The 44,013-nt window shown below is 53.3% G+C and carries 49 protein-coding genes and 2 pseudogenes; 16 read left to right on the top strand and 35 right to left on the bottom strand.

Annotation, left to right across the window (positions count from 1 at the left end):
• Window positions 1-482: 482 nt before the first annotated feature.
• Window positions 483-1,961 (top strand): SulP family inorganic anion transporter, encoded by a 1,479-nt coding sequence (locus LLF79_RS24420; RefSeq protein WP_047365777.1) that lies wholly within the window; start codon window positions 483-485, stop codon window positions 1,959-1,961.
• Window positions 1,962-1,979: 18 nt separating this feature from the next.
• Window positions 1,980-2,807 (top strand): universal stress protein, encoded by an 828-nt coding sequence (locus tag LLF79_RS24425; protein ID WP_047365775.1) that lies wholly within the window; start codon window positions 1,980-1,982, stop codon window positions 2,805-2,807.
• Window positions 2,808-3,082: 275 nt separating this feature from the next.
• Here LLF79_RS24425 and LLF79_RS24430 read toward each other — a convergent pair whose 3' ends face one another.
• The 3 genes from LLF79_RS24430 to LLF79_RS24440 all read right to left on the bottom strand — a co-directional run bounded on the left by LLF79_RS24430 (window position 3,083) and on the right by LLF79_RS24440 (window position 5,581).
• Window positions 3,083-4,423, bottom strand: a complete 1,341-nt coding sequence (locus LLF79_RS24430) for an ISNCY family transposase (protein ID WP_000589001.1) — start codon at window positions 4,421-4,423, stop codon at window positions 3,083-3,085.
• A 418-nt stretch (window positions 4,424-4,841) separates the two neighbouring features.
• Window positions 4,842-5,327, bottom strand: coding sequence for a GNAT family N-acetyltransferase (locus LLF79_RS24435; protein WP_013087172.1), 486 nt, complete (start codon window positions 5,325-5,327; stop codon window positions 4,842-4,844).
• On the bottom strand, window positions 5,315-5,581 hold the full coding sequence (locus tag LLF79_RS24440; protein ID WP_012540086.1) for a DUF1778 domain-containing protein: 267 nt from the start codon (window positions 5,579-5,581) through the stop codon (window positions 5,315-5,317). Before LLF79_RS24440 ends, LLF79_RS24435 begins: the two co-directional genes overlap by 13 nt.
• Before the next feature lie 299 nt (window positions 5,582-5,880).
• Between LLF79_RS24440 and LLF79_RS24445 the strand changes: the two genes are divergently transcribed.
• The 6 genes from LLF79_RS24445 (at window position 5,881) to LLF79_RS24470 (ending at window position 10,350) form a co-directional block, all read left to right on the top strand.
• Complete coding sequence (locus LLF79_RS24445) at window positions 5,881-6,204, top strand: helix-turn-helix transcriptional regulator (RefSeq protein WP_013087171.1); 324 nt, start codon at window positions 5,881-5,883, stop codon at window positions 6,202-6,204.
• A 1-nt stretch (window position 6,205) separates the two neighbouring features.
• Window positions 6,206-6,919: an arsenical resistance protein ArsH gene (arsH, locus tag LLF79_RS24450; RefSeq protein ID WP_013087170.1), complete on the top strand. Its 714-nt coding sequence runs from the start codon at window positions 6,206-6,208 to the stop codon at window positions 6,917-6,919.
• 8 nt (window positions 6,920-6,927) lie between these two features.
• A complete protein-coding gene (locus LLF79_RS24455; protein WP_013087169.1) occupies window positions 6,928-7,473 on the top strand; it encodes a sigma-70 family RNA polymerase sigma factor in 546 nt (181 codons plus the stop codon).
• 75 nt (window positions 7,474-7,548) lie between these two features.
• Window positions 7,549-7,911, top strand: a complete 363-nt coding sequence (locus LLF79_RS24460) for an arsenic metallochaperone ArsD family protein (RefSeq protein WP_013087168.1) — start codon at window positions 7,549-7,551, stop codon at window positions 7,909-7,911.
• A gap of 20 nt (window positions 7,912-7,931) precedes the next feature.
• A complete protein-coding gene (gene arsA / locus LLF79_RS24465) occupies window positions 7,932-9,689 on the top strand; it encodes an arsenical pump-driving ATPase (protein ID WP_013087167.1) in 1,758 nt (585 codons plus the stop codon).
• 124 nt (window positions 9,690-9,813) lie between these two features.
• A complete protein-coding gene (locus LLF79_RS24470) occupies window positions 9,814-10,350 on the top strand; it encodes a GNAT family N-acetyltransferase (protein WP_013087166.1) in 537 nt (178 codons plus the stop codon).
• A gap of 34 nt (window positions 10,351-10,384) precedes the next feature.
• Here LLF79_RS24470 and arsC read toward each other — a convergent pair whose 3' ends face one another.
• The 25 genes from arsC to parM all read right to left on the bottom strand — a co-directional run bounded on the left by arsC (window position 10,385) and on the right by parM (window position 28,043).
• Window positions 10,385-10,810 carry a glutaredoxin-dependent arsenate reductase gene (gene arsC / locus LLF79_RS24475; protein WP_013087165.1) on the bottom strand — a complete coding sequence of 142 codons (426 nt, stop codon included), beginning with the start codon at window positions 10,808-10,810 and terminating at the stop codon, window positions 10,385-10,387.
• A gap of 12 nt (window positions 10,811-10,822) precedes the next feature.
• On the bottom strand, window positions 10,823-12,112 hold the full coding sequence (arsB, locus tag LLF79_RS24480) for an arsenite efflux transporter membrane subunit ArsB (protein ID WP_012540054.1): 1,290 nt from the start codon (window positions 12,110-12,112) through the stop codon (window positions 10,823-10,825).
• A gap of 47 nt (window positions 12,113-12,159) precedes the next feature.
• Window positions 12,160-13,911 (bottom strand): arsenite efflux transporter ATPase subunit ArsA, encoded by a 1,752-nt coding sequence (gene arsA / locus LLF79_RS24485; protein ID WP_013087164.1) that lies wholly within the window; start codon window positions 13,909-13,911, stop codon window positions 12,160-12,162.
• Between the two features lie 17 nt (window positions 13,912-13,928).
• Window positions 13,929-14,291 (bottom strand): arsenite efflux transporter metallochaperone ArsD, encoded by a 363-nt coding sequence (gene arsD, locus LLF79_RS24490; protein ID WP_012540111.1) that lies wholly within the window; start codon window positions 14,289-14,291, stop codon window positions 13,929-13,931.
• A gap of 47 nt (window positions 14,292-14,338) precedes the next feature.
• Window positions 14,339-14,689, bottom strand: a complete 351-nt coding sequence (arsR, locus tag LLF79_RS24495; protein ID WP_012540252.1) for an As(III)-sensing metalloregulatory transcriptional repressor ArsR — start codon at window positions 14,687-14,689, stop codon at window positions 14,339-14,341.
• Window positions 14,690-14,906: 217 nt separating this feature from the next.
• Window positions 14,907-16,276, bottom strand: a protein-coding gene (locus LLF79_RS24500) for an IS3 family transposase (protein WP_102780076.1) whose coding sequence is annotated in 2 segments (ribosomal slippage) — window positions 14,907-15,787 and window positions 15,787-16,276 — 1,371 coding nt in all. Because the reading frame shifts where the segments join, the coding sequence is not laid out codon by codon here.
• Between the two features lie 221 nt (window positions 16,277-16,497).
• Window positions 16,498-16,722 carry a hypothetical protein gene (locus LLF79_RS24505; RefSeq protein ID WP_013087160.1) on the bottom strand — a complete coding sequence of 75 codons (225 nt, stop codon included), beginning with the start codon at window positions 16,720-16,722 and terminating at the stop codon, window positions 16,498-16,500.
• The gene (locus tag LLF79_RS24510) at window positions 16,719-16,949 is read right to left on the bottom strand and encodes a hypothetical protein (protein WP_013087159.1); all 231 of its coding nucleotides are present in this window, start codon (window positions 16,947-16,949) and stop codon (window positions 16,719-16,721) included. The genes LLF79_RS24505 and LLF79_RS24510 overlap by 4 nt, the downstream gene beginning before the upstream one ends.
• Window positions 16,946-17,677 carry a plasmid SOS inhibition protein A gene (locus LLF79_RS24515; RefSeq protein WP_013087158.1) on the bottom strand — a complete coding sequence of 244 codons (732 nt, stop codon included), beginning with the start codon at window positions 17,675-17,677 and terminating at the stop codon, window positions 16,946-16,948. The genes LLF79_RS24510 and LLF79_RS24515 overlap by 4 nt, the downstream gene beginning before the upstream one ends.
• Window positions 17,674-18,108: a conjugation system SOS inhibitor PsiB gene (gene psiB / locus LLF79_RS24520; RefSeq protein ID WP_045341775.1), complete on the bottom strand. Its 435-nt coding sequence runs from the start codon at window positions 18,106-18,108 to the stop codon at window positions 17,674-17,676. Before psiB ends, LLF79_RS24515 begins: the two co-directional genes overlap by 4 nt.
• A 37-nt stretch (window positions 18,109-18,145) precedes the next feature.
• A complete protein-coding gene (locus tag LLF79_RS24525; protein WP_227880543.1) occupies window positions 18,146-20,158 on the bottom strand; it encodes a ParB/RepB/Spo0J family partition protein in 2,013 nt (670 codons plus the stop codon).
• A 67-nt stretch (window positions 20,159-20,225) separates the two neighbouring features.
• The gene (locus tag LLF79_RS24530) at window positions 20,226-20,591 is read right to left on the bottom strand and encodes a hypothetical protein (RefSeq protein WP_063409763.1); all 366 of its coding nucleotides are present in this window, start codon (window positions 20,589-20,591) and stop codon (window positions 20,226-20,228) included.
• 43 nt (window positions 20,592-20,634) lie between these two features.
• Window positions 20,635-20,907 (bottom strand): hypothetical protein, encoded by a 273-nt coding sequence (locus LLF79_RS24535; protein WP_059310827.1) that lies wholly within the window; start codon window positions 20,905-20,907, stop codon window positions 20,635-20,637.
• A 496-nt stretch (window positions 20,908-21,403) separates the two neighbouring features.
• Window positions 21,404-21,547: a hypothetical protein gene (locus tag LLF79_RS24540; protein ID WP_227880547.1), complete on the bottom strand. Its 144-nt coding sequence runs from the start codon at window positions 21,545-21,547 to the stop codon at window positions 21,404-21,406.
• 133 nt (window positions 21,548-21,680) lie between these two features.
• Entirely contained in the window at window positions 21,681-21,878 is a 198-nt protein-coding gene (locus tag LLF79_RS24545) for a hypothetical protein (RefSeq protein WP_063409764.1), read from the bottom strand.
• Between the two features lie 50 nt (window positions 21,879-21,928).
• Entirely contained in the window at window positions 21,929-22,339 is a 411-nt protein-coding gene (locus tag LLF79_RS24550; protein ID WP_013087149.1) for a DUF1380 family protein, read from the bottom strand.
• 42 nt (window positions 22,340-22,381) lie between these two features.
• Complete coding sequence (locus LLF79_RS24555) at window positions 22,382-22,810, bottom strand: antirestriction protein (RefSeq protein ID WP_013087148.1); 429 nt, start codon at window positions 22,808-22,810, stop codon at window positions 22,382-22,384.
• Window positions 22,811-23,166: 356 nt separating this feature from the next.
• On the bottom strand, window positions 23,167-23,589 hold the full coding sequence (locus LLF79_RS24560) for a DUF1380 family protein (RefSeq protein ID WP_013087145.1): 423 nt from the start codon (window positions 23,587-23,589) through the stop codon (window positions 23,167-23,169).
• 55 nt (window positions 23,590-23,644) lie between these two features.
• Window positions 23,645-23,866 carry a hypothetical protein gene (locus LLF79_RS24565; RefSeq protein WP_013087144.1) on the bottom strand — a complete coding sequence of 74 codons (222 nt, stop codon included), beginning with the start codon at window positions 23,864-23,866 and terminating at the stop codon, window positions 23,645-23,647.
• Window positions 23,863-24,543 (bottom strand): DNA methylase, encoded by a 681-nt coding sequence (locus LLF79_RS24570; protein ID WP_047365760.1) that lies wholly within the window; start codon window positions 24,541-24,543, stop codon window positions 23,863-23,865. The genes LLF79_RS24565 and LLF79_RS24570 overlap by 4 nt, the downstream gene beginning before the upstream one ends.
• A 522-nt stretch (window positions 24,544-25,065) precedes the next feature.
• Entirely contained in the window at window positions 25,066-25,533 is a 468-nt protein-coding gene (locus tag LLF79_RS24575) for a hypothetical protein (RefSeq protein ID WP_013087142.1), read from the bottom strand.
• Window positions 25,534-25,907: 374 nt separating this feature from the next.
• Window positions 25,908-26,111: a hypothetical protein gene (locus LLF79_RS24580; RefSeq protein WP_013087140.1), complete on the bottom strand. Its 204-nt coding sequence runs from the start codon at window positions 26,109-26,111 to the stop codon at window positions 25,908-25,910.
• Window positions 26,112-26,139: 28 nt separating this feature from the next.
• Entirely contained in the window at window positions 26,140-26,403 is a 264-nt protein-coding gene (locus tag LLF79_RS24585; RefSeq protein WP_013087139.1) for a hypothetical protein, read from the bottom strand.
• A 3-nt stretch (window positions 26,404-26,406) separates the two neighbouring features.
• On the bottom strand, window positions 26,407-27,069 hold the full coding sequence (locus tag LLF79_RS24590) for a plasmid partitioning/stability family protein (protein ID WP_013087138.1): 663 nt from the start codon (window positions 27,067-27,069) through the stop codon (window positions 26,407-26,409).
• Window positions 27,070-27,071: 2 nt separating this feature from the next.
• Window positions 27,072-28,043, bottom strand: a complete 972-nt coding sequence (gene parM / locus LLF79_RS24595; protein WP_023327692.1) for a plasmid segregation protein ParM domain-containing protein — start codon at window positions 28,041-28,043, stop codon at window positions 27,072-27,074.
• A 231-nt stretch (window positions 28,044-28,274) separates the two neighbouring features.
• Here parM and umuD point away from each other — a divergent pair, with 231 nt between their 5' ends.
• Both umuD and LLF79_RS24605 read left to right on the top strand, forming a co-directional pair.
• Window positions 28,275-28,706, top strand: coding sequence for a translesion error-prone DNA polymerase V autoproteolytic subunit (umuD, locus tag LLF79_RS24600; RefSeq protein WP_013087136.1), 432 nt, complete (start codon window positions 28,275-28,277; stop codon window positions 28,704-28,706).
• Window positions 28,706-29,977, top strand: coding sequence for a Y-family DNA polymerase (locus tag LLF79_RS24605; protein ID WP_013087135.1), 1,272 nt, complete (start codon window positions 28,706-28,708; stop codon window positions 29,975-29,977). Before umuD ends, LLF79_RS24605 begins: the two co-directional genes overlap by 1 nt.
• Before the next feature lie 649 nt (window positions 29,978-30,626).
• Here LLF79_RS24605 and LLF79_RS24610 read toward each other — a convergent pair.
• Window positions 30,627-31,592, bottom strand: coding sequence for a ParB/RepB/Spo0J family plasmid partition protein (locus tag LLF79_RS24610; protein WP_013087134.1), 966 nt, complete (start codon window positions 31,590-31,592; stop codon window positions 30,627-30,629).
• The gene (sopA, locus tag LLF79_RS24615) at window positions 31,592-32,758 is read right to left on the bottom strand and encodes a plasmid-partitioning protein SopA (protein ID WP_023327689.1); all 1,167 of its coding nucleotides are present in this window, start codon (window positions 32,756-32,758) and stop codon (window positions 31,592-31,594) included. Before sopA ends, LLF79_RS24610 begins: the two co-directional genes overlap by 1 nt.
• A 740-nt stretch (window positions 32,759-33,498) precedes the next feature.
• On the opposite strand from sopA, the gene LLF79_RS24620 reads away from it, so the two are divergent.
• The gene (locus LLF79_RS24620; protein WP_015572055.1) at window positions 33,499-34,509 is read left to right on the top strand and encodes a RepB family plasmid replication initiator protein; all 1,011 of its coding nucleotides are present in this window, start codon (window positions 33,499-33,501) and stop codon (window positions 34,507-34,509) included.
• Window positions 34,510-34,752: 243 nt separating this feature from the next.
• Here the strand turns inward: LLF79_RS24620 and LLF79_RS24625 are convergent.
• From LLF79_RS24625 to LLF79_RS24640, 4 genes and pseudogenes are all read right to left on the bottom strand, one after another.
• A pseudogene (locus LLF79_RS24625) lies at window positions 34,753-35,010 on the bottom strand (site-specific integrase); the annotation flags it as partial.
• A gap of 201 nt (window positions 35,011-35,211) precedes the next feature.
• Window positions 35,212-35,988 (bottom strand): site-specific integrase, encoded by a 777-nt coding sequence (locus LLF79_RS24630; RefSeq protein ID WP_015572054.1) that lies wholly within the window; start codon window positions 35,986-35,988, stop codon window positions 35,212-35,214.
• An 18-nt stretch (window positions 35,989-36,006) separates the two neighbouring features.
• Window positions 36,007-36,537: a hypothetical protein gene (locus tag LLF79_RS24635; protein ID WP_013087127.1), complete on the bottom strand. Its 531-nt coding sequence runs from the start codon at window positions 36,535-36,537 to the stop codon at window positions 36,007-36,009.
• 130 nt (window positions 36,538-36,667) lie between these two features.
• Complete coding sequence (locus LLF79_RS24640) at window positions 36,668-36,958, bottom strand: hypothetical protein (RefSeq protein ID WP_013087126.1); 291 nt, start codon at window positions 36,956-36,958, stop codon at window positions 36,668-36,670.
• Between the two features lie 541 nt (window positions 36,959-37,499).
• Between LLF79_RS24640 and vapB the strand changes: the two genes are divergently transcribed.
• The 3 genes from vapB to LLF79_RS24655 all read left to right on the top strand — a co-directional run bounded on the left by vapB (window position 37,500) and on the right by LLF79_RS24655 (window position 39,602).
• Complete coding sequence (vapB, locus tag LLF79_RS24645) at window positions 37,500-37,730, top strand: type II toxin-antitoxin system VapB family antitoxin (protein WP_032662167.1); 231 nt, start codon at window positions 37,500-37,502, stop codon at window positions 37,728-37,730.
• The gene (locus tag LLF79_RS24650) at window positions 37,727-38,137 is read left to right on the top strand and encodes a PIN domain-containing protein (RefSeq protein ID WP_032662169.1); all 411 of its coding nucleotides are present in this window, start codon (window positions 37,727-37,729) and stop codon (window positions 38,135-38,137) included. The genes vapB and LLF79_RS24650 overlap by 4 nt, the downstream gene beginning before the upstream one ends.
• A gap of 73 nt (window positions 38,138-38,210) precedes the next feature.
• A complete protein-coding gene (locus tag LLF79_RS24655) occupies window positions 38,211-39,602 on the top strand; it encodes an ATP-dependent endonuclease (protein ID WP_165587819.1) in 1,392 nt (463 codons plus the stop codon).
• Here LLF79_RS24655 and LLF79_RS24660 read toward each other — a convergent pair.
• Window positions 39,516-42,401: a Tn3 family transposase gene (locus LLF79_RS24660; RefSeq protein ID WP_001138082.1), complete on the bottom strand. Its 2,886-nt coding sequence runs from the start codon at window positions 42,399-42,401 to the stop codon at window positions 39,516-39,518. The genes LLF79_RS24655 and LLF79_RS24660 overlap by 87 nt on opposite strands.
• Before the next feature lie 125 nt (window positions 42,402-42,526).
• Here LLF79_RS24660 and LLF79_RS24665 point away from each other — a divergent pair, with 125 nt between their 5' ends.
• Together LLF79_RS24665 and LLF79_RS24670 are read left to right on the top strand one after the other, a co-directional pair.
• A complete protein-coding gene (locus tag LLF79_RS24665; RefSeq protein ID WP_000904906.1) occupies window positions 42,527-43,141 on the top strand; it encodes a recombinase family protein in 615 nt (204 codons plus the stop codon).
• A gap of 64 nt (window positions 43,142-43,205) precedes the next feature.
• Window positions 43,206-43,885, top strand: a pseudogene (locus LLF79_RS24670) (IS3-like element IS1133 family transposase); the annotation flags it as partial.
• Window positions 43,886-44,013: the final 128 nt, after the last annotated feature.

A 44,013-nucleotide genomic window follows, 5' to 3' on the forward strand; every position in this document is an offset into this window, starting at 1 on the left:
AAGCCACAAAGTCTCGTTTTGCCTCAACATACAAATCACTGCGAATACAGCCCATATCAGGAATATCTTGCATCCCTGCTGGTGTTAGTCCTCAGATACTGAAAAAACCGAGTTTTTACACAGCCTGTGCCAAAAGCAGACGCCACAAAAGCAGAATACATAAATCAATGAACTGGAGCCCGCCACTAACCAAAAATTTGACCCTGTCGATGATTTGTTTATAGTATTGCTCGGCCTCGAACTAATTTGGGTTCAGGCCTTATGTCTCTCAGTTGTTCCTGGCAACAGACAGGCAATACATACTAGTTATGGAGAATCTGACAACCGTTATGCGTATTACGCCACCCTGAGTTTTTCCTTCCTCCGTCGTACTGAGCGAACCTCAGAACGCACTCAATAACATCCCGTCTGCGGATGTGTTTTACCGTACATAAAAATGCTGCCCTCAGGGGCTGACTGTATCTAAAAACTGAGAAATTACTATGTTGCTGTCCTCGACGCGTAAGGACTGGCTGGGTAACGTCCGTGGTGACGTTCTGGCTGGTATTGTTGTCGCGCTCGCACTCATTCCAGAAGCGATCGCCTTTTCCATTATCGCCGGTGTCGATCCCCAGGTGGGCCTCTATTCGGCGTTCTGTATTCCTCTCGTTATGGCCTTCTTTGGCGGGCGTCCGGCGATGATTTCTTCATCCACCGGTGCAATGGCGCTGCTGATGGTGACGCTGGTGAAAGATCATGGCTTACAGTATTTACTGGCCGCTTCCATACTGACCGGGGTATTCCAGCTGATAGCCGGTTACCTGAAGCTCGGTGGATTGATGCGTTTTGTTTCACGCTCAGTGGTCACGGGATTCGTTAATGCGCTGGCAATACTGATTTTTATGGCGCAGTTGCCTGAACTGACCAACGTGACCTGGCATGTTTATGCCATGACTGCGGCAGGGCTGGGGATCATTTATCTCTTCCCCTATATCAACAAAACCATTCCTTCACCGCTTGTGTGCATCGTGGTGCTGACCGGCATTGCCATGTGGCTGCATCTGGATGTGCGAACCGTCGGCGATATGGGGAAACTTCCCGACAGCCTGCCGGTCTTCCTGCTCCCGGACGTGCCTTTAAATCTCCAGACGCTGCTCATCATACTGCCATATTCTGCGGGGCTTGCCGTGGTGGGGCTGCTTGAGTCGATGATGACCGCCACTATTGTGGATGACATGACCGATACGCCAAGCGACAAAAACAGGGAGTGCAAAGCTCAGGGCATCGCGAACATCTGCACATCCTTTATCGGAGGAATGGCAGGTTGCGCGATGATTGGGCAATCCGTTATCAACGTAAAATCCGGTGGCCGCGGACGACTTTCAACCCTCACAGCGGGCGTGGTGCTGCTTTGCCTGATTGTGTTCCTGCGCGACTGGGTATCCCAAATCCCGATGGCAGCGCTGGTCGCGGTGATGATTATGGTTTCCATCGGGACATTCTCCTGGCGCTCCATAGCCAACCTGCGGACACACCCCCTTTCAACCAGCGTGGTCATGCTTGCCACCGTCGCGGTTGTGGTGGCAACACATAATCTGGCCTTCGGTGTGCTGACCGGTGTACTGATTGCTTCGCTCAACTTTGCCACTAAAGTATCCCGGTTCATGCGTGTAACCTCAGTTCTGGAGGGGACGAGCCGGACGTATACCGTCACCGGCCAGGTATTCTTTGCATCAGCAGACCGCTTTACGAGCCACTTTGATTTCCGTGAAGCGATTGAGAATGTGGTGATAGACGTTTCGCATGCCCATTTCTGGGACATCACGTCCGTCAGCGCACTGGATAAAGTGGTCATCAAGTTCCGAAGAGAGGGCACCGGGGTTGAGATACGTGGGATGAATGAAGCCACCCGCACCATTGTTGACCGGTTTGGTGTTCAAGATAAACCCGAAGAAGTCGAAAAACTGATGGGCGGTCATTAACAGACCGGAGGGAAAACTATGAATAATACTGTTACAGCCTGTGTGGACGGTTCACTTTCAACGCGGTCAGTGTGTGAATATGCGGCGTGGGCAGCCCGCACTTTGCAATCACAGCTCGCACTGTTGCACGTTATCGAAAAAGACAGCACCCCGGTAGTGTCAGACCTGACCGGCACTCTCGGCATAGACAGTCAGCAATTGCTGACCGATGAGCTGGTAGAAATTGAAGGGCAACGTAATCGCCTGCTGATGGCCCAGGGGAAAGCAATACTGGAAAGTTGTGCTGAACTGCTTCAAAAACAGGGAAGCCCGGATGTGCTTTTGATGCAAAAACACGGTACACCGGATGAAGTTCTGGCAGAGCTGAGCGACCTTCGTCTCATGGTGCTGGGGCGTCGGGGTAGCCAGCATCCGGTAGGCTCTCATCTGGAAAGCGTTATTCGTCTGCAAAAGAAACCCCTGCTGGTTGTTCCGGAGAACTACTCAGTGCCTTCCAGAGTCATGCTGGCTTATGATGGCAGTGAAGAAAGCAGGAGAAACCTGGAACGTCTGACGATGAGTCCCTTACTCAGGGGGCTGGAGTGCCACCTTGTCATGGTAAACGGTAAGAAGGAAGAGCTGCTGACCGCACAGCAAATTTTACGTGACGCGGGTATAGAAAACAGCACAACACATCTTACCGGGCAATCAGTCGGGGATGCGCTTATTCGTTACGCCGAGGAAAATGCTGTCGATCTGATAGTGATGGGGGCCTACGGTCATTCCAGGTTGCGGCAGTTCTTTATCGGTAGTCATACCTCCGAAATGCTGCAAAAGACGCAGCAACCGCTTCTGATCCTCCGTTAGCACTGATTTTTTAAATAAAAAAGGGCGAGTTCTCTCGCCCTTCGTCACTAGGATACGGATAAATATCATGAATGTCCGTTTCTCGCTCTTAGCGGACATTAGCATAGGCTATTTACCATAACGCCGCATTACGCGTACCGCTCAGACGGCCTGAGCGCGTTTCTGACGTGTCCCCGTTAAAAACAGTAACAAACCACCCGAAAATGCACGCCAGAAACGCTACGTAAGAATCTATCCTATGACTGGATATGCACTCAACTGAATAACGCCTGGTTTCAGTCCATTTTATCGGGATCAGCCTTCTTTCTGGGTAATTTAGGGGGCTTCACTTGCTGATTACTTTGCGTGCGGCGCGTGAGCCAAGGATGGTCAGCTTTAGGTTTTACGTAGAATTTTGAGCGTAAATCAAAACGGGCATTATCCACACGTTCATGGACACTTTTTTCATCATCCAGTGGTATAGGCTCCGGGCCATCAACATATTTTTCCCATCCCAACGCTTTCCCATCATACAGAACCTTAATTTCACCGTTAAAGCTTTCGCATACCGTGACAACCGAATGCCGAAGTCGATATCCCCGGCCTTCACTGCGAATCTGAAACGCACTGCTTTTGTACTGGAAAGTGAGATTTTTGGAGAGAACGCGCTTCGCCTGGAGGCTGAAGATATAACCCAGTTCCTCTTCAGAATGGTGTACATCAAGATGGGCGTTATCAGCAATACGAGGCGGCGTAGCAAACCGGTTGTTATAGGCTTCAATAAAGGTCGGCAACCATGCGTTTGCTGTTTCAATATCACTGATACCCTGAAGCCGCATTTCTTTGACCAGCCTGTCCTGCAGTGTCTGATTGGCACGCTCTACCCGCCCTTTTGCCTGCGGGCTGTTGGCATGGATTGGCTCGATGCCCAGTGTCTTTATCGCACGTGTGAACTGAGTCAACTCTCCTTCCCGCTCCGGGTTATTTACTCTGAATATACTGTGTCTGTCAGAATAGAGAGCCAGTGGTACGCCATGATCATTAAGGTAACCCCGGAGGGTTTCCATGTAAGCCCGGGTTGTTTCTGCAGGAGCGAATCGTAGCGCCATCAGAGCGCTGGTAGCATCATCGATAAAGACTATCAGTGTGCATTTGGGGCCCCGACCTTCAAACCAGTCATGAGGCGAGCCATCAATCTGGATGAGTTCACCGTAGGATGGGCGCCGCATCCGGCGCTGATAAATTCGGGCAAACTTACGACGACGTTCGCGCCATATGCCCTCCTCTACCATCCACTTCCTGAGAGTTTCAATGGATAAACACAAGCCGTGTATCTCGCGCAATTTTTCGCACGCAAGCGTAGGTCCAAAATCAGCGTAGCGGCCTTTGAGGAGTGAAATTACTGTTGCTCTGAATTCGGTAGAAAAGGAATTATTGGGACGCTTTCCACGTCGGCGGGAAACTAGACCAGAAGGCCCTTCATTTCTATACCGTTGCACCAGACGTTTAACCTGCCGAATAGAAATGCCAATGCGTGCCGCAGCTTGTTCCTGAGTAATATGGCGATTAAGTGACTCCTGAATAATGTGAAGTCGGTCGAGTTCCTTATGACTCATCGTAACAGTCTCTTTGATCATGAAAAATCCCCCAGAGAATTGTCTGGGGACATTTTAGAATGGTTCAAAGGGGACATTACAGCTTGGTGTTAACAGGACCCATACATCTCCTTGCCTTGCGGCATCTAAGAGGCTATCCTGATGTTGTCTAGGCATACAGGTGGCCTCGTGGGTGTACTGACCCCAAAAAGTTGGACAGATTAACCGAGGCATCAGAGAAAGAGTCCATTGAATACATGGGCTCTTTTTTGTTTCCAGCTAACGCTAAATAGAGTATTCCGTACTCGAATTATCCATCCCGCCGTTTCTTTCCTTTCGCCTTACAGTCTCATCAATAACTGTTCGTCATCTTCTTTCGTGAAGCGTTTCTACTGAATTAACATTAGACGGACCATCCGATTCTCGCTCCCGGCGCTTTGAGCGTAATAGTCTTCGCGTTCTATTGAGGGAGTTTAAGAAATAATGTCCGTTGCTGAGTTTGTGATGGTTTGAAACCATGGTGAATGTAGAAATTTTTAGCTTCTTCGGTGAGTGCATGAACCATGATTGCACGTACACCAATATTCTCGGCAACCCGATAGCAACGAAGCACTGCATCATGAAGTAAATCAGCGCCAAGCCCTTTTCCGCGGAAAGAGAGATCGACAGCAAGACGGGCAAGTATAATAACAGGGATGGGATCGGGCATGTTACGCCGAAGATTGCCTGTCGCTTCTGTATGGTTGACGCTCCCGGTGGCCAGAGAGTAAAAACCGGCTACTTGTTTCGTGTCTTTTTTACACACTACAAACGTTCTGGCCGATCCGAGAGCCTGGTTTTTGAGGCCTTTCTGCTTTAACCAGTCATCCAGAACAGTTTCACCGCAAACGAATTCCGCCACCTGATGAAAGCTGGATAAAGGTTCTGGAACTGTTACACGTCCCACTGAGGTTTCCTTGCCAGCAGTTTATCTATGGCAGGATCATCTGCAACAGGGGCATCAAGCATGTCGATGAATTCGGCATATTGTTCATCGTTAAAATTAAAGACCCGGCGATCGAGGATCACGTTCTCAGCGGCCTGACAGGCCATTTCCAGGATGAAGTCTGTTCGTGATTTGTGAAGAATTTCCGCAGCAGCATCAATGAGCGCCCGCTGTGATTCCTTTGCTCTAAGATTAAGTTGAACATCTGATTTCATGAGACACCTCTGTATAGCATTTGCTTTACAAAGATAGCATAATATTCATGTATAGCAAACGTTATACAATTATTTATCTTCTTTGGTATGCGAAGTTCTGAAGTTCACTTTGCGCTAAAAGCAGCGTTAGACAAAGGAAAGAGCTTAATCCATCCAACACATTAGTCCTACAAACATGATGGCTCGCAACGATTACTTAGCCGCTCTCAACAACTCCCCAACCAGACAGATTGAAGGTTGAAAGAAAAAAACATTTCCATTATTCTAGAAATATAGAATCATTGATTGTGAGAACGAGTATGGAACTTATCAGTGCGTCGACGGTGCTGAAAGAACTTGGGCATGCTACAAGGCTAGGGATTTACAAAAAATTGGTCAAAGCAGGGCCTCAGGGCCTGCCCGTGGGCGATCTACAGAAGCAACTTGAGATCCCAGCATCGACACTGAGTCATCATATTTCATCCCTGATATCAGTATCGCTGGTTCGTCAGGAACGTCAGGGAAGAACTCTGTATTGCCATGCCTGCTATGAAAAACTTAGTGCGCTGATTGCCTTTCTGACGGAAGAATGTTGCACAGGCGCAGATGGACTGCACAATACCAATAACGACGTCGGAGAATAATATGCCCACTGAACTTAAGAATGTTGATGCAGGCCTGTTCGATACCTCCATCACAGAGGCAAAATTCCACGTACCTGCAATTCCCCACCCTCCCCGTATCCTGATGCTGTATGGCTCTGTACGTGAACGCTCATACAGTCGACTGGCAACAGAGGAAGCAGCAAGGTTGCTGACTGCCATGGGCGCAGAGGTGCGGATCTTCAATCCATCTGGCTTGCCTCTTCCTGACGATGCACCTGAAACGCATCCTAAAGTTATGGAACTGCGCGAGCTGGTTCGTTGGTCCGAAGGGATGGTTTGGTGTTCACCTGAACGCCATGGTGCGATGACCGGCATCATGAAGGCCCAGATTGACTGGATACCACTTTCGGAAGGCGCTGTTCGCCCTTCTCAGGGTAAGACGCTGGCCGTTATGCAGGTCTGCGGTGGCTCTCAGTCTTTCAATGCCGTAAACCAGATGCGTATTCTTGGCCGATGGATGCGGATGATCACCATCCCGAATCAGTCCTCTGTGGCAAAAGCCTGGCAGGAGTTTGATGAAGATGAACGAATGAAACCGTCGTCTTATTACGACCGCATCGTAGATGTAATGGAAGAACTGGTGAAATTTACTCTGCTGACCCGAGGTAACTCAGCCTATCTCGTTAATCGCTACAGCGAACGAAAAGAGTCGGCAGAAGAACTTTCCCGGCGAGTTAATCAGAGCAAAATTTGAGGGCTGGTATGAGTGATGTAACGGCATTCAACAACTGCATGAGCGTGTTCTGGCGGCAACATGAAGCCGAACTCGCTCGATTTCTGACATCGAAGACAGGCGATAGCGAAAAAGCAGCAGATCTTCTGCAAGAGCTATTCCTGCGTGCCCGCGCTCATTCAGACAGTTTTTGTGAGATGGAGAATCCACGAGCCTGGCTGTACCGGGCTGCGAGGAACCTGCTGATTGATGAGTACCGCACCGCCAGGGATTTCGTTGAGCTGGAAGAAGATGCCCCATTAACTGACGCATCCCCTGAGGCAATCTCAACGCTGGGTATTTGCCTGCCTGAAACATTACAGGCATTACCTGAGGATGAGCGGTGGTTGATTGAAGAATCCGACCTTAACCGGCGTCCCCAGCAGTCTCTGGCCGATGAACTGGGAATCACGCTTACGGCGTTTAAATCTCGACTACTTCGGGCCAGAAAGCACCTGAAAGAAGCGATGACAGAACTTTGCCAAATTGAGGCGGATGACACTTCTTCCGTCTGCTGCCACAAAAAAATGAATTAATCGCGCATCTTTTTCCCACCATCTTCGTTTACCTCAGTGTAAAGCCAATCGACTAAACACTGAGGTAAACAGTCCATGTCAAATATTGAGATCTTTGAAGCAGCAGGCTGCTGCGCAACCAGTAGCGTTGTGGTCAGCGACGAAGCCATCAAATGGAACGCCAGCGCCGAATGGGCGAAAAAAAATGGCGTTGATATTCAGCGCTACAGCCTTGCAAAGAACCCGCAACAGTTCCTGAATACGCCTGTCATTAAAGAGTTTCTGAACACATCAGGGATGGAGTCCCTTCCTGTCACCTTGCTCGACGGCAAGCTAGTGATGGCAGGCAAACTGCCAACTCGTGAAGATATCGCCCGTTGGGCAGGTATTCCGCTTACTCAGGACTGGAGTGAAGGCAGCACGCAACCACGCTGCTGCAGCATTCCACGCATGCCTTAATTCCAGAGGAGCTATTACTGATGAATATTCCATTTTTAAAAGACATTCCCCCGTTCATCTTCTTCACTGGCAAAGGTGGTGTGGGTAAAACATCCCTGGCATGTGCTACTGCGGTATGGCTGGCCGATCAGGGTAAGAGAACGCTTCTGGTGAGTACCGATCCGGCTTCCAATGTCGGCCAGGTATTTAGCCAGACTATCGGCCACCGAATCACAGATATCAGTACCGTAGAAAATCTTGCCGCTATGGAAGTTGATCCGATGGCTGCAGCACAGGCTTATCGTGACCGCGTGCTCGACCCGGTTCGCGGGCTGATGCCAGCCGATGTGGTCAGCAGTATTGAAGAGCAGCTCTCCGGCTCATGCACCACAGAAATCGCTGCGTTTGATGAGTTTACTGGTCTGCTGACCAATCATGAGCTGCGGGAAAAATATGACCATATCGTATTTGATACCGCGCCAACCGGTCACACCATCCGCATGCTTGAATTGCCGGGAGCCTGGAGCGGTTATCTCGAAGCGAACCCTGATGCCGCTGCAAACCTTGGACCTCTGGTAGGGCTTGAGAAACAACAGCACCAGTACTCCGATGCGGTTAAAGCGCTGTCCGACGCAGCTCTCACACGCTTAGTGCTGGTTGCCCGAGCTCAGGCTTCAACGCTGAAAGAGGTTTCTCATACGCACGATGAGCTTTCTGCTATTGGTTTGCAGCATCAACACCTTGCCATCAATGGTGTGCTGCCGCCGTTTGCTGGTGAGGATGACCCACTGGCGCAAAGTATTCTGGTTCGGGAAGAAAAAGCATTACAGGCAATGCCTGATAATCTGGCTAATCTTCCCCGCTCGCAGCTGTATCTGAAGCCATTTAACCTGGTCGGCCTGGAAGCCCTGCGGGAGCTATTTACCCAGAGCAAAGCCGCACCGGCTCTCCCTGATACCACGTTGAATGTTCTGGATTTACCGAAACTGTCTTCACTGGTTGATGAACTGAGCCAAACTGGCAATGGGCTGGTCATGACGATGGGTAAAGGCGGTGTAGGTAAAACGACCATTGCAGCGTCAGTCGCGGTATCGCTGGCGAAACGTGGTCATAAGGTCCACCTGACTACATCCGATCCGGCAGCACATCTGTCTTACACACTGGATGGCTCGCTGCCCAATCTTCAGGTCAGCCGTATCGACCCGAAGGTAGAGACAGAACGTTATCGCCGCTTTGTCCTGGAAAATCAGGGCAAAGGATTAGATGCAGAAGGGCTGGCGGTGCTTGAGGAAGACCTCCGCTCACCATGCACTGAAGAGATCGCCGTCTTCCAGGCATTCTCTCGGATCATCAAAGAAGCAGACGACCATTTTGTCATTATGGATACAGCCCCAACAGGTCACACGCTTCTGCTACTGGATGCAACAGGAGCCTATCACCGGGAAATGGTGCGCCAGATGGGGCAAACGCATGACAATTTGTTGACACCAATGATGCTATTGCAGGACCCGGAGAAGACGAAGGTGATTATCGTGACGCTTGCCGAAACGACACCTGTACTGGAAGCAGCAAACCTGCAGCAGGATTTGCGTCGTGCTGAAATTGAACCATGGGCATGGGTAATCAATAGCAGTCTGGCTGCTGCGAAACCGTCCTCACCGTTCCTCGTAACCCGAGCCAGTCGCGAACTGCCTCTGATAAATGACGTTACAGAGCAGTTTGCAGAGCGTATTGCATTAACACCGCTGCAGAATGAAGAACCAGTGGGTGCAGCTCTGCTGGCAAAAATGGCAGGCTAAAAGATGGGGCTGCGGCCCCATTTCCTGCAGTCAAACTTTTACTTATACAGGCTATAAGTTTAAGTATTTAACCTTCTGTCGCGAATTCCGGTAGCTTGTAAAGCATCATTACTGGAGTAACACGATGCACATTATTAATGCTGAAGAACAGCACATTACCGCGATACGCAATATCTATGCTCACCATGTTCTGCATGGTACAGGTAGCTTCGAAACCGAACCTCCGGATACGCAGGAAATGCTTAACCGACTGAGGAGCATTCAGTCTCGGGGATTTCCTTGGTATGTCGCTCTGCATGGCGATACGGTCATCGGCTACTGTTATATTTCCCGTTACCGCGAACGCCATGCCTATCGGTTTACAGTTGAAAATTCGATATATATTGATCCGACTTATCAGCGCCAGGGCGTCGGAAAAGCACTGCTCAATCATGCATTAAAATGGGCCGAGTCCCAGGGATATCGTCAGATGATTGCTGTCGTAGGTGACAGCGCTAACGTCGCTTCTGTTGCGCTTCATATCCGCACAGGATTTACTGAAATAGGCACATTAAAAGACATTGGTTTCAAACATGGCCGCTGGCTTGACACGGTTTTGCTGCAAATGAAACTTGGTGAAGGGAATCGTACTCTGCCAGAAGATTCAGATCTTATGCTCTGAGGCAGGAATAAGGGGGCGTCTGCCCCCTTTATCTTTATTTCAATCGCTTACCTGTTTCATCAACGACTTTCTCGCCGTCTTCCTTAGCAAATGCGCCTTTTTGCGCATCCGGAAGAATATCCAGCACCACTTCGGAAGGGCGGCAAAGGCGCGTTCCCAGCGGTGTCACCACAATCGGACGGTTAATCAGGATCGGATACTGAAGCATAAAATCGATTAACTCACCGTCAGTAAACTTATCTTCAGCAAGCCCCAGTTCTTCATAAGGCTCGACGTTTTTGCGCAGCAAAGCCCGGACTGAAATGCCCATATCTGCAATGAGTTTGACCAGCTCATCGCGTGAAGGTGGATTTTCAAGGTAATGAATAACGGTCGGTTCATTACCACTGTTGCGGATCATCTCCAGCGTATTACGCGACGTGCCGCAGGCCGGGTTGTGATAAATGGTGATGTTGCTCATATCAGTATCTCATTACAAAGTGAAAGAGAGACGTAACGCCAGCGCTGCCAGCGTTACAAACAGCACAGGCAGAGTCATGACGATCCCGGTGCGGAAATAGTATCCCCAGGTGATGGTCATATTCTTCTGTGAAAGGACATGCAGCCAGAGCAGCGTTGCCAGGCTACCTATAGGTGTAATTTTCGGGCCCAGATCGCAGCCAATCACGTTGGCGTAGATCATCGCCTCTTTAATAACGCCAGTTGCAGTGCTTCCATCGATAGAAAGAGCGCCAACCAGCACGGTAGGCATGTTGTTCATGATGGAAGACAGGAAAGCCGTCAGGAAGCCAGTACCCAGCGTCGCAGCCCAGAGTCCTTTATCCGCCAGTACGTTCAGCACTCCTGAAAGGTATTCGGTTAGCCCGGCGTTGCGCAGACCGTAGACCACCAGGTACATCCCCAATGAGAAGATGACGATTTGCCAGGGTGCGCCACGCAGCACTTTGCCGGTGTTAATGGCATGGCCTCGTTTAGCTACCGCAAACAGGATCACAGCACCAACAGCCGCAATCGCACTAACGGGAATCCCGAGCGGCTCGAGGACGAAAAAACCTACCAACAGAAGAATCAAAACTATCCAGCCGGTGCGGAACGTAGCAGGATCTTTTATTGCTTTTGTCGGAGCTTTCAGGAGCGCCAGGTCGTAAGTCGGTGGAATATCCTTGCGGAAGAACAGATGCAGCATCGCCAGCGTGGCGATAATAGCGGCAATATCAACCGGAACCATCACCGACGCATATTCGGTGAATCCCAGACCAAAAAAGTCCGCCGAGACTATATTCACCAGGTTCGACACGATAAGCGGCAGGCTGGCCGTATCGGCAATAAAACCGGCTGCCATGACAAATGCCAGTGTCGTACCTTTGCTGAACCCTAATGCCAGCAGCATGGCGATGACTATCGGCGTCAGAATAAGTGCCGCACCATCGTTGGCAAACAGTGCCGCCACCGCCGCACCGAGCAGAACGATATACGTAAAGAGCAAACGTCCACGACCGTTACCCCATCGGGAAACGTGCAGCGCTGCCCATTCGAAAAAGCCGGATTCATCAAGCAGCAGGCTGATAATAATTACGGCAATAAAGGTCGCCGTAGCGTTCCAGACGATATTCCACACCACCGGAATATCCCCCACATGCACAACGCCAGATATCAGAGCCAGTCCCGCGCCCAGCATTGCACTCCAGCCGATCCCTAATCCCTTTGGTTGCCAGATAACCAAAACAATGGTCAGGACAAAAATAGCGCCTGCCAGTAACATAAAACCTCCTGACAGGGCGACTTTGCCGCCCTGTATATGCAAAAAAATTAACTCATCAACTCTCTGAGCTTTTCAATACCAGCTGGCTCTGACGTCAGCACCGGAACAAGCGCTATACGGTTAGCGTACTGATTCTTAACAGCCTCAATCTGAGGCTGTTCCTGACGAGCACGCTGGCAAAGCAACGGAGAACGCGTATCCGCAATGGAAAGGCTGTTATTGATAATCCAGCCCCACGGATGAATCCCCGCTCTTTCAAGGTCAGCCTGCAGGTTTGCCGCTTCCAGCACCGGTGTGGTTTCAGGAAGCGTAACCAGCAGAACTTTGGTTCTATCCGGATCCTGAAGCTGCATCATTGGGGTAGTAAAATGACCTTTACTCCCCATTTTTTTGGCAATCTCTCGGTGGTAAGCCCCGGTCGCATCCAGCAGCAACAGCGTATGTCCCGTAGGGGCAGTATCCATGACCACAAACCGTTTACCCGCTTCACGAATCACCCTGGAAAAGGCCTGAAACACGGCTATTTCTTCAGTACAGGGAGAGCGTAAATCCTCTTCCAGTAGCCGTTTCCCTGCTTCGTCCAGATCTCTTCCCTTCGTCTCAAGAACATGCTGGCGATAGCGTTCGGTTTCATCGTGAGGGTTGATGCGGCTGACCTGCAGGTTTTTGAGGCTGCCGTTCAGCGTTGTACTCAGGTGCGCAGCAGGATCAGAGGTCGTAAGATGCACGTCAAATCCCATGTCTGCCAGCCTGACGGCTATAGCCGCAGCCATCGTGGTTTTCCCTACACCACCTTTTCCCATCAGCATAATCAGGCCGTGTTCACTGCGAGCGATATCATCGACCAGGCCAGAGAGTGATAAGTTTTCAGGCGTGTACAGGATGTTCGTTACCGGGAGTGGTAATGTCTCAGAACGGGTATCCAGCAGTCCCTTCAATGCTGAAACACCAACCATATTGACTGGCTGTAGTAATAGGGTATCTGTCGGCAACTCAGATAACCCGGAAGGAAGATTTGCCAGCGCCTCCTGCTCTCGTTGCCATATCGCAGCGGCCAGGGCGTCATGTTCAGCTTCGGCTTTAGGCAGCACACGATTAATGACGAGATACTGATTTTTAAGGCCAATGGCTGACAGTTCTTCATGAGTGCGGGCAACTTCCTGCAATGTGGATTTTTGCAATCGCGCGACCAGCACCAGGCGAGTACGTTCAGGATCGGATAATGCCTCAACTGCATGAGCATATTGCTCGCGTTGCTTTTCCAGCCCGGCCATTGGGCCAAGACAGGAAGCACCATCCGGGTTACTTTCGATGAAGCTGCTCCAGGCTCCGGGAAGCTGAAGAAGGCGAATAGTGTGGCCCGTTGGGGCAGTATCAAAAATGATGTGATCGAAGCGGGTCAGCAGAGAAGCGTCTGTCAATAAGCCGGTGAACTCATCAAACGCCGCAATCTCAGTGGTACAGGCTCCTGAAAGCTGTTCACTGATGCTGTTAACAACGTCATCAGGCAAAAGACCTTTAATAGGGTCAACGATTCTGGCGCGGTATTGCTGGGCGGCGTCCTGCGGATCAATCTCCAGTGCGGAAAGTCCATGAACTGCTGTCACAGGGCGAATCGTGTTACCGATAGCCTGATCGAATACCTGACCGACATTGGAGGCTGGGTCGGTACTGACAAGCAAAACCCGCTTACCCTGTTCGGCAAGGCGAATAGCCGTCGCGCAGGAAATGGAAGTTTTTCCTACACCTCCCTTGCCAGTAAAAAACAGGTAAGGCGGGATATTCTGTAAGAATTTCATATGTCCTCCTGACATACTCAGCAACAGGAAGTATTACCACCACAGCAACTGATGGGAGCTAGCCCTACCTTCTCCAGCGGAATACCGAACCAGCGAGCCAGCTCGGCGCGTTTTGGGTATCGCCCTGCCATCACCGTTTCACCGTCCAACAGCAGTAACGGAAGCCCTTCTGCACCAGATGCTTCGAGGAATGCTTTCGCTTTCTCATTCTGAACAAAACTCATGGGCTGCTGCGCCAGGTTGTAACGTTCAACCTGTACGCCACGTCCTTTCAGCCACTGCACATCAGCAGAAAAATCAACCAGAACCTGATCGACATCTGAGCCACATACGCCGGTACTGCAGCACATTGCCGGGTCAAACACCGTTAACGTTTTCATTCTGAATACCTCACATTCGAAAAATCACATATATTAAGGCAAATTTTTTAGATACAAACAGCCTTACCGCTGCCAGAGCAGTTTGCTGATGCCAGCTTACGGGCGATGGCTTGCACGTCGTCCTGTTGGCTTAACCAGGCCAGCTCAATTACTTGAGCAGCCCAGGAAGGAATTTGCGGAGAAAGGCGGTAATGAACCCACTTGCCCTGTTTGCGATCCAGCAATAGTCCACTTTCCCGGAGCATTGCCAGATGGCGGGAGATCTTGGGCTGAGACTGTTCCAATGCAGTGCAGAGATCACACACGCACAGCTCCCCCATCTCCCTGAGCAGCAACACGATACCCAAACGGGTTTCATCGGAGAGGTATTTGAAGAGTTGTAGGGTAGTTAGTTTCATCAGTACTCCTTCTCATTTGGTAACAGGATACGCTCTGGGAATTTAAAATCAATAACACATGTGGAAAATCAGATGTATTGATGGCCGGTGACGCAATGGTCACGAATACCAGACGCTTTCTTTAACTCAATTAGCCTTAAACGCAAGAACTCAGAGCATACAAATCACTCATATTTAAACGCTTTCTTTAAAGCTGCATCAACTAAAAATCGGCTGATTAAATGCGCAATGGATGGAATTTCAGACGGTATTCAACTGGGCTGAGACCGTTAAATTTAAGGCTGATTCGCCGGGTGTTGTAGTACCGAATGTAATCCTCAATAGCATCCTTAAGTTCATCTATATCCTTAAATTTACCGAGGTAAAAGCATTCTGATTTTAAAGTCCCGAAAAAGCATTCTGCACAGGCGTTATCCAGGCAGTTACCTTTGCGGGACATACTTTGCGTGACGCCAAAATCGCGGAGCTGATACTGGTACCATCGATGACGGTACTGCCAGCCCTGATCTGAATGAAGAACTGGCTTGCTGTTTGGATCCATTCTGGCAAATGCCTTAATCAACATCTCATCAATCATCGGCATGGTTGGGCGTTCTGAAATACTGTAGGAAATAACTTCGTTATTGAAGAGGTCGATGATGGGAGAAAGATAGAGTTTCCGGCCATTTACAGCGAATTCAGTGACATCGGTGACCCATTTTTCATTGGGCCGGCTGGCTTTGAAGTTTCGTTGCAGGATATTGTCAGCAGCGCGCCCATGTTCACCCCGCCATGAACTGTAACGCTTAACTCTTATCGCAGCTTTGAGACGAAGCACATTCATCAGACGTTGAACCACTTTGTGGTTCAACGCTCCTCCCTCTCTTCTGAGCGCCAGTGCTATCCGCCGATAACCATAGCGGCCCTGGTTCTCATCATAGATCTCTTTGATTCTGCATTTCACTTCATCGTATTTTCCCGGAGAGCGGAGTGCTTTCAGGTGATAGTAAAACGTACTCCTGGGTATCTGAGCTATCTGCAAAAGCTGCTCGAACGAATAGTGCTGCCTCAGTTCGTCGATAATTCTGACCTTATCCCTTATCGAACTAAGGCTTTCAACTTTTTTAAATAAAGTATCCGTAATTCCAGGCGGCGGACTTTTTGTTCAAGGTCCTGAATACGTTTATCTTTCGAACGCTCCAGTGCTGCCTCAAGCGCAACAGGATCATCAATCATATGAAGTGCCCTTTTTTTGCCAATACGGAGAGAACGAAGCCCTTCCTCTCCATGTTCGCTGAAGACCTTCATCCACTTCCCAACAGAGGCCGAACCCGCGACGTTAAATTTCGCTGCAGCCTGCGTCTGGGAAATCTGCCCCGTCAGTACAGCCTTTACGGCTTCGACTCTGATATCGGGAGCGATTGATACGCCCTTATCCCTGGGCTTCAGACCTTCTTCTCCATAAGCATCATAGGCTGCAACCCATATTCTTACCTGGGTTCTGGGAACGTTAAAGCGAGCTGAAGTTAAACGATAGCCTTCATCGGTAGCGAAATAGTGCATAACCACTTCGAGGCGCTGTTGAAAGGTGTACTTACGTCTGGACATGGGACTCTCCAATTTGAGAGTCCAACTAAATGGGTGCAGTGCATGGGTTAATGAAAATTAACTACGGGGCTTTCTGCTTTCTGCCACACAACACGGCAACAAACCACCTTCACGTCATGAGGCAAAAAGCCTCAAGCGCCATCGCCATTATATCCCGTTGTCGATCATCTGCCCAGGAATAACAGGCTGAAAACTGTATAAATCCTCAACGTTTTTCAGCGTCATCCAGTTCCCGAATATCCCAGAGCCTCACGAATTTCAGCGGCTCGCTGTTCGCTTCCGGCGGCCACGCCGGCGTTATAGACAAGGCTGATCATCGACTGCACTGTTTCCCAGTCATCCCGCTCCAGCCGGGCATCAAGACGGTACAGGATCTTCCCGCTTTCAGCATGCCGGAACACGGTACCCGTTTCTTTTTTGTCGAACCTTCGGCTGATAATGCTCAATATCCCTCCCGGTTATCCGTACCTTCTGACCACTCGCGGATCTGGTCTTCGAGCGCCTCAAGATGCCTGTCTATACTCTCAGCCAGCTGCTCGCTTTCGGTTTCCAGCCAGCCACTGAGTCCGTCCCACTCGCAGCTCATCTCTTTCAGCTTTGCCGACATGGTACGGAGCTTGTTACGCTGGCTGCGGGCGACTTTCAGCTCCGTCTTGCAGGGGTTATTTCTCATTCTGCCCCCTGCAGGTACCGCAACTTGTTCGGTACCTGCCAGCGCTCAGCAGTACGGACAGATTCCGGAGTCTCCCGCACGATAAACGGGATTTCGTACATCACTGCATACAGTGGCTCACCGCTGATGCGAAGCCAGTCAAGTTCCTTCAGCGACGTGAACCGCGACTGCCAGCGCCAGAACGGTCCGGCAAGCTCTGCCGCGTCAAACTCGTCGCTCCACCGGGTGTACCAGGTGCAGACGGTTTCCGGTGACTGAAAATTCAGGTCGATTTTCGCCTGCTCCAGCAGGTTCTGGCGCAGTTTCCAGCGCTGTTCGTACTCACGAGACTGGCGGCGCATCTGACGCGTGGTCTTAATGCCGGACCTGTGCAGTCGTCGACCCGTGCGGGTGTGCATGACCTCAGGAAACAGTTCGGCCTGTACGTCAATTGTGAGCGGCAGCGGGCAGGCTTCGCCACTGGTGGCGATCATCGTGTTAAGCGCCTCCTCGACCTGTTTCAGGTTCGAATGACGGTTATTTGGCACCCAGTGCAGACCAGGTATTTTATTGGCCACCGTGGCGTTGAGACGTCCGCTGCCCGTGAGAAGACGCAGAAAGGTACGCACATACGGCATGGCGGGCAGTCGTGCGCCGCGTTCGCGGGCAGACTCAACATGGCTGATAGCCTGTATTGCAGCCTGACGGGCTGGCTTCAGGGAAACGAGCGCGTGTGAGGACGGGATCATGCTGTCACCTCTCCGCTCATCAGGTTCACCACGGTGCGGGCAGTGCAGTTAAAGCGGCGCATACCTGCCAGCTGCGCGATCAGCGGGTTTATCCGGTCAGGCTGGAGCGTGTCGCTCTGGTAAAGGGTACACACCACTTCCCCGCCGGAGGAGAGCAGCACCAGAAGCCAGTACGGTGAGACTTCGCCGGGGCTGCACACGCACAGATGCCAGTCATCACTGCCGTCCGCGCTGAAGCGGCACTGGACGGGGAAGAAGCCGCCGAACTCGCTGCGGTATTCGGCGCAGACGCGCCATCCTTCTGGTGTGGACAGGAGGCCGGTCACGGTATCGCTGAGAGCGCGGCGCGCGTCCTCGCCCTGCTGACGGATAAACTCCAGGTCGGAGGCGGTCAGTTTGTTGATTTGGTTCAGGTCATATTGCATAGTCATGTCTGTTCCCGCCGCCCGAAGGCGGCGGCCTCCGGTATTAAGCAGCGTGGTCAGTGGTGTGAGCGTCGGTTTCGGTGGCTTCTTCAGCCTCAGCGGCTGGTGATGTGCGCACCATCCAGTCAGGCAGCCAGCCCTGAGCATTCAGATCCTGCTCGGCGGCCTTCGCCGCATCGCGGCGCTTGAGCTTCACAATCTCTCCAGCGCGGGCACTGAGTCCGGCTTCTTCGTAGGCTTTGCCAATCTGGGGGATGGTGAGCTTGCCGAAGTAGCTCTCAGCATCCGGCTGCCACCATTTGCGCAGGTCAAAGTCCAGCGCCGCTTCCAGCCCGTCCAGTTCGCTTTTCTGCGTATGGTTGTACATACGTTCCTGAATACCGTTGATACCGTGCGCTGCACAGAATCCCAGCAGGGTGTTCACCTGCTCCGCTGACCATGAAAGCAGCCAGGTGAAATCGAGATGCCAGTTTTCGGGCAGCGTTGCCTGAAGCGCCCCTTTCTGCGCTTTGAGCGCCATCAGCGCCTTCCCTTCTTCACCGGATGGAGCCAGTGATGCAAGGTGATACTGATTCGAGGACACGGAGGCTTTCAGCGGTTCATTGCGCTTGGCATAGGTGCGGTCAAAGAGCGCAAGACACAGCGTCCACGTCAGGAGCGCCACCGATACGTCGGGGCGACCCGCCAGTTCCGCCTGAACGGCAAGAGTGCGCTCTGCAGACATGGCCTTAACCAGCGTTGCCGGATAGGCGTCAGCGGGAATGTCAGGCGTGGTGTGTCTGATCACATTGCTTTCACGTTCCTGACGCGCCTGTTCTTCTTCTGCCCGGTCTTCGTCGGTCAGCTTGCGGATACCAGGCTGAACCTGAAAATTGCTACCGTCCCATGACACCCAGATTCCGTGCGCGGCGCGAAATTCCGGCGTGGCTTCGCGGTACTGCGCCTCGCAGTAAATGTCATCGATATCCTGCTGAAGCTCGTATTCGTCATCGTAGCTTTCAGTCGCTTCCATTTGTTCTTCCAGCTCACTGACGCGCTTCTGTTCTTCTTCCGTCAGGACAGCTTTCGGCATGGAAAAACGGTACAGTTCACCGTCCTCACCGCTGAAGCTGAGTTCCGTCATACGGAACTCAGCCCAGCCCCAGCCCTGCTCCTGCTTAATACGGGCGGCGAGCACGGTGAGCTTGCCAGCCAGCAGTGATTTCACCAGCGCCGCATCGGCAAAGGTGCTGTCTTTATCGCTGAACAGATCGGCGGTCAGCGTACCGCCAGCGGCGGTATAGGCTTCTTCGCCCACATACTCAAACATAGGGTGACTGATGGCCATTTTGTCGTTAGTCACCATTTTGCGCAGGGTCTGTACCGCTGGATCGCGCCACTGTCCAACAGCCTCTTTCCAGACCTGCTCCTGACGCTCATGGGTATCAGCAAGTGTCAGGACTTCACACTGCTCAAGGGAGATTTCATCCCGCGCCAGCGCATCCAGCAGGGAGGGGGCAAGATTCGCCAGCTTCAGGCAGCGCTGAACGTGGCGCGGGTGATAGCCCATCAGCGCGCCGATCTGAGAGGCCGTTTTACCTTCCTGCTGAAGGGTACGAAAACCGATAATCTGCTCGGCGGGATGCATGTTTTTACGTCGACCGTTCTCGATCATCGAGGCCGCCACAGCCATCTCAACGGGCAGGACTTTCACCGGAACAAACGGCGTGTCTGCATCGAGCACACCGCGCATCACCAGAATGCCTGTGCCTCTGCGGCGACCTTCCCCGCCGACAATGCCGATCATACCGTCCGGCAGTTCTGCACCGATCAGGTTCTGGAGGATGCCCATTGCCTGAATACTGTCTGCCATCTCTTCCACTTCCTGATCGGTATGCGGAATGATGCGCGTGTTTAAGTCAGTGTGTGACAGGCGGGAGTACGGGAAGATTTGCACGGGCGTATCAGCGAGCAACTGGACGAGCTTCTGCTCGGTAGACTGCGCGATTTTTTCCGCAGATTTTGTCTGACGGGTGGTCTTAGCTGGTTTTTTTGCCGTAGTATTGGTGGCGACCATGATTTTTACCTCTCAGTGATAGTTGTGGTTAGCCGTGGCCGGATTGCCCTCCGGTCACGGCACTCGGTTAACCGGTAATGCGTTTCGGGTGTGCTGCCAGTGCTGCAAAGGACGGATAGCCATCAAGAACCTGCATCATGATTTTTGCCCCTTCCAGCATCGCTTTATCCGTTACGCTGCCGCTGTTTTCACACACGTTGATCGTTGCCACGATCCCCGATTTCACATCTGAAAAACGCTCATACATGCGGTTGCTGAACAGGACACGTTTCCCTCCTGCCATCACCTGCCAGTTGTTGCAGTCGTTAAAGCGGGTGTCCACGTTGTCAAACTCGACCACGTGGGTGTCGCTGGCCTGAATGCGCAGCAGCTTCACGATTTCAGTGCTCTGCCCGACCTTACGGGTCGCCGGACGGGTGTTAAGGTTCTGCATGTTTCCTCCTTCTCTGGGTTAAGGCCGGACATCCGGCCTCCGGTTAAAGCTGCACGTATTGCAGGTTGCGTTTCAGTTCAAAAAGAAAATCCGGTTCAAACGACCAGGCGCGCCAGTTAAGCGTTCCGTTGGTGCGGATCTCCACCTGAACGTCTCCGTATCGGGACACATCGGACAGGGTGACGGTGACACCCGCTTTCAGCGAAGTGGCCTGAGCCACCCACTCCCGTGCGACAGAAACAGGGTTTTGTTCTTCCCCCATCTTCCTGGAAGATTCGGGAGCGGCGGTTTTGACGTTGACGTTTCGTGTGTGCATCCTGGTTTTCTCCTGTGGTGATGGTTGTCCATCTCCCTGGTGAGTTCTCTCGCGGCAAAGGGCAAAGGAGCAACGGCGAAGGGAGGAAGGAAAGGGGCGGAGACAAAAGTTTTTGCGGCACGCAAAGAGTTTTGGCGGAGTGCATTTCACCCCTTGGATGACGACCCGACGGTGCTACGACAAGCCCTCCGCGTGAGGACGCACGGGGGATGGCTTCACCGGGGGAACAGGATGCACACACCCGACACGTCGGAACGGCGTGGCGACCTTATAGCGACGGCATCAGCCGGCGCGGTGAAGGCGTTCCGGACGGCACGGCCGGAGAAGCCGCAGCCTTTGACCTTAGCCATCAGACCCTAGCGTCAGCCCGAAACCCGGAGGGGTTCGGCGGAGCCCGGCGGGTGCGCAGCAGCCGCCCTGGCGGAGTGGGGCTCGACGACCGGACAGCAACGCTGGCCGGGAGCCGAAGGGGGCCAGAAGTAGGATTCAGGTGTTTTCAAAGGATTTGCTGATCGGGTTTCAGAGCCGACAACCACGCCACGCCACGCCACGCCACGCCACGCCACGCCACGCCACGCCACGCCACGCCACGCCACGCAGGACCGTATCCGTGACAATTTGCCCTCACAATGCCTTTCATCTGCATCTCCCCGGGCTTACACCAGGGCGGGAGGGGGCAGCGCCGCAGGCGCTGGCCTTGCCGTCCGTCAGCCCGAAGGGATGACAGGGTTTTCGCGCGCGAACAGGCGGCGCCTATGCCCCGCCCGGATTATTTATTGTCCGTCGCCCTGACCGCCCTGGAGAATGAAGTGGCCGCAAAGATAGACGGCGCACTGGCGGGTAGCCGATTCGCAGATCTCTTCCAGCACTTTCGCCGTGGTTACGGGGTTGAGTCCGGATTCGCGACGTCGCTCGTTGATGAGCGTTTTATACTGGCGCAGGATGCTGCGGGTTTCCGGTGACAGTTGCAAGGTGTTCTCCTTTTGTTCTGTTTCCGGAGGCAATGCCTCCGGTTTCTCTGTCAGGCATCGAGCGCCGCGCGCAGGCGCATCATGACGTCGTTTTCTTCTTTCAGGGTTTCTTCAGCTGATCCGCCGCCATCCTCCGCGCATACTGCGATACGTTGCATCTCCCGTCCTGCAAGCTGCATGACTAAGGCCAGCGATTTCGCGGGAATAGTCACGGTTCGCTTCTCGCGTCGCTCATCGAGCATGGTTTCGACAATCGCCCGTATCTGGCCGATATCCGCGCCACTTTCAAGGCATGAACTTAGCCGACGCAGGACTTCATCCAGTTCCTCATCGGTTAAATCCCAGTCAAGGCAGACGCAACGAATGTCATTTCGATTCCAGCAGGCGAAAACGTATTTCTCGCCATCGAGGTCGGAATGTCTGAACATTTCAAGGGCAATTTCTCTTGCTGTACCAATCATGTTTTTCTCCTTTTATCGGGCGGCATCACCGCCCGTGGTCAGTCAGTCAAGGGCACGCCAGATGGTGGCGCTTTCCGGATGGGTGTCAGCAAATGCCATAAGCTGCTCATAGCGACGGCAGAAGTGGCGGCACAGTTCTTCATGGTCATGGTTGCTGTGGTGCCAGCTCCGGTGATTCAGTACCAGCGCCGTGAGGATGATCCCCGCCACTTCCCCGCTGACAGTCTCCTCAAACCAGTTGTCCGGATTGCACAGGGTCAGGCTCTCCACGTCAGGCGCCATATATCCGCCGCCTTCCGGCAGCCGGTAAAACTGCCAGAATCCCCCCTGATACTCAGGGCAGTAACGCTGGGCGTAGGCGTACACGGATGCCTCGGACGTCATAAAATCGCCGCCAAACAAATCAGGCAGGAAAGTCAGGCGCTGCGCACCCTCAAGACGAACAGCATCACAGGTCACGGTCTGGTTCATAGATCCTCCACGGTTAACATATTCTCGGTTCCGGCATCGCCGTGACGACACGACAAACCGGCGAAAAGCGGAGGACACAGGGGCGACGCCGCAAGCCGCAGCGCAAAGCCTTCACGGGCTGAATGCACCGTGAAGGGTGCGAACGGGTGAGGACGGAGGCGTAAGCGAACCCTTGTGGCCGATGCGGCCGGGCTACAGTGAAGTCACGGCGCATGCCGTCACCGCACGGAGCTTCAGAGGAGTTTCATTGTCCCGACGTGGCCCGGAGGGCAGCGGCGGATAAAAGCGAAAGGCACTGACATCCTTTTCGCAGTGGATGGCCACCGGTTGCCGGGGCGTTACCCCGGCTCTCTCCCTTACGCGGCCAGCGTCTCCTGTAATGCGTGAACGTCCTTCAGCTCATTCCTGACGGATTCAGGCTCCTGCCGCCCGGCTTCCCAGGCCATACCGATCCGGTTTTCCAGCTCGCATTCATAGTTACGCAGGACGCGGGACAGGAGTACCGCCGGAACACTCACCTGACGGTTTGCCACTTCCCACTGACGGGCCAGGAGATCGCTGACAGTCAGATTATTTACCCCCTCCTGGCGGTATTGCGTCATTTTCATTTCGCCGATCGCCTTCATCAGATTCCGGATTTCAGCCCCGTCCGGTTCTGGCTGGGCTTCACGGCAGGCCACGCTAATCCCCTCTTCCGTCCAGACCAGCAGGACCAGGGGTTCGTCAAACGTGAACATGTTTTTAAGCTGTACACAAAGTTCTTCGCGGGTTCCGTACATCGTTTGTTCTCTCTTGTAAGGGGTTACAGGCCGGGCATCAGCCCGGCAGGGTCAGTCAGTCCTGAAAGGTTTCGTCCAGCACCAGGGCTTCGCGGTAGGCTTCAAGAAGCAGGGTGTTGATCCGGCGCAGAGTCTGCGCAGCCATACGTTCGGTAAGCGTTGCCGCGTCGTGCCGGTGCTGCGATTCGAGGCGGTTCAGCAGCATCCGCACGTCACACATGGCATTGCTGAGCGCGGCCACGTCCGCGCGCAGGTGTTCAAGGCCCGGGTAGTTCATGCCGCCTCCGGCCAGTCGGGGTAAAACGCGCCGTCATTGGCCGCCGGCATCCTTCTTGCCCGTTCAACCTGTGCCAGACGTCGAACGCCGGCGGCGTGGTACTGCTCAAGCATCTCGATCCCGATATAGCGGCGGCTGGCTTCGGCGGCGGCCACGCAGGTGGAGCCGCTGCCGGCGAACGGGTCAAGGACAATAGCCCCCGGACGCGTGAGCGATTCAATCAGCGGCCGCAGGCTCTGCACCGGCTTCTCCGTCGGGTGATGTCGGTTGCCCGTGTATTTGTCCGGGATGGGACGGTCCGGGGTTTGCGGCCTTCCCTTCGCCAGCAGGTAGGCGCTCTCATGGGTGTAACCCACGAACGTCGATTTTGAGGCGTAGCTCTTGGCAAAGACGATATGGCCAACCACCCGGAAACCGGCCGTTTTCCACGCATTCAGAAACAGATCCGCGCGGTTCCAGGCATAGAAACTCACCATCAGGCTGTCATTTTTCAGCACGCGGTACATTTCATGACAGGCGGGCTGGAGCCATTCGGCAGAGTTGTCCCCGGCCAGGGTGCGGCCGGTACGGTCCTTATAGCCAACCAGGTACGGTGGATCGGTAAGAATAAAATCGACGGCACGTGCCGGAAAACGGGACATCACCTGCACGCAGTCACCCAGAATAAAACGGGACATAGACACACTCCTCTCTGATATGCGGCACCCTGTTGCGCCGTGCCGCCACAAAAACCCGGCGAAAAGCGGAGGGCGCAGGGGCGACGCCGCAAGCCGCAGCGCAAGCCTTTCACGGGCTGAATGCACCGTGAAACGTGCGAACGGGTGAGGACGGAGACAACGTGAACCCTTGCGACCACAGCAGCCGGGTTAGCGTGAAGGCACGGCGTTGAACACGCCGCCGGCTGGCGGCAATAAGGCGGAGGGAACCGACATCCTTCGGTACCGGTTCTGGTAGCTGATGAGTACGTGAGTGTATGGCAGAATGCACGCTGATAATGGATTCGCGCCGTTATCTGACATGTGTGCCTTTGATTTCAGGACGTCCCCGACCGGAGACGTCTTTTTTTTGATTCGGATATATGGCAGGTGAAAGTGCGAAGTGATTATGTGATTATCAGCGCCGAAAACATCTTAAGGGTTTTCACCTGTAACGAATTGCATGGCTTCAGGACACCCCCTCCCCGGATGGTGTCCTTTTTTTCAGCGCCCCTTCACGTGGTCGATAGCGAACTGCAGCGTGTCCCAGTTAAAACCGATGCCTGCATCGTGGCTGTGGTCGCCGATACGCATGGCTTCTGCAATTTCCTCCTCCGACAGACTGCTATCGAGCGACAGAAAATCATCTTCCAGCCAGAACGTCCCCATACACAGTGCATCCGGTGGGTACTGCTTCAGCCTGGCGATGAGCCCTGCTACCGTCACATCATCACGACATGCAGGACGCGGCGGCAGGACGCGATCGGCGATGTCGTTCCAGCACCAGTCATCGCACTCCGGTACGGGTTCCAGCAGGGTCTGTAATTCCACGCCCGGCAGCAGGGAGAGCTGCTCCAGAACCTCCCCCAGAGAAAGTCGCTCTCCGCTGGCATCTTCACTCCCCAGGTAATGGTGATTGATATAGACGGCAAACTCGCCGTTATCGGGTTCAATACAGGTCAGTCTGAACATGGTTGTGTCCTCAGCATCCGGCACCCTCTTGCGCCGTGCCGCCACAAAAACACGGCGTAAAGCGGAGGACGCCAGGGAGACGCCGAAGCCGCAGCGCAAGCCCTTCACGGGCTGAATGCACCGTGCAGGGCGCGAACGGGTGAGGACGGAGACAACGTGAACCCTTGCGACCGCAGCGGCCGGGTTAGCGTGAAGGCACGGCGGGTAATTTTTTACGGGAGATATAAAGCGGAGGAAAAATTTCACATTAAATTAAAATGTGATTTACATCACAAAACAATACATTATAATCGCCGAAAAATTAAGCGTTTAGTTTTGACGGCAGGGATGAGATGTCACTCTGCCGTTTTTTTCTGAAGTGTACGGGACCGGATTTAACGCGCAGGAGCTGCACCAATACGTCTCAGCGCATCCTCTACTTCACGCAGCCCAAAAATATCTTCCGGCGGCTGCTCTTTTCCGGACAGGCTACATACCGTAAAGACGGCATTTGATGCGGATAATCTCTCGCGGAACAACGCCTGCAGTGCCACAACGACCAGCGTACGTTCGTCTCCTGTCAGTTCTTCAAGCTGCATACTGTTTCCTTCAGGTTAATGTTCATATTCATCCCCGCCCCTCTGGTTTTTTCTCGTCAAACGCCAGGAGAACCCCGAGGCCGATCAGTGAGGCATAGCAGACCTGCATCGCGATTGTCACCGGCAGTGAGATGTTATCAACCAGAACGCCAGGAACCACGACGGCCACGCCAGCCAGTATCATTCCCCTGCCGGTCTTTTTGACCCGTTCCGGCCACTGAGATTCAGGCACGTTCCGGGCCCGCAGAAAGTTATGAATGCACTGCACTGCTTTTTGTTTAATCACTGACATGCTCTAGTCTCCGAATGCCCGGCGCATATTTTTCTTTATGCTGGTCGCTTCAGCGGATACCGGTGCGGCAGGCTCCGCAGGTTTCGCCGGCACTGCAGCCATACTCACGTCAGCCGTATCGGCCATCTGCTGAACCAGAACCTGCAACTCGCTGACCGTGCCGGGCGGTACCGGCATGCTGGCCAGCAGACGCGGCAGCTCCGGTGCGGTCGTATGCAGGGCCAGACCGGTGATTATCAGGTTTCTCAGCAGCTCTCCGCGCAGGCGGGATGACACGCCCGTCAGCACACGCTCAACCCGTTCACTGCTCCGGTCATCCTGAAGCGTCAGGGTGTAACGCCGGCGCTGGTATTCGGTCTCCGGTGACATGGCCAGAGCAGCAACGCCACCATCAGGCTCATCAGGAAGTCCTGAGAGTGAAGACCAGGTGCCGGATACCAGCGCCATCACGGCACAAAGCCGGATGGCACTCAGATGTCCGTCAAAGAACACCGGGATCAGCGCCGGTAAACGGGCATCCGTCTGGTACATCACCGCCCCGGCGGTGGCGGCGGTCCGAATGAAGTCACCGCGCAGGGGCTGTGAGATGGTGCTGATGGTCGCCATCGCCGTGATGTCGGTGCGATCGTCGCTGTGCAGATAGAAAGAATACTGGCCGTCCGGCACGTTTAGTCCTCTTTATTGTAAAGGGCAATCTCTCTGGCCAGCGCCAGCTGCGGATCGCCGATAACCTCGATACGGTCAGGAGCCAGAGGCCAGGCCTGACGGATAGCCTCTTCAATGAGGGATGCCCCTCCCCCGACCAGGAATACCCGGTTAACGCTCCTGAAGACCGTCAGCTCACTGGTGACACGCGCGCCCAGGGAAGTGATTGCCTCTGTAATTTTGTTCAGAACATCGTCAATTTTTCCGGCATCGTTGATCACTCGCTGCAGATACTGACGATCATTGCGGTTGCGGATGACCGTGTCAGCAATAAGCGCGCTGGTTTCGCTGTCTGCAGCCCGCAGCGCGCCTGCAGCTGCGCGGGTGACCTGTGACACGCCGACAGACGGATTGCCGTGTACCGCACTGATATCATCAAACTGTCCGACAATCACGCCGGCATCGAGCGTGGTTCCGCCGAGATCGATAATCAGGGTGGTCTCAGCGGGTCCGGGCTTCAGCTCCGCGAGACGGGAGAACGCCGCCGGCAGTGATTCAGGCATCACCTTCACGTCCGTTACGGTAAATGCCCTGCCCTTATTCAGAACCAGCTCACGCATCAGGTTTTCTCGTTTGCGTCGGATGTTCTCCTCGTTCCGCTGGCAGTCCCCGTCATAATACTCGCTCAGGGGCAGCGTCACGGTCAGGCTCACCGGCTGCGGCTCAAGTCCGCTGTTCAGCAGGGCATGATGCACGGCCAGCAGGTTGAGATCACCGTACTGGTATTCCACGTTTGTTGTCGGGATGGCATCCCGGCTGACGCTGTCCCAGGTGTATTTCAGCGTGCCCACCTGATAGTTGAACGTTGCGGCACTGAATTCCGCCACTTTCCAGCCATGCCGGAAGGAGTTAGCAGAAACCCGGGTCTGCAGCTCGTTTCCTTCAAACCATGCCAGCTTAACATTAGTTGAACCATCATCGCAGTAAATATTCATCATTATGCTCCGTCAATTAAACTCAATTTGATACGTATTATAAGAGCAAAATGGCAAAATAAAAGCCTTATTTCTCATTGTGAGTAATTTAAATATCTCATAATGATATTAAATGACATTTTGAGTAACTTAGGTTACTCACCCTGTTCATGAAGCAGGTGATCTGGATTATCCTCACGCTGTTAAATATACTGTATGCATATCCAGTATATTTAGACGTCAGGAGGAAAGATGAAACTGCAGCTTTTCAGCACCGGGAAAGCACTCCCGCCACAGGCCCATCCGTTGTTTGCAGACCTGGCCAGCTGCGGTTTTCCGAGCCCTGCCGCTGACTATGTCGAGTCCGACCTGGATCTCCATGATTACTGCATACGGCACCCAAGCGCGACTTACTATCTCCGTGCCAGCGGTGACAGCATGTCCGACGGCAGCCTTTACAATGGCGATCTGCTGGTTGTGGACAGTGCAGAGAAGCCCCGGCACGGCGATATTGTTGTGGCCAGTGTGCAGGGGGAGTTTACGGTTAAACGGCTTCTGCTGACGCCACGACTGACGCTGCAGCCAATGAACGCCGCCTGGCCGCCGATTTATCCCGACCCGGACGATCTGGATATCTTTGGCGTCGTCACGCACATCATCCACCGCCCGAGGGAGATGTACTGATGTTTGCCCTGGCCGATGTGAACAGCTTTTATGCCAGCTGCGAACGTGTTTTCCGCCCGGATTTGAAAGGAAAGCCGGTTGTGGTGCTCAGTAATAACGATGGCTGCGTTATCGCAAGAAGTGCCGAGGCAAAGCCCTGGATCAAAATGGGCATGCCGTGGTTTCAGATGAAAAACGAAACGTATCCGGAAAAAATATACGCGTTCTCAAGCAACTATGAACTTTATGCCTCGATGTCAGCGCGCGTGATGAGCTGCCTGGAGGAGCTGGCCCCAAGGGTGGAACAGTATTCGATTGACGAGATGTTCCTCGACCTGACCGGCGTTGAGCACTGCATGGACCTGGAGGACTTCGGCCGGCAGCTGCGCCAGCACGTGTATGACTGTACCCGTCTGACCATCGGCGTGGGTGCCGGGCCGACGAAAACCCTGGCAAAATCAGCCCAGTGGGCCTCAAAGGAGTGGAAACAGTTTCGTGGTGTGCTCGCCCTGACCAGGGGGAATCCTCAGCGAACGCGGAAACTGCTTTCACTGCAGCCGGTCGAAGAGATCTGGGGCGTGGGAAACCGTATTGCACGCAAACTTAATGTACTGGGTATCAGGACCGCGCTCGATCTGGCCCTGACGAACCCGGCCTTTATACGCAAAAATTTCTCCGTCGTTCTCGAGCGAACAGTACGCGAACTGAACGGGGAAAGCTGCATGTCGCTTGAGGAAGCACCACCGACGAAACAGCAGATCGTCTGCAGCCGCAGCTTTGGAGAGAAAATCACGGAGTACGATTCGCTCCGCCAGGCTGTCTGTCAGTACGCAGAGCGGGCCTCTGAAAAGCTGCGGAAAGAGCGCCAGTACTGCCGGCATATTTCCGTTTTCATCAAAACGTCTCCGTTCGCCGTTAAAGAGCCTTACTACGGCAACGTGGCCACGGAGAAACTGCTTACACCCACTCAGGACACCCGGGACATTATTGCGGCCGCCACAACGGCTCTGGAGCGTATCTGGAAGGATGGGCACCTGTATGCCAAAGCCGGTGTGATGCTGAATGACTTCACCGGCTCCGGCGTTTCGCAGCTGCAGCTGTTCGACGAACGTCCGCCACGTCCTCACAGCTCTGAGCTGATGAAGGTTCTCGATGGCATTAATCATTCCGGTCTGGGACAGATCTGGTTTGCCGGGCGAGGGATAGCGCCATCATGGCAAATGAAACGCGATATGCTCTCCCCTGCGTACACCACCCGCTGGAAAGATATTCCCGTTGCGAGGATCAGATAAATTCTGCTTTTCTGAGAGAGCCAGTAGTGCTCGCCGCAGCCGAACGACAGGGCGAAGCCCGCGAGTGAGCGAGGAAGCACCAGGGAACAAAACGAACATAATCATCTTACGCACCTAATACAGGAATCACAGTAACAATCTCAAAATCTGTATTGTGATAGAAACAGCTGAATAGAGTGGGACCATGGTCCCAGTTAAATCCGGCGTGTGGAATCGATATTCCAGGCGGGGTTGAAGGATGAGTTCTGACACGCAAGTAGGAGGTGGGACCGTGGTCCCAGTTAAATCCGGCGTGTGGAATCGATATTCCAAGCGGGCTTGACGGGTGAGTTCTGACACGCAAGTAGGAAGTGGGACCGTGGTCCCAGTTAATCTGGTGTATGAAATCAGTATTCCGGGATGGGTTACCGTCTGAGTTCTGATATGCAGGTTGAGGGGTGAACTGCGGAACTAGTTAAGGAAAACTAGAAAAAACTGGATCTTTAGATTGTGGTAACAATCAGGTTGGGAGAAGTAAACAGATCTTTTTAACAACACTGGGCTATAGTGCAGAAAATAACTGCTTCGGATGTATATATTCCGAAGCAGCATGTAACGCATTAAGGATATTGGAAATTAATGAAGACTCTCGCGTGTATCATTAAACAGGCTAAACTTTTTGTAAGTCGCGCAGTATGCTTTCTATCTTCTCGATACACTCGGCAGGCAAACGAGATTTATCGAGATTAAAAATCACCTTATCGCCTTTGTATAGGGCTGTCGCACCAGGTACAAATTGATGACGGGTATTAAGGTTTACTTTTTTACCTGATGGCTCTTTCAGAACATCCGTCAGTAAACCAATAACTTCCTCGGATTCAAAGATAACTCCCGCTTTCTTTTGCTCATGAAGCTGTTGTGTCCGTTGCAACAATAAAGCTTCTTTTCCCGAAAATGCTTTGTACAGCGTCTCCCCAGAGCGGGCGGAAAGTTCACCAGGATGAGTAAACAGGGCAACCACTGATTTTGGCAAATGGGCCGTGTTGATGCAACGCGTGATGATTTTACGGGAAATATTCTCAGCTTCAGCCAGAGCAGAGATATTGCCGTTAAAATCATTTTCCAACCGCTGTGCATAACGGTTGCCCCGTTCATAAGCGCTGACAGGACGATAATCATTACCCAGCCGTGATAAAGCCATCATCTGTTCGTCATCGAGATCCCCGACGAGAACACGATAATCTGATGATGTCAGTATGGCGGCTTTACGACGGCGACTACCATCAGCAATTTCAATGACACCTTCTACCCTTCGTCCGAACGCAGGCGTCTGTTGACCACTCAGCATAAAAGAGGGAATCAGATCATCAAGCGCGTCTTCGGTCAGTAGTTCCTGGTCACGTTCATTACCTGACCAGACTCTTGATGCCGTCTCAACACTCTCGCCCGGGATCGCTTCCAGAATAAATTTCACTTCCCGGCCACAAACCGGAAGCAGAATGGTATTCCCGCGGGCCATGGCTCCAACCCGTGCAATTAATGAATCAACCATCGGTGCAGCGGGTGCCGCTGAAGGTTCAGTTTCGGGGCGGATATCTTTTACGGTATGTTTTGGAATGACTGGTGCACGTTTCATTATCTGATCTCCCAGCGAGGTTTAATCAGGCGATCAAAAATTTCATTACAGACAGGCTCCCAGATAGACAGCGCATTTCGCCAGGCTCCTGTAGATGAGCGCTGATCGATAGCCTGCTCAAACACCGTTCTCATACGGATCTGACCTTTACCGACTTCGTCGGTCTCGCGAACAACGTTTTTCAGTACCATGCTTCCCCAGGCATCGCGGATCTGTTCTTCCATCCAGGGTGACTGTGAGCCATTGTTATTGCTGTACTTGGTCAGAAGAATTCTAACGTCAGGTTCAAAACCCTGCAGGTCCACGTTTTTTAACAGGTCGCGCAGCATGTCAAAAAACTGAAGGGCAGAGGTGTAATCAAATAACTCTGCTGGCGTTGGCACGATGAGTACATCTGCAGCACAGACGACATTGATGGTACCAATACCGAGGTTCGGTGCACTGTCGATAACAATGACATCATAATCATGGGCCACTGTTTCGATGGCCAGGCGAAGCATCATATGAGGTTCTGTCGGCAGTTTCCCGTTGTCAAACCTTCCCATTAGTTCTGTCTCAATGCGGTGCAGAGCCAGGCATGAAGGTATGATGTCGAGACCCGGCCAGCAGGTGGCTTTGACGGCATAGGCTGCATCATCGCGCTCACCAAGATAAAAAGGCAGCAGTGTGTCTTCGGCATGGATATGCAAATCAGGGACCCAGCCGTGGTACATGGAGGCTGTGCCTTGAGGATCGTTCCCTTCGACAAGCAGTACTCGCAGCCCTTTCAGCGCCAGGTCCTGTGCCAAATGTACAGATACAGATGTCTTATAGACACCCCCTTTATGTGCTGCCACCGCGATGACGGGCGGAACGCTGTCATCAGGACGGCGCAGACGGGTGCCAAATACATCCCGCATATGGTTGATTTGTTCAATGGTGTAGCCCACCCGCTGCTCTACACGTCCACGCATTTCCATATCAGGATGGGGAAGGCGTCCTGCTTTTTCTGCATCACGGATTGCCTGAGAAGAAACGCCAATCAGATCGGCGGCCTCACCCACACGCCAGCGACGGGTAATTTTCCTGGCTTCCGGGCTATCATCGTTAAACTGTGCAATCGCGATAGCTTTCGTCATTTCATGACCGGCCGTAATGCACTGGTCAAGCGTTTCCATCAGTCCCATTCTTTGTTCCTTATTATTATCTTTGCATTAATCTATTAAATCTTGGTAAAAGGCGCAAAGCAACATTAAAGTTGCAAACCGTCTTAAATATTGCAAAGCCGATCAAAATATAGTCTTGTTCAGTTCAGCATCCGCCTGAAAGGCTGCCGCATGCTTCAGTCAATATCATCCGCTCGCCGCAGAAAGTATGCGCGCGTAGGCGCATGCGTCGAGGAAGCGGAATTACTCCGTACTAACAAGGTGTGGCTGACGCTCTGAAGCTAACGAAGCTCCACTGGAAGGAACTGAATGGTAAGGAATTGACTATAGTATGCAGATTATTGACTGCGTTATGAAGCTGAATAGGAATAGGGAAGAGTAATGACATGCATTTTTCTGCATATCACAGTCAAGACTATTGCCTTTCCTGGTGTTGTATTACTGGGTTGTTGTACCAAGATTCACATTGTGTCATGTCAGTGGTCCATATGTATTGGATGCTGGCTGTTATTCCATATTTCGATCCAGTAATTGATCCTTAAGGAGATCATGTTGAGATCAAAAAGAGATCCCCGGATCGTTTAGCGCCCCGCTACGCCTGAGCCTGGAGACTATCTTCATTAACTGTGGTGTGTGGTATGTTGACTGTTGTGTGCGAGATCAACTATTGCGGTATGCAATTGTATTAACTGGGGTATGTATTTCCGTTGACTGTGATATGCGTATATACTTTCGTTTGTGGATAACCGCGGGTTAATAAAATGGCTATGGAAAATAATGAGTTACCCCTGAATCTTCAGGAGGTCAATAAGACAACGGGTGAAGTTGTTAAGCTGGATGTCAACAGCGCCAGTACTGTTCAGCCTGTTGCGCTCATGAGGCTTGGTCTGTTCGTTCCTACCCTCAAATCGACCTCTAGGAGTAAGACGAACCGCAAAAACGTCACGGATGCGACTGAGGAGCTCGTACAGCTGTCCATTGCCCGGAGTGAAGGGTATACCGATGTCAGGATCACCGGATCGCGCCTCGATATGGATACGGACTTCAAAGTCTGGCTTGGAATCATCCGTTCAATGTATGATTTTGGCGTTAAGGATGACACGCTCAAGCTGTCTTTTGTTGAGTTTGTTAAAATGTGTGGCTTTGACTCCCGGCGCTCTAACAAGAAAATGCGTGACAGGATAAGCAACTCCCTGTTCAAGCTGGCATCCGTAACCCTCAAGTTTCAGAGTGAAACGAAAGGGTGGACTACGCACCTGGTTCAGTCTGCCTATTACGACATCACTGCCGATGTCGTGGAGATCAGGGCAGAGCCCAAGCTCTTTGAGCTTTATCAGATGGACAGGCGGGTCCTGTTGCGTCTGAAAGCCATTGATGCCCTGCAGCGCAAGGAGTCCGCACAGGCACTCTATACCTACATTGAAAGTCTGCCACAGAATCCGGCCCCCATCTCCATGAAGCGTATGCGAGACAGACTCAACCTGACGTCTAACCTCTACACGCAGAACCACACGGTGCGCAAAGCCATGGCGCAGCTGAAGGATATCGGCTATCTGGATTACACCGAATTCAAACGCGGCCGGGCCACCTACTTCAGCGTGCATTACCGTAATCCGAAACTCATCAGTAGCAAGGTCGTTGTTCCCCGAGAGCCGGAAGAGGAAGTACCTGAGCAGAACTATGACGAAGTTATTAAAGCCCTGAAGGCTGCAGGTATTGATCCTCAGAAACTAGCAAAAGCGCTCGCCAGCGTGAAACCGGGAAATGACTGAGGAATGCCGTTTTAGAGTTTGTTGACTGTGGTATGCAGAGCGCATACCACAGTCAATTTATACTGATTCATCATTCCGTTTAGGTTTTGCTTGCCTTGACTGCGATATGCGGATAGGCCTACCGGAGTATTGATATTGACTGCGGTGTGTGGAAGAGCGGGCAGTCTGCTCAACATCTTCACTGCGATATGTTTACTTTCATCACTTAGTCAATATTGTTCGTCAGGGCGGATGCCCTTAGCCCAGTACTTTCACAAAGGGTCTTAACCCACCGAGATCAAAGGATTCCGGGGGCAGCGTCCGGGATTCACTGATCCGCACTCCCGTGTTCCAGAAAGTAGAGAACAGCATTTAATGGTGAAGATCCGGCATATAGAAGAGTAGGGCTCTCACTTCGGGGACGAGTAGGTACGCCAGGGTGGCGCCGGTTAAAGTGGCCATCCTTCTGAGTGCGGCCGCGGTCGCAAAGTCGACCCCATGGGCTTTCGGCAACAGTGAAATGCGTTATGAAGAAAAGGGGGCAATGCAGGGATGAACAGGATCGGAACGAAAAGGTAAGTAATGAAGAAGACGTAAAGTGCGTTACGTGAATTCCGGCCTGGTACAGCCTGGACCCCTGTCAGTTTTCACGTAACGCAAGATTAATTTATTATCGAATAAGTGGATGTCATTACAACTGTCTGTAAATTTTGACAAATTTAGTTATCTTTTTTTCAGCATGGCAACAGCATCAGCCTCTGCCATTGAAAATTGCACACGATGCCTTGCAGCAACATCGAGCGCAAATACCTTTGTATAGACTTCCGTCGAGCTGATCGACTTGTGCCCCATCAGGCTCTGCAGCACCTTCAGCGGAATTCCGGCATACAGCATGTGCATGGCGTAGGAGTGGCGGAACGTGTGTGGCGTCACCGGCACGGAGAACGTCACCCCGTCGGCGGCTGCCGCTTCAACAGCTTCGCCCAGCCAGGTGCGAACGGTACGGTCGGTGATCTCCCAGATGCGCACCTTTTCCGTTCTGCCGGTGCGCTTATTCCGGCGTTCCAGCGGTATTTTCAGGGTGGCCACCATCATTTCCAGCTGGCGGGCATACTGCGGATCGGAAAGCGGAACGTTACGATGAGGCTGGCTGCCGGCCGGAGCACGGCCGGCCGTTCGGGCCGCTTTCTCCACCCGCTGTTTGAGGGTTGCCAGTTGCACGAACGGGTAGGGCGGGGCCAGGGAAAAATCACTCCGGGTCAGGGCCAGTGCTTCGTTAATACGGGCGCCGGTGTTCCACAGGGTGGTCAGCAGCATCTTACGGTGAAGATCGGGCACGTAGTGGAGCAGGGCGCTCACTTCCGGCGCCAGCAGGTATTTCGGCAGTTCGTCCTGAACGAGCGCCATCTGGCGCAGTGCCAGCGCGGCCGGGTAATCGATGGCCACCGGCAGCTGAGCAGAGGAAAAAGCCCCGCTATGGCCTGGCAGTGCTGGCATCATGTTATGTCACCATTGTCATTAGAGTGTGCAGTGCATCACCGGTGCATCCGGGGATGCCGGACCCGGCAGGATCAGATACTCGGTAGCAGATTTGACACGGTAATTGGTGTAATCTTCAAACGAAACCGGGCTTGCTTTCATCCCCGCGAGAAAAGTTTCTTCAAGACCGCGGGCACGCGGAAGCGATAGTTCTATCGTCTCAGGATCGATGGCCATTTTCTGGCGGGTGGCTTCCAGCTCAGTGGTCAGCCGGTATTTTTCCGTACGAAAAGGAATACTCTCTTCAGCGTTTCGCTGTGTATAGGTCACGTCAAACATCATGCGATCACCGTCGTTCTGCAGTACCACGCCCCTGAGGAGACTTTCTATACGAACGGGGGATTCACCTTTCTGCGGAATCTCCGAGGTCCGGCTGCAGATAATCACCATCCCGGGTTTCTGACTGGCATTAACCATCCGCATTTCACTGAGCGTTGCCGCCCCTGCATCCCGTGCAGTCACACCCAGCAGGATCGTCAGCCCCATTATAAAACCGGTCAGTTTACACATCGTTCCTGTATCCTTTACGTTAATGTCTGGATCATCTTCAGGGAGAAATCCCGCCGGACTACACTATCGAGTGACATGTGGCCGCCAGAGGGTGTCCAGCCGACCACTCATTAAATGCTGCTGTCGGCTATCAGTAGCGACCAAGAGTCATTAACTGGAAGCATTTTTCCTCGGAGAGCTCTCCTTCTTTCTTTGGGAGAGGGCCAAGGAAAGGAGTTATCACATCGACTTCTGTGGACAGATACCATGTGTCATCAGCATCATCCCACCAGGCAACTGTGCGATCGTCCCAAGTGTGTATCTCACGGTAGCAGCCGTATCCGTATATGTGCTCAAACTCCGATTCTTCCATCCAGACTCTGTCATGCCCAAGGATTATGAGAGCCTCAAATAAAACACTCAGTGTAATTTTCATATTCATAATCAACTTCCTTATTATTTAATATCTATTAGTTCTATTTATTTATCATCGCCAGCAGAACATTCCGTTGCCCGCCCGCAGTGATTAGCAGAATAACAGTCACCGCCCGCAATTACCGGATCTCACTCTTTTTGACTTCCGAAAAATTCATAATAGCAAAGTTTTCGGAAGCGATGATGAACAGATTAACAGGATTTACTCGTCAGGTCGGTCTGATGCGGAGAGGGTGAAAGTTATATAACTACTTAAAGTGTAGCACATTTTTCATTTTCGTTTCACAAATATGCGCAGAAAATCGCCGTGATCCGGAACTACCTTTTTTCGGATCTGACCGGGAAAAGTGAAAAGAAAGGATATGCAAAGCATATCCATATGCCTGACATCTGCATAGGTATGGCATACGCATATACTCACCATCTGCATATGCTCTATATATACATATGCCGAACATCTGCCTATACTGAACATATGCACACACCCGGTGCAATGAACCTCATTCCGGATATGCATCACATATCCATACTTACCCGGGAGAAAAATCATGAGAACCGTATCTATTTTCAAAAACGGCAACAACCGCGCCATCCGCCTGCCCCGCGATCTGGATTTTGAGGGGGTGAGCGAGCTGGAGATCGTCCGGGAAGGGGACAGCATTATTCTGCGTCCCGTCCGGCCGACCTGGGGCTCGTTCCTGGAGCTCGAAAAAGCTGACCCGGACTTTATGGCTGAGCGCGGGGACGTTGTCAGCGACGAAGGACGGGTTAACCTGTGAACAAAATGTATATGCTCGACACCAACATCTGCTCGTTCATCATGCGCGAGCAGCCGGAAGCCGTCCTGAAGCGCCTGGAGCAGGCGGTGCTGCGGGGTCACCGCATTGTGGTTTCGGCCATCACCTGGGCCGAAGTGTCACTGGCATCACAGGAAGCAGGACCAGCCGCACAGAAGCTGGCTGACGCCTTCGCTGCCCGCCTTGATGCCATCCTGCCCTGGGACCGTACCGCGGTGGACGCGACCACGGAAATTAAGGTGGCGCTGCGCCTCGCCGGCACGCCGATCGGGCCGAACGACACGGCGATCGCCGGGCACGCCATCGCCGCCGGTGCCGTGCTGGTGACCAATAATGTGCGGGAATTTGAGCGGGTGCCGGGTCTGGTGCTGGAAGACTGGGTAAGATAACGCTGTAATACAAAACAGGCGGTCTGGCGCTGCCGGACACTCTTTCAGTCAGCGGTATATAAAGGAATAAAAGATGCCTCTGATCACGCGGCTTATGCTGCAAAACTTTAAAAAGTTTCCGGAACTGGATCTGCGCTTCACTCATGACCGTAACATTCTGGTCGGTGACAACGAGTCCGGGAAAAGCACGATTCTGCTGGCCCTTGACCTTGTGCTGAGTGACAGCCGGCACCGGGTCGAGGCATTGGGTGTGGAATCGCTCCTGTCCCAGTCAGCAGTCAGGCATTTTCAGGAAGGTGAGCGCCGCGCCGAGCTGTTACCCGTGCTGACAGCTGACGTTTTCCTGAGTAATGGGGGAGATCCTGACCTGAACGGCAGGCAAAATCTGGCGGGTATCGATGCGGATGGACTCAGAATGCGCATTGCACCAATGACGGAGGAATACGGTCAGGATATTCACAATGTACTACAGCAGGATCCCGATAATTTTCCCTATGAATACTATTCCGTGCGGTTCAGCACCTTCTCCGGTGGTCATTTCGCCGGCTTCAGACGCTATCTGCGCCATCTGCTGTTAGACAGTGCACGCATCGATAACGAGCACGCCGCACAGGAATATACGCGCACAGTTTACAGCGTCAATGTGCCGGTGGCCGATCGTTACCGGCTTGAAAACAGTTACCGGCAACAGAAAATGCTCTTCTGCACCCGGCATCTGTCAGCCATAAACGACACGCTGGAAACGTATCAGTTTGGCGTGCGTTCCGGTGCTAAATCAGGTCTTGAGGCGAATCTGGACATTACCGAGGACGGTATTTCCATTCGTCACCGTGGAAAAGGAAGGCAGTGCTTCATCAAAACAGAGTTTGCGCTGCAGCGGCATCAGCAGCAGGGAGAGCTCCACGCACTGTTGCTTGAGGAGCCGGAGAATCATCTCAGCCATGTCAGTATGAAGAGGCTGGTTAATCAGCTTGCCACTGAACGGCAGACGCAGGTGTTTATTGCCACACACAGCAGCCATATCTCCTCCCGCCTCGATCTACGTAAGGCAATCCTCCTCGGATCTACCCGGCCGGTACTGATGAATGAACTTTCCGCTGAGACTGCCGCCTTCTTCATGAAAGCACCGGATAATAACGTGCTGGAATTTGCGCTAGCCAGACGTGCACTGCTCGTGGAGGGGGATGCTGAGTTTATTCTGATTGAGGCCTTTTATCGCCGCCTGTATGGCAGGGCGCCGGAGGATGACGGGGTTCACATCATCGCTATCGGCGGAACGAGTTTCCGTCGTTATCTTGAACTGGCCCGTCTTCTGGAAAATCGCGTCGCGGCCCTTCGTGATAATGGGGTCGTTTGCGGGAGGGGGCGGAATCCTACGCTAAGGCTTTGGCCAGCGATATTCTCCGGTGAGATTGATGTGTTCCCATCCGAGCGGCGAAACATGGGCCAAGAGATCGGGCGATAGCAGCTTTCCATCGCGTTTCTGGTTTGCAACGACCTCGCCGAGCTTCATGGTGTTCCAGAAGATGATGATGGCGGCGAGCAGATTCATGCCGGCGATGCGGTAATGCTGGCCTTCGGCGGAACGGTCGCGGATTTCACCGCGGCGGTGGAAGCTGATTGCCCGCTTCAGCGCATGATGAGCTTCGCCTTTGTTGAGCCCGATCTGGGCACGCCGTTGGAGTTCGGCATCCAGAATCCAGTCGATCATGAACAGGGTGCGCTCGACGCGACCGACTTCCCGCAGGGCTGTCGCGAGCTCGTTCTGCCGCGGATAGGAGGCGAGTTTCCGCAGAATCTGGCTTGGCGCGACGGTCCCGGCAGCAATGGTGGCGGCGATGCGCAGGATGTCGGGCCAATTGCGCTCGATCATGGCTTGGTTGACCTTTCCGCCGATCAACGCTCGCAGGTGCGCCGGGGCGGCCGACGGATTGAACGCGTAGAGCCGTTTGGATGGCAGGTCGCGGATGCGCGGAGCGAACCGGTAGCCGAGAATGGCACATGCGGCAAAGACGTGATCGGTGAAGCCGCCCGTGTCGGTGAACTGCTCGCGGATATGGCGTCCAGCATCGTTCATCAGCAGGCCATCGAGGATGTAAGGCGCTTCGCTTGCCGTTGCAGGAATCACCTGGGTTGCGAACGGCGCATATTGGTCGGAGACGTGGCTATAGGCTTTCAGGCCCGGGGTATTGCCATATTTCGCGTTGACCAGGTTCATGGCCTCACCTTGCTCTGTAGCGACGAAGAACTGTCCGTCGCTCGAAGCCGACGTGCCCATGCCCCAGAACCGGGCCATGGGTAACGCTGCCTGTGCCTCGACCACCATGGCCAGCGCCCGGTCATAGGCTTCGCCCTCGACATGCCACCGTCCAATGCGGATCAATTCCCAGAAGGTGTGGGTGTTTGTCGCATCCGCCATTTTGCGCAAGCCGAGGTTGATCCCTTCCGCCAAGATAACGTTCATTAGCCCGATCCGGTCAGCGCAGGGTGCTCCTGTGCGCAGATGGGTGAACGCTTCGGTGAAGCCGGTCGCCGCATCCACCTCCAGCAGGAGATCGGTGATGCGCGTGGGCGGGATCTGCTTGTAGAGATCGAGCACCAGATCTTCGGCGCCTGTCGGCGCGGCGGCTTCGAGTTTCTCGATATGCAGAACGCCGTTTTCAATCGACCCGCCCGGGATCGTGCCTGCGCGAGCGGCACGGCCAAGCTCGCGCAACCGCATGTCGAGGCGAGCTTGCCGGTCTGCCAGCCATTCCTCCGGCCGCAATGGCACAGCGAGACGACCGCCTTCCGCGATGGATTGTGCCGGAACGAGTGCGTGTTTCAGATCGCCATAGCGCCGGGACCTAGTAAGCCAGACATCTCCGGAGCGGAACGCATCGCGCAGATGGAACAGCACCGCGATCTCCCATAGGCGAGCGTCGCCAGCCCTCTGGGCCCGAAGGTGGCGATGCCATTTCGAGCTGGGCCGCAAGAAGCTGGTCATCGCGGCATCGTTCAAACCGGTACGAAGGGCCGTCACCGCTTCCAGAAGCGGCAGTGCAACGGGCGCAGCTCGCAGATCGAGCAGGCGCAACATGCGTGGAGCGTATCGGCGGAAGCGGTGATAACCGTCGAGCACATGATTGAGCGGATCGTCGGCCATGGTGGCGGTCAGCCTGGTTGCCATTGCAACAAGGGTTTTTAAGCCGTCCCACCCTGACCCACTCGCGATGACATCGCCCAGCGGCTGGCCATCATCCTGTGCATCGACCAGGGCGCCCCCGATCTCGGCGAAGGATTTCAGGGTGTCACGCACCACCCCCGCTTCGTCTGCGACCTTTGCATGGCAAATACGCTCCGAAGCACGGTAGAGACGGCCGACGATCCGGTCGTGGGTTTCGACCACTGCGTCGGCCAACATCGCCTGCCATTCCGAGACGCAAACAGCCAAGATCGCAAGCCGCCTGTCCTCCGGGAGATCGCGCATGCCGTCGGCATAATACCGTTCACCCTGCCTGCGCAGACGAGTCACCCGATGGGCAGGAACGCCGGCAAGCAGATCCTCGGGGAGATCGATGCGTTGCAGATATTCGAGCCGGTCGAGCAGCCGGTTGGCCGACGAAGAGTTCGAGCCAGGCTCGAACTGGCGCAGCCACACAAAACGGGTCACCCGATCATCAGCCGTCTCCTCGAGCAATGCCAGCAACTGTTCTCGGATCGACATAGGCAGCCGACTGGCGATCCTCGTCTCGATGCGTCGCTCGGCATCGACGAGAGCCGCGGCACAAAGCCGCTCGATCGTGGATGTCGCGGGAAGGACAGTGCGGGTGCGTCGGCACTCGGCTACGAAGCGACGGGCGATATCCTCGTTCGACACCGCCATCTCGGCTTCTCGGAACAACCATTCCTTCAGCTCGCTCGCACCACGTCCGGAGAAGGTGCGGAAGCCGTAGAGCCCCCGTAACTCGGCAAGATGCTCGTGCCGTGTTTCCTCGCGGGCAGCATAGTCTACGAGATCGTCGGCACCCAGGCCAAGCTGCGCTCCGATAAATTCGATGACCTCTGCAGGGATCAGTTCGCCTGGAGCCAGCACCCGGCCGGGATAGCGCAGGACACACAATTGCAGGGCGAAGCCGAACCTGTTGTGAGCGCGCCGACGCAGCCTGATATGCCCAAGGTCTTCATCACTCAGCGTATAGTGCTTGAGCAAATCCGTCTGTGAAGTCGGCAAGCGCAACAGCGCGTCTTTCTGCCGATCGGTTAGAGTGACGCGACGCGGCATACATGTTCCTTTTTCAAAATCTGATAGCGTTCAAGACGCTTTGTTTATGAAGCTGGTTGAGATACATTTCCAGAGGTCAATGCAATCGTGGCCGAAGCGCCGCCTCAAACCAACGTTTGTGATACATGCTGATCGGATATGCCCGCGTCTCCAAAGCCGATGGCTCGCAGTCTCTCGACCTGCAGCACGACGCCTTGCGCGCCGCAGGTGTCGAACGGGACAATATCTATGATGATCTTGCTTCCGGCGGTCGTGATGATCGCCCTGGCTTGACTGCCTGCCTCAAGTCATTGCGTGACGGCGATGTGCTGGTGGTCTGGAAGCTCGATCGCCTCGGACGATCGCTTGCCCATCTGGTCAACACGGTGAAGGAGCTGTCAGACCGCAAGATCGGCCTGCGGGTTCTGACTGGAAAGGGCGCTCAGATCGACACCACGACTGCGTCCGGTCGCATGGTGTTCGGAATCTTCGCCACCTTGGCCGAGTTCGAGCGGGATCTGATCCGAGAGCGCACCATGGCGGGTCTCGCCTCCGCGAGAGCGCGCGGTCGCAAGGGCGGACGAAAATTCGCGCTCACCAAAGCTCAGGTGCGTCTCGCGCAAGCCGCCATGGCCCAGCGCGATACTTCAGTTTCCGATCTCTGCAAGGAACTCGGCATCGAGCGCGTCACTCTCTACCGATATGTCGGTCCCAAAGGCGAGCTCAGAGACCATGGAAAGCATGTTCTCGGACTTACGTAGTGGACTTGCCTCGGTTTCGTTCCGGTCTTTTTGAGAGCATTATTTGTTATCAAGGAGACCATATATGTCATTAAAGCATAGTGATGAATTTAAGCGTGATGCAGTTCGCATAGCACTCACTAGTGGCTTAACACGCCGTCAAGTTGCGTCAGATTTAAGTATTGGGCTTTCCACGCTTGGGAAATGGATCGCATCAATTTCCGATGAAACTAAAATTCCTACCCAAGACACTGATCTTCTGCGTGAGAATGAACGTTTACGCAAAGAGAACCGTATCCTTCGGGAGGAGAGGGAGATATTAAAAAAGGCAGCAATATTTTTCGCAGTACAAAAGCTGTGAGATTTCAGTTTATTACGGATTACCGTGGCTCTCTCTCACGTTCACGCATATGTCGTTTGATGGGCGTAACAGATCGTGGTTTACGTGCATGGAAACGCCGTCCTCCATCACTGCGCCAGCGTCGTGATCTTATACTTCTAGCGCATATACGTGAGCAGCATCGGTTGTGTTTGGGGAGCTATGGTAGGCCGCGTATGACAGAAGAGTTGAAAGCGCTGGGCCTGCAGGTTGGGCAGCGTCGGGTTGGACGTTTGATGCGCCAGAATAACATTACAGTTGTTCGAACGCGTAAATTCAAACGGACAACGGATAGTCATCATACCTTCAACATTGCACCGAACCTATTAAAACAAGACTTTAGCGCAAGCGCACCCAACCAGAAATGGGCAGGCGATATCACTTATGGTGTGCCCGGAGTTCAGGGCGGGCATGGATGCTTAAATGAACCGCGAGTCTGTCTGGAATATTGAACCGGTAACTCACGATGAGAAACCCAACAATCCCACCGGGTGTGACGGTGGAGAACCTGAGC

It is taken from the genome of Enterobacter cloacae complex sp. 2021EL-01169, from assembly GCF_020733125.1.
GTDB lineage: Bacteria > Pseudomonadota > Gammaproteobacteria > Enterobacterales > Enterobacteriaceae > Enterobacter > Enterobacter roggenkampii.

Bases quoted from the DNA above. Each gene is read 5' to 3' on its own strand.
- LLF79_RS24420 (WP_047365777.1), top strand. From the start codon at position 483: ATGTTGCTGTCCTCGACGCGTAAGGACTGGCTGGGTAACGTCCGTGGT.
- LLF79_RS24425 (WP_047365775.1), top strand. From the start codon at position 1,980: ATGAATAATACTGTTACAGCCTGTGTGGACGGTTCACTTTCAACGCGG.
- LLF79_RS24430 (WP_000589001.1), bottom strand. From the start codon at position 4,423: ATGATCAAAGAGACTGTTACGATGAGTCATAAGGAACTCGACCGACTT.
- LLF79_RS24440 (WP_012540086.1), bottom strand. From the start codon at position 5,581: ATGAAATCAGATGTTCAACTTAATCTTAGAGCAAAGGAATCACAGCGG.
- LLF79_RS24445 (WP_013087171.1), top strand. From the start codon at position 5,881: ATGGAACTTATCAGTGCGTCGACGGTGCTGAAAGAACTTGGGCATGCT.
- arsH (WP_013087170.1), top strand. From the start codon at position 6,206: ATGCCCACTGAACTTAAGAATGTTGATGCAGGCCTGTTCGATACCTCC.
- LLF79_RS24455 (WP_013087169.1), top strand. From the start codon at position 6,928: ATGAGTGATGTAACGGCATTCAACAACTGCATGAGCGTGTTCTGGCGG.
- LLF79_RS24460 (WP_013087168.1), top strand. From the start codon at position 7,549: ATGTCAAATATTGAGATCTTTGAAGCAGCAGGCTGCTGCGCAACCAGT.
- arsA (WP_013087167.1), top strand. From the start codon at position 7,932: ATGAATATTCCATTTTTAAAAGACATTCCCCCGTTCATCTTCTTCACT.
- LLF79_RS24470 (WP_013087166.1), top strand. From the start codon at position 9,814: ATGCACATTATTAATGCTGAAGAACAGCACATTACCGCGATACGCAAT.
- arsC (WP_013087165.1), bottom strand. From the start codon at position 10,810: ATGAGCAACATCACCATTTATCACAACCCGGCCTGCGGCACGTCGCGT.
- arsB (WP_012540054.1), bottom strand. From the start codon at position 12,112: ATGTTACTGGCAGGCGCTATTTTTGTCCTGACCATTGTTTTGGTTATC.
- arsA (WP_013087164.1), bottom strand. From the start codon at position 13,911: ATGAAATTCTTACAGAATATCCCGCCTTACCTGTTTTTTACTGGCAAG.
- arsD (WP_012540111.1), bottom strand. From the start codon at position 14,291: ATGAAAACGTTAACGGTGTTTGACCCGGCAATGTGCTGCAGTACCGGC.
- arsR (WP_012540252.1), bottom strand. From the start codon at position 14,689: ATGAAACTAACTACCCTACAACTCTTCAAATACCTCTCCGATGAAACC.
- LLF79_RS24510 (WP_013087159.1), bottom strand. From the start codon at position 16,949: ATGAGAAATAACCCCTGCAAGACGGAGCTGAAAGTCGCCCGCAGCCAG.
- LLF79_RS24515 (WP_013087158.1), bottom strand. From the start codon at position 17,677: ATGATCCCGTCCTCACACGCGCTCGTTTCCCTGAAGCCAGCCCGTCAG.
- psiB (WP_045341775.1), bottom strand. From the start codon at position 18,108: ATGACTATGCAATATGACCTGAACCAAATCAACAAACTGACCGCCTCC.
- LLF79_RS24525 (WP_227880543.1), bottom strand. From the start codon at position 20,158: ATGGTCGCCACCAATACTACGGCAAAAAAACCAGCTAAGACCACCCGT.
- LLF79_RS24530 (WP_063409763.1), bottom strand. From the start codon at position 20,591: ATGCAGAACCTTAACACCCGTCCGGCGACCCGTAAGGTCGGGCAGAGC.
- LLF79_RS24535 (WP_059310827.1), bottom strand. From the start codon at position 20,907: ATGCACACACGAAACGTCAACGTCAAAACCGCCGCTCCCGAATCTTCC.
- LLF79_RS24540 (WP_227880547.1), bottom strand. From the start codon at position 21,547: ATGAAAGGCATTGTGAGGGCAAATTGTCACGGATACGGTCCTGCGTGG.
- LLF79_RS24550 (WP_013087149.1), bottom strand. From the start codon at position 22,339: ATGATTGGTACAGCAAGAGAAATTGCCCTTGAAATGTTCAGACATTCC.
- LLF79_RS24555 (WP_013087148.1), bottom strand. From the start codon at position 22,810: ATGAACCAGACCGTGACCTGTGATGCTGTTCGTCTTGAGGGTGCGCAG.
- LLF79_RS24560 (WP_013087145.1), bottom strand. From the start codon at position 23,589: ATGTACGGAACCCGCGAAGAACTTTGTGTACAGCTTAAAAACATGTTC.
- LLF79_RS24565 (WP_013087144.1), bottom strand. From the start codon at position 23,866: ATGAACTACCCGGGCCTTGAACACCTGCGCGCGGACGTGGCCGCGCTC.
- LLF79_RS24570 (WP_047365760.1), bottom strand. From the start codon at position 24,543: ATGTCCCGTTTTATTCTGGGTGACTGCGTGCAGGTGATGTCCCGTTTT.
- LLF79_RS24575 (WP_013087142.1), bottom strand. From the start codon at position 25,533: ATGTTCAGACTGACCTGTATTGAACCCGATAACGGCGAGTTTGCCGTC.
- LLF79_RS24580 (WP_013087140.1), bottom strand. From the start codon at position 26,111: ATGCAGCTTGAAGAACTGACAGGAGACGAACGTACGCTGGTCGTTGTG.
- LLF79_RS24585 (WP_013087139.1), bottom strand. From the start codon at position 26,403: ATGTCAGTGATTAAACAAAAAGCAGTGCAGTGCATTCATAACTTTCTG.
- parM (WP_023327692.1), bottom strand. From the start codon at position 28,043: ATGAATATTTACTGCGATGATGGTTCAACTAATGTTAAGCTGGCATGG.
- umuD (WP_013087136.1), top strand. From the start codon at position 28,275: ATGAAACTGCAGCTTTTCAGCACCGGGAAAGCACTCCCGCCACAGGCC.
- LLF79_RS24605 (WP_013087135.1), top strand. From the start codon at position 28,706: ATGTTTGCCCTGGCCGATGTGAACAGCTTTTATGCCAGCTGCGAACGT.
- LLF79_RS24610 (WP_013087134.1), bottom strand. From the start codon at position 31,592: ATGAAACGTGCACCAGTCATTCCAAAACATACCGTAAAAGATATCCGC.
- sopA (WP_023327689.1), bottom strand. From the start codon at position 32,758: ATGGGACTGATGGAAACGCTTGACCAGTGCATTACGGCCGGTCATGAA.
- LLF79_RS24620 (WP_015572055.1), top strand. From the start codon at position 33,499: ATGGCTATGGAAAATAATGAGTTACCCCTGAATCTTCAGGAGGTCAAT.
- LLF79_RS24630 (WP_015572054.1), bottom strand. From the start codon at position 35,988: ATGATGCCAGCACTGCCAGGCCATAGCGGGGCTTTTTCCTCTGCTCAG.
- LLF79_RS24635 (WP_013087127.1), bottom strand. From the start codon at position 36,537: ATGTGTAAACTGACCGGTTTTATAATGGGGCTGACGATCCTGCTGGGT.
- LLF79_RS24640 (WP_013087126.1), bottom strand. From the start codon at position 36,958: ATGAATATGAAAATTACACTGAGTGTTTTATTTGAGGCTCTCATAATC.
- vapB (WP_032662167.1), top strand. From the start codon at position 37,500: ATGAGAACCGTATCTATTTTCAAAAACGGCAACAACCGCGCCATCCGC.
- LLF79_RS24655 (WP_165587819.1), top strand. From the start codon at position 38,211: ATGCCTCTGATCACGCGGCTTATGCTGCAAAACTTTAAAAAGTTTCCG.
- LLF79_RS24660 (WP_001138082.1), bottom strand. From the start codon at position 42,401: ATGCCGCGTCGCGTCACTCTAACCGATCGGCAGAAAGACGCGCTGTTG.
- LLF79_RS24665 (WP_000904906.1), top strand. From the start codon at position 42,527: ATGCTGATCGGATATGCCCGCGTCTCCAAAGCCGATGGCTCGCAGTCT.